The sequence below is a fragment of the Catellatospora paridis genome, assembly GCF_009720365.1.
In the GTDB taxonomy this organism is placed as follows: domain Bacteria; phylum Actinomycetota; class Actinomycetes; order Mycobacteriales; family Micromonosporaceae; genus Catellatospora; species Catellatospora paridis.
In genome coordinates this window covers 26,024-75,935 of the sequence record NZ_ML769326.1, presented here as the reverse complement: position 1 = coordinate 75,935, position 49,912 = coordinate 26,024, and the positions used below count along the sequence as shown (strand labels likewise).

46 protein-coding genes and 1 pseudogene are annotated in these 49,912 nt (G+C 71.7%); 42 read left to right on the top strand and 5 right to left on the bottom strand.

What is annotated here, in order from left to right:
- The 15 genes from F9C41_RS40850 to aroQ form a co-directional block, all read left to right on the top strand.
- A partial coding sequence (locus tag F9C41_RS40850) for a hypothetical protein (protein WP_196280000.1) occupies positions 1-1,003 on the top strand: 1,003 nt, incomplete at its 5' end.
- An 80-nt stretch (positions 1,004-1,083) separates the two neighbouring features.
- Complete coding sequence (locus tag F9C41_RS28725; RefSeq protein ID WP_155389947.1) at positions 1,084-1,536, top strand: DUF948 domain-containing protein; 453 nt, start codon at positions 1,084-1,086, stop codon at positions 1,534-1,536.
- Between the two features lie 3 nt (positions 1,537-1,539).
- Positions 1,540-1,857: a hypothetical protein gene (locus tag F9C41_RS28720; RefSeq protein WP_196279999.1), complete on the top strand. Its 318-nt coding sequence runs from the start codon at positions 1,540-1,542 to the stop codon at positions 1,855-1,857.
- The gene (gene alaS, locus F9C41_RS28715; RefSeq protein ID WP_155389946.1) at positions 1,854-4,532 is read left to right on the top strand and encodes an alanine--tRNA ligase; all 2,679 of its coding nucleotides are present in this window, start codon (positions 1,854-1,856) and stop codon (positions 4,530-4,532) included. Before F9C41_RS28720 ends, alaS begins: the two co-directional genes overlap by 4 nt.
- Positions 4,533-4,613: 81 nt before the next feature.
- Positions 4,614-5,072, top strand: a complete 459-nt coding sequence (gene ruvX / locus F9C41_RS28710) for a Holliday junction resolvase RuvX (RefSeq protein WP_155389945.1) — start codon at positions 4,614-4,616, stop codon at positions 5,070-5,072.
- On the top strand, positions 5,069-6,292 hold the full coding sequence (gene mltG / locus F9C41_RS28705; protein ID WP_155389944.1) for an endolytic transglycosylase MltG: 1,224 nt from the start codon (positions 5,069-5,071) through the stop codon (positions 6,290-6,292). Before ruvX ends, mltG (F9C41_RS28705) begins: the two co-directional genes overlap by 4 nt.
- A gap of 133 nt (positions 6,293-6,425) precedes the next feature.
- Entirely contained in the window at positions 6,426-7,679 is a 1,254-nt protein-coding gene (gene mltG / locus F9C41_RS28700) for an endolytic transglycosylase MltG (protein ID WP_155389943.1), read from the top strand.
- Entirely contained in the window at positions 7,679-8,485 is an 807-nt protein-coding gene (locus F9C41_RS28695; RefSeq protein WP_155389942.1) for a shikimate dehydrogenase, read from the top strand. The genes mltG (F9C41_RS28700) and F9C41_RS28695 overlap by 1 nt, the downstream gene beginning before the upstream one ends.
- A gap of 37 nt (positions 8,486-8,522) precedes the next feature.
- The gene (gene mltG / locus F9C41_RS28690; RefSeq protein WP_407924743.1) at positions 8,523-9,734 is read left to right on the top strand and encodes an endolytic transglycosylase MltG; all 1,212 of its coding nucleotides are present in this window, start codon (positions 8,523-8,525) and stop codon (positions 9,732-9,734) included.
- Between the two features lie 118 nt (positions 9,735-9,852).
- A complete protein-coding gene (locus F9C41_RS28685; RefSeq protein WP_155389940.1) occupies positions 9,853-10,971 on the top strand; it encodes a glycerophosphodiester phosphodiesterase in 1,119 nt (372 codons plus the stop codon).
- 142 nt (positions 10,972-11,113) lie between these two features.
- Positions 11,114-13,195, top strand: a complete 2,082-nt coding sequence (locus tag F9C41_RS28680) for a PQQ-dependent sugar dehydrogenase (RefSeq protein ID WP_155389939.1) — start codon at positions 11,114-11,116, stop codon at positions 13,193-13,195.
- Between the two features lie 109 nt (positions 13,196-13,304).
- Positions 13,305-14,483 (top strand): chorismate synthase, encoded by a 1,179-nt coding sequence (gene aroC, locus F9C41_RS28675; RefSeq protein WP_155389938.1) that lies wholly within the window; start codon positions 13,305-13,307, stop codon positions 14,481-14,483.
- A gap of 47 nt (positions 14,484-14,530) precedes the next feature.
- The gene (locus tag F9C41_RS28670) at positions 14,531-15,037 is read left to right on the top strand and encodes a shikimate kinase (protein WP_230690092.1); all 507 of its coding nucleotides are present in this window, start codon (positions 14,531-14,533) and stop codon (positions 15,035-15,037) included.
- Between the two features lies 1 nt (position 15,038).
- Entirely contained in the window at positions 15,039-16,115 is a 1,077-nt protein-coding gene (gene aroB, locus F9C41_RS28665; RefSeq protein WP_155389937.1) for a 3-dehydroquinate synthase, read from the top strand.
- An 11-nt stretch (positions 16,116-16,126) separates the two neighbouring features.
- Positions 16,127-16,561, top strand: coding sequence for a type II 3-dehydroquinate dehydratase (gene aroQ, locus F9C41_RS28660; protein WP_120320093.1), 435 nt, complete (start codon positions 16,127-16,129; stop codon positions 16,559-16,561).
- 8 nt (positions 16,562-16,569) lie between these two features.
- On the opposite strand, the gene F9C41_RS28655 is transcribed toward aroQ, so the two are convergent.
- Positions 16,570-17,250 carry a hypothetical protein gene (locus F9C41_RS28655; RefSeq protein WP_155389936.1) on the bottom strand — a complete coding sequence of 227 codons (681 nt, stop codon included), beginning with the start codon at positions 17,248-17,250 and terminating at the stop codon, positions 16,570-16,572.
- 23 nt (positions 17,251-17,273) lie between these two features.
- Positions 17,274-18,425, bottom strand: a complete 1,152-nt coding sequence (locus F9C41_RS28650; protein WP_196279997.1) for a branched-chain amino acid ABC transporter substrate-binding protein — start codon at positions 18,423-18,425, stop codon at positions 17,274-17,276.
- A gap of 112 nt (positions 18,426-18,537) precedes the next feature.
- On the opposite strand from F9C41_RS28650, the gene F9C41_RS28645 reads away from it, so the two are divergent.
- Positions 18,538-19,002, top strand: a complete 465-nt coding sequence (locus F9C41_RS28645) for a hypothetical protein (RefSeq protein ID WP_196279996.1) — start codon at positions 18,538-18,540, stop codon at positions 19,000-19,002.
- A gap of 6 nt (positions 19,003-19,008) precedes the next feature.
- Here F9C41_RS28645 and F9C41_RS28640 read toward each other — a convergent pair whose 3' ends face one another.
- Complete coding sequence (locus tag F9C41_RS28640) at positions 19,009-20,277, bottom strand: sensor histidine kinase (RefSeq protein WP_155389933.1); 1,269 nt, start codon at positions 20,275-20,277, stop codon at positions 19,009-19,011.
- Between the two features lie 103 nt (positions 20,278-20,380).
- Complete coding sequence (locus F9C41_RS28635; protein ID WP_155389932.1) at positions 20,381-21,049, bottom strand: response regulator transcription factor; 669 nt, start codon at positions 21,047-21,049, stop codon at positions 20,381-20,383.
- A gap of 183 nt (positions 21,050-21,232) precedes the next feature.
- Here F9C41_RS28635 and efp point away from each other — a divergent pair, with 183 nt between their 5' ends.
- On the top strand, positions 21,233-21,790 hold the full coding sequence (gene efp / locus F9C41_RS28630; protein WP_144128173.1) for an elongation factor P: 558 nt from the start codon (positions 21,233-21,235) through the stop codon (positions 21,788-21,790).
- 30 nt (positions 21,791-21,820) lie between these two features.
- Positions 21,821-22,258 (top strand): transcription antitermination factor NusB, encoded by a 438-nt coding sequence (gene nusB, locus F9C41_RS28625; protein ID WP_155389931.1) that lies wholly within the window; start codon positions 21,821-21,823, stop codon positions 22,256-22,258.
- A 71-nt stretch (positions 22,259-22,329) separates the two neighbouring features.
- Here nusB and bldD read toward each other — a convergent pair whose 3' ends face one another.
- A complete protein-coding gene (gene bldD / locus F9C41_RS28620; RefSeq protein WP_120320100.1) occupies positions 22,330-22,818 on the bottom strand; it encodes a transcriptional regulator BldD in 489 nt (162 codons plus the stop codon).
- Between the two features lie 346 nt (positions 22,819-23,164).
- On the opposite strand from bldD, the gene pyrR reads away from it, so the two are divergent.
- The 24 genes and pseudogenes from pyrR to F9C41_RS28500 all read left to right on the top strand — a co-directional run bounded on the left by pyrR (position 23,165) and on the right by F9C41_RS28500 (position 49,829).
- Entirely contained in the window at positions 23,165-23,737 is a 573-nt protein-coding gene (gene pyrR / locus F9C41_RS28615; protein WP_191844196.1) for a bifunctional pyr operon transcriptional regulator/uracil phosphoribosyltransferase PyrR, read from the top strand.
- Positions 23,734-24,642: an aspartate carbamoyltransferase catalytic subunit gene (locus F9C41_RS28610; protein ID WP_155389930.1), complete on the top strand. Its 909-nt coding sequence runs from the start codon at positions 23,734-23,736 to the stop codon at positions 24,640-24,642. The genes pyrR and F9C41_RS28610 overlap by 4 nt, the downstream gene beginning before the upstream one ends.
- Before the next feature lie 17 nt (positions 24,643-24,659).
- Positions 24,660-25,934: a dihydroorotase gene (locus tag F9C41_RS28605; RefSeq protein ID WP_230690091.1), complete on the top strand. Its 1,275-nt coding sequence runs from the start codon at positions 24,660-24,662 to the stop codon at positions 25,932-25,934.
- Complete coding sequence (gene carA, locus F9C41_RS28600; RefSeq protein ID WP_155389928.1) at positions 25,931-27,070, top strand: glutamine-hydrolyzing carbamoyl-phosphate synthase small subunit; 1,140 nt, start codon at positions 25,931-25,933, stop codon at positions 27,068-27,070. Before F9C41_RS28605 ends, carA begins: the two co-directional genes overlap by 4 nt.
- Position 27,071: 1 nt before the next feature.
- Positions 27,072-30,410 (top strand): carbamoyl-phosphate synthase large subunit, encoded by a 3,339-nt coding sequence (gene carB / locus F9C41_RS28595; protein ID WP_155389927.1) that lies wholly within the window; start codon positions 27,072-27,074, stop codon positions 30,408-30,410.
- Positions 30,407-31,429 (top strand): quinone-dependent dihydroorotate dehydrogenase, encoded by a 1,023-nt coding sequence (locus F9C41_RS28590; protein WP_155389926.1) that lies wholly within the window; start codon positions 30,407-30,409, stop codon positions 31,427-31,429. Before carB ends, F9C41_RS28590 begins: the two co-directional genes overlap by 4 nt.
- Positions 31,430-31,497: 68 nt before the next feature.
- On the top strand, positions 31,498-32,757 hold the full coding sequence (locus F9C41_RS28585) for an adenosylmethionine--8-amino-7-oxononanoate transaminase (RefSeq protein ID WP_269058987.1): 1,260 nt from the start codon (positions 31,498-31,500) through the stop codon (positions 32,755-32,757).
- Positions 32,758-32,824: 67 nt separating this feature from the next.
- The gene (pyrF, locus tag F9C41_RS28580) at positions 32,825-33,670 is read left to right on the top strand and encodes an orotidine-5'-phosphate decarboxylase (protein WP_155389924.1); all 846 of its coding nucleotides are present in this window, start codon (positions 32,825-32,827) and stop codon (positions 33,668-33,670) included.
- A gap of 212 nt (positions 33,671-33,882) precedes the next feature.
- The gene (gene mihF / locus F9C41_RS28575; protein ID WP_120320109.1) at positions 33,883-34,197 is read left to right on the top strand and encodes an integration host factor, actinobacterial type; all 315 of its coding nucleotides are present in this window, start codon (positions 33,883-33,885) and stop codon (positions 34,195-34,197) included.
- Between the two features lie 323 nt (positions 34,198-34,520).
- The gene (gmk, locus tag F9C41_RS28570) at positions 34,521-35,135 is read left to right on the top strand and encodes a guanylate kinase (RefSeq protein ID WP_155389923.1); all 615 of its coding nucleotides are present in this window, start codon (positions 34,521-34,523) and stop codon (positions 35,133-35,135) included.
- 35 nt (positions 35,136-35,170) lie between these two features.
- On the top strand, positions 35,171-35,437 hold the full coding sequence (rpoZ, locus tag F9C41_RS28565; RefSeq protein WP_155389922.1) for a DNA-directed RNA polymerase subunit omega: 267 nt from the start codon (positions 35,171-35,173) through the stop codon (positions 35,435-35,437).
- Between the two features lie 10 nt (positions 35,438-35,447).
- Entirely contained in the window at positions 35,448-36,641 is a 1,194-nt protein-coding gene (gene coaBC, locus F9C41_RS28560) for a bifunctional phosphopantothenoylcysteine decarboxylase/phosphopantothenate--cysteine ligase CoaBC (protein ID WP_155389921.1), read from the top strand.
- Between the two features lie 133 nt (positions 36,642-36,774).
- Positions 36,775-37,965 carry a methionine adenosyltransferase gene (gene metK / locus F9C41_RS28555; RefSeq protein ID WP_155389920.1) on the top strand — a complete coding sequence of 397 codons (1,191 nt, stop codon included), beginning with the start codon at positions 36,775-36,777 and terminating at the stop codon, positions 37,963-37,965.
- Between the two features lie 280 nt (positions 37,966-38,245).
- Positions 38,246-40,153 carry a primosomal protein N' gene (locus tag F9C41_RS28550; RefSeq protein ID WP_155389952.1) on the top strand — a complete coding sequence of 636 codons (1,908 nt, stop codon included), beginning with the start codon at positions 38,246-38,248 and terminating at the stop codon, positions 40,151-40,153.
- Between the two features lie 230 nt (positions 40,154-40,383).
- Complete coding sequence (gene def / locus F9C41_RS28545) at positions 40,384-40,941, top strand: peptide deformylase (protein ID WP_144128159.1); 558 nt, start codon at positions 40,384-40,386, stop codon at positions 40,939-40,941.
- Positions 40,942-40,944: 3 nt separating this feature from the next.
- On the top strand, positions 40,945-41,871 hold the full coding sequence (gene fmt / locus F9C41_RS28540) for a methionyl-tRNA formyltransferase (RefSeq protein WP_155389919.1): 927 nt from the start codon (positions 40,945-40,947) through the stop codon (positions 41,869-41,871).
- Positions 41,868-43,325 carry an RsmB/NOP family class I SAM-dependent RNA methyltransferase gene (locus F9C41_RS28535; protein ID WP_230690090.1) on the top strand — a complete coding sequence of 486 codons (1,458 nt, stop codon included), beginning with the start codon at positions 41,868-41,870 and terminating at the stop codon, positions 43,323-43,325. The genes fmt and F9C41_RS28535 overlap by 4 nt, the downstream gene beginning before the upstream one ends.
- A gap of 139 nt (positions 43,326-43,464) precedes the next feature.
- Positions 43,465-44,172, top strand: coding sequence for a ribulose-phosphate 3-epimerase (gene rpe, locus F9C41_RS28530; RefSeq protein ID WP_155389918.1), 708 nt, complete (start codon positions 43,465-43,467; stop codon positions 44,170-44,172).
- A 2-nt stretch (positions 44,173-44,174) separates the two neighbouring features.
- Positions 44,175-45,116 (top strand): annotated as a pseudogene (locus F9C41_RS28525) (GGDEF domain-containing response regulator); the annotation flags it as partial.
- A gap of 254 nt (positions 45,117-45,370) precedes the next feature.
- Positions 45,371-46,459 (top strand): bifunctional diaminohydroxyphosphoribosylaminopyrimidine deaminase/5-amino-6-(5-phosphoribosylamino)uracil reductase RibD, encoded by a 1,089-nt coding sequence (gene ribD / locus F9C41_RS28520; protein WP_155389917.1) that lies wholly within the window; start codon positions 45,371-45,373, stop codon positions 46,457-46,459.
- A gap of 40 nt (positions 46,460-46,499) precedes the next feature.
- Entirely contained in the window at positions 46,500-47,102 is a 603-nt protein-coding gene (locus tag F9C41_RS28515) for a riboflavin synthase (RefSeq protein WP_155389916.1), read from the top strand.
- 2 nt (positions 47,103-47,104) lie between these two features.
- A complete protein-coding gene (locus F9C41_RS28510; RefSeq protein ID WP_155389915.1) occupies positions 47,105-48,337 on the top strand; it encodes a bifunctional 3,4-dihydroxy-2-butanone-4-phosphate synthase/GTP cyclohydrolase II in 1,233 nt (410 codons plus the stop codon).
- The gene (ribH, locus tag F9C41_RS28505) at positions 48,337-48,810 is read left to right on the top strand and encodes a 6,7-dimethyl-8-ribityllumazine synthase (protein WP_155389914.1); all 474 of its coding nucleotides are present in this window, start codon (positions 48,337-48,339) and stop codon (positions 48,808-48,810) included. The genes F9C41_RS28510 and ribH overlap by 1 nt, the downstream gene beginning before the upstream one ends.
- A 110-nt stretch (positions 48,811-48,920) precedes the next feature.
- Complete coding sequence (locus F9C41_RS28500) at positions 48,921-49,829, top strand: GerMN domain-containing protein (RefSeq protein WP_155389913.1); 909 nt, start codon at positions 48,921-48,923, stop codon at positions 49,827-49,829.
- Positions 49,830-49,912: the final 83 nt, after the last annotated feature.

The window sequence follows — 49,912 nt, the reverse complement described above, 5'->3', positions numbered from 1 at the left end:
CGTGCCCGTCCCGCCGGCCGGACCCGCGCAGGGCGGCCCCGCCCCGCTCGGCGGCATGCCGCCGCAGGCCGGACCCAACGCCGGTCCCGGGCCGATGGCAGGACCGATGCCCGGCGCCCACGCCGGACCCGGCCCGAAGCCGGGCGGTCCCGGGGCGGGCCCCGGCCCCGGCGCCGGTGGACGCCCGCCGGGCCGCCCCGAACCGATCGCGGTGCGCCCGCCGGACCCCAACGCCGTGGTGCCCCCAGGGGACCGCCGGGCCCCGCTGGCCGCGGGCGTCGACGTGATCCGCGGCGCCCGGTCGGAGGTGCGCAAGCAGCTGCGCGAGCAGCAGCGCCTGCGCATGTGGACGCTGATCGCGCTGGTGGCCGTGATCGTGGGCGCGCTGCCGTTCTACTTCGTGCTGCGCGCGGCGACCCGTGACCCCGTACTGACCACCCTGGACGCACTGGACGTGCCGTCGTGGGCGGTCACCTCCGGCAAGACCGTCGACAACATCTACGGCAGCCGGTGGTGCCTGATCGACTGCCGCTACCGCGAGCGCTCGCTGGAGTCCGAGAAGGGGATCGACGAGACCACGCAGGCGTACACCACGGCGCTCACCGACGCCGGCTGGGCCCGCTGGGACGTGGCCAGCTGCGTGCTGGACGAGGGCACCCAGGGCAAGTACTCCTGCTGGCGGCGCGACGAGTTCACGCTGGACCTGTGGGTCCGTCCGATCACCACGCCCGATTGCACCAACCTGCTGCGCAACCGGCCCACCATCGGCCCGAGCGAGGAGCCGGAGGCGGAGCCCAGCGCGGACCCGTCGGCCGCCCCGCCCGCGGGTGACCCGGATGCCTGCACGGGCTCCGCGGTGACCATCAAGGTGCAGAACACGGTCGCCGACGACCGCATCCGGTTCACCGCGGACCCGAACGGTGAGCAGGGGACCGGGGCGGACGAGGAGACCGGCGAGGAGACCGGGACGGAGAGTCCTGCCCCGACACCGTCGGCGAGCTGAGCCCGGCTGCTGCGAGCGCCGCCGCGGCGGGCGGTAGGGTCTGCACGTCAGGACAAAGTGCGACGTGCGGAGGATGTGGCATGTCTGGAGGCGAGATCGCGGCGCTGATCGCGGCGGGTGCGTTCGCGATGCTGGTGCTGGTGCTTGCCGTGCCGATCCTGCGGCTGCGGCACACCGTCGACGCCGCCACGGTGACGTTGCGGCAGGTCAGCCAGCGCACGGGGCCGATCCTGGACAACGTGAACCTGACCGTCGACAACGTCAACACGACGCTCGGCCAGACCCAGGTCACGCTCGACGGGGTCAACGTGCAGCTGGCGAAGGTCGACGTGATGACCCAGCACCTGGCGGCGACCACGGCCAACGTGTCGAACCTGGTGAGCGTGGTCACCGCGACCGCGGCCAGCCCGCTGGTGAAGGCGGCCGCGTTCACCTACGGCGTGCGGCGCGCCACGGCGGCCCGCAAGGAAGCCGATGAGGCAAAGTCGGTGCGTGACGAGCTCAAGGCGCGCAAGCGCACGCGGCGGGGCTGAGCCATGATCCGCAGGCTGCTCTGGCTCGGCGTCGGCATCGGCGTCGGCGTCGTGGTGGTGCGGTTGGTGACCCGCCAGGCGCGCAAGTTCACCCCGGCCGGGCTGGCCGGGACCGCCCAGGAATCCATTGGTCACGCCGCGGGCTCGGTGCGTAGCTTTATGGATGACGTCCGCGACGGCATGGCCGAGCGCGAGGACGAGCTCCTGGCGGCGTTCGAGGACGGTGTCTCGATCGAGCCCGTCGACCTGCCGTGGGCGCACGGCGTCGGCAGCAAGTTCTACCAGTTCAAGCAGCAGCAGGAAGGCGAGCAGCAGCGATGAGGACCGCGGAAGTCAAGCGACGGTTTCTGGCGCACTTCGAGGCCAACGGGCACACCGTGGTTCCGAGCGCTCCACTGCCGGCCATCGACGATCCGAACCTGCTGTTCGTCAACGCCGGCATGGTGCAGTTCGTGCCCTACTTCCTGGGCCAGCAGACCCCGCCGTTCCGGCGGGCGGTCAGCGTGCAGAAGTGCATCCGGACGCCGGACATCGACGAGGTCGGCAAGACCTCCCGGCACGGCACGTTCTTCCAGATGAACGGCAATTTCTCCTTCGGTGACTACTTCAAGGAGGAGGCGATCCGCCTCTCCTGGGACCTGATGACCAAGCCGCTGGATCAGGGCGGGTTCGGCATCGACCAGGCAAAGATCTGGGCGACGGTGTATCTCGACGACGACGAGTCGATCGGCTACTGGCGCGCGGTCGGCCTGCCCGCGGAGCGCATCGTGCGCCGCGGCAAGGCGGACAACTTCTGGTCCATGGGCATCCCGGGGCCGTGCGGCCCGTGTTCGGAGATCTACATCGACCGCGGTCCGGCGTACGGCCGCGAGGGCGGTCCGGAGGTCGACGAGGACCGCTACATGGAGGTCTGGAACAACGTCTTCATGCAGTACGAGCGGGGTCCGGGCACCGACAAGGAGAACTACCCGATCCTGGGCGACCTGCCGGCGCAGAACATCGACACCGGCATGGGCCTGGAGCGGATGGCCTCGATCATGCAGGGCGTCGACAACCTCTACGAGATCGACGAGGTCCGCCCGCTGATCGACAAGGCGTGCGAGCTGACCGGCAAGCGCTACAACGTCAGCCACACCACCACGGCGGCCGAGTCGCACCCCGACGACGTGCGGCTGCGCGTCATCGCCGACCACGTGCGCACCTCGCTGATGCTGATCGGCGACGGCGTGACGCCCTCCAACGAGGGCCGCGGCTACGTGCTGCGCCGCATCATGCGCCGGGCAATCCGGGCGATGCGCCTGCTGGGCTACGAGGACCCGGCCCTGCCGGAGCTGCTGCCGGTGGCGCGCGACAGCATGTCGCCGTCGTACCCGGAGATCGCGACCGACTTCGGCCGCATCTCGCAGTACGCCTACGCCGAGGAGGAGGCCTTCCGCACGACGCTGCGCGCGGGCACCACGATCCTCGACGTCGCGGTGGCGGACACCAAGAAGGCCGGCGGGAAGTCCCTCGCGGGTGACAAGGCGTTCCAGCTGCACGACACGTACGGCTTCCCGATCGACCTGACCCTGGAGATCGCGGCCGAGCAGGGCCTGTCGGTGGACACCGACGGGTTCAAGCGGCTCATGACCGAGCAGCGCAAGCGGGCCAAGGCCGACGCGCAGGCGCGCAAGACGGGTCACGCCGACCTGTCGGCGTACCGGGGCGCGCTGGACGCGGGTGGCGCGGTGGAGTTCACCGGCTACGCCGAGGTGTCGCGCGAGTCGAAGGTGCGCGCGCTGATCGGCAGCGGCGGCCTGATCACGTCCGCGGGCGAGGGCGAGCTCGTCGAGGTCGTGCTCGACGTCACCCCGTTCTACGCCGAGGGCGGCGGCCAGCTGCCCGACCTGGGCCTCATCACGGTCGGCGGCGGCAAGGTCGAGGTGCTCGACGTGCAGCAGCCGCTGCCGGGCCTGATCGTGCACAAGGCGCGGGTGCTGGAGGGCGAGGTCCGCTCCGGCGAGGCCGGTTACGCGCAGATCGACGTGGAGCGCCGACGGGCGATCTCCCGCGCGCACACCGCGACCCACCTGGTGCACCAGACCATGCGCAACTTCCTCGGCGAGTCGGCGACCCAGGCGGGTTCGCTGAACGCGCCGGGCCGGCTGCGGTTCGACTTCAACACCCCCGGCGCGGTGCCGGCCAGCGTGCTGCACGACGTCGAGCAGCAGGTCAACGAGGTGCTGATGAGCGACCTGGAGGTGCGCGCGTTCGTCACCTCGCAGGCCGAGGCCAAGCGGCTGGGCGCGATGGCGCTGTTCGGCGAGAAGTACGGCGAGTACGTGCGTGTCGTCGAGGTCGGCGAGTACGCCCGCGAGCTGTGCGGCGGCACCCACGCGGCCCGCTCGGGCCAGCTGGGCCTGGTGAAGATCCTGTCGGAGGGGTCGATCGGCTCCGGGGTGCGCCGGGTCGACGCGCTGGTCGGCATGGACGCGTTCCGGCACCTGGCCAAGGAGCACCTACTGGTGTCGCGCCTGGCCGAGCTGTACCGGGTGCCCAGCGAGCAGGTCGCCGACCGGGTCGAGCAGACCGTGGCGCAGCTGCGCGACGCGGAGCGCGAGCTGGAGAAGATGCGCGCGCAGCTGGTGCTCGGCGGGGCGGCGGCGCTGGCCGAGGGCGCGCTCGACCTGGGCGGCGTGGCCTACGTCGGCACCGAGGCGCCGGAGGGCGCGGCGGTCAACGACGTGCGCACGCTGGCGCAGGAGGTGCGCGGCCGCTTCCCGGCGGACCGTCCCGCGGTGGTCGCGGTGGCCTCGCGGGCCAACGGCAAGGCGTCGCTGATCGTGGCGGTCAACGAGGCCGCCAAGTCGCGCGGCGTGTCCGCGCAGGACCTGGTCAAGGGTGCGCTGTCGGGCCGGGGCGGCGGCAACGCCGACCTGGCGCAGGGTGGCGGCGTGCCCGCCGACCAGGCTCCGCACCTGCTGGCCGCGGTGCAGAACGCGGTGCAGAGCCGCTGATCCGAGCTGTTCCTCCGGAGCTCCGCCCCTGCCTTTGCGGCAGCGGGCGGGGCTCCGGTCTTTTCGTGTGGAGGGAAAGTCATGACGTGGACCCGTGGGGTGCGGCTGGGTGTCGACGTGGGCACGGTGCGGATCGGGGTGGCGGTGTGCGATCCGGATGGGATTTTGGCAACGCCGCTGGTCACGGTGGCACGACAGGCCAAACCGGATGATTCTGACATTTCGGCTGATATGGTGGAGATCGCGCGCCTGGTGGCGGACCATGGCACGGTGGAGGTGGTGGTGGGCCTGCCCATCAACCTCGCCGGGGTCGAGGGGCCGGCCGCCAAGCACGTGAGGGCATACGCCGACGCCCTGGCCGGTCTTATCGCGCCGGTGCCGGTGGTGCTCGCTGACGAGAGGATGTCCACCGTCACGGCCACCCGGCGGCTCGCCGACCGCGGTGTCCGGGGCAAGCGGCAGCGTGCCGTCGTCGACCAGGCGGCGGCGGTGGAGATCCTGCAGGGTTGGCTCGACGCGCAGCGAAGGCGAGCAGGATGATCGACGAACTGGACCGTGCTTTCGACGACGACCACGACGAAGATCCCCGGCCGGAGACCCCGCCGGGCGAGGCCAGTCGTCAACGCAGGCGGTTCGGTTGGATGCGGTCCGTGCTCGCCATGGGCCTGGCCTTGGTGCTGCTCGGGGCGCTGGGCATCGGCGCCCTGGTGGCGTATCAGAAGATCAGCGGGGCGCTGGGCACCTCCGACTGGGAGACCTCGGCCGACGGCACCGAGGTGCAGGTCGAGATCAAGAGCGGCGACACCCAGGCCGACATAGCGCGCACGCTGAAGGCGGCCGGCGTCATCGCCAGCGAGAAGGCCTTCGTCGAGGCCGGTGAGCGCAATCCGGACGCGCTGCGCATCCAGCCGGGCTTCTACAAGATGCGCACCCACATGAGCGCGAAAGACGCGGTGCTGCGCCTGCTGGATCTGAAGAACCGGATCGTCAACGGGATCACCATCCCGGAGGGGCTGAGCTCGTTCCGGGTGTTCAAGCTGCTGGCGACCAAGACGGGTATTCCCGAGGCCGACTTCAAGGCCGCCGCCGAGGACCCCATCGCGCTCGGGGTGCCCGACTGGTGGTTCAACCGCACCGACGACAAGAAGGTCGCGAAGTCGGTCGAGGGCTTCCTGTTCCCCGACACCTACGAGTTCGCCCCGAACGCCACCGCGGACGGCATCCTGCGGGTCATGGTCAACCGCTTCCTCACGGTCACCGGCAGCATGGGCTTCGCGGAGACCGTCCCGGCGCAGCTCGGCGGGATCGCGCCGTACGAGGCGCTGATCGTGGCCTCCCTCGCCCAGGCCGAGGCGGGCAACGCCGACGACTTCGGCAAGGTGGCCCGGGTCGCCTACAACCGGGTCTACAAGCGGATCCCGGACCTGACCTGTGCCTGCTTCCAGTTCGACGTGACCGTGAACTACTCGCGAGAGCTGGCCGGCAAGGATCCCAAACCGTCCAGCGGGCTGACCCACGACGAGCTGACCGACCCGAAGAACCCGTATGGCCGCAACGCCGAGGGGATGATCCCCACTCCGATCAACAACCCGGGCAAGGCCGCGCTGGAAGGCGCGATGTCGCCGCCGAAGGGTGATTGGTACTACTTCGTGGCGACCGACAAGGCGGGCCACTCCGCGTTCTCGGAGACGTTCGAGGAGTTCTGCCAGGACAACGAGACGGCCGTGAAGAACAAGGTGCTCAAGCAGAGCTCTTGTTGAGCCGCCCGTCTTGTCCGAATGCGCCCGTTAGATCCTGGGTGGAAGCTGAAAACCCCCCGTCCGCCCGGGGGTGTGCAAAACCCTTCACGTGTAACGTAGCCGCCGATGGCGACCCGTACGCGAGAGGGCACCGATGACTGACGAGCTTTTCCTGTCGTTCGAGGAGCACCCCGAACGCGGCCAACAGCGGCGTCGGCACGGGGTGGACAACAACCGTGGCCGGAACAACAACAAGAAGAAGAAAAAGAAGAAGAAGCGCGGCCGCGGCCGCTCCTTCCTCGCGCTCTTCCTCACCCTGTTCCTGCTGGGCGGCCTGGCCGGCGGTGCGTACCTGGGCTACGACAAGATCAAGAACTTCCTGGTCACCCCCGACTACACCAGCGCGGCATCCTCCGCCGAGGTCGAGGTGGAGATCAAGCAGGGCTCCCGAGGGCTGGACATGGCCAAGGTGCTCAAGACCGAGGACGTGATCAAGAGCGAGCAGGCGTTCATCGAGGCGTGGGAGAGCAACCCCGACGCCAAGAAGATCCAGCCCGGCCTCTACAAGCTGCGCGTGCAGATCAGTGCCGCCGACGCGATCACGATGCTGCTCGACACCAAGAACCGCATGGTCAACGGCATCCTCATCGCCGAAGGCCTGTCCTCGTTCAAGATCTTCAAGCTGCTCTCGGAGAAGCTGGGCATCCCGGAGGCCGACTTCAAGGCCGCGGCGAAGGACCCGATCGCGCTGGGCGTGCCCGCGTGGTGGTTCAAGCGGGAGGACGGCAAGAAGGAGAGCCGCTCGATCGAGGGCTTCCTGTTCCCGGACACCTACGAGTTCCCGAAGAACGTGACAGCGAAGTCGGCCCTGGCGATGATGGTCGAGCGGTTCATCAAGGTCACCGGGGACATGGGCTACGCCGAGAAGGCCGCCACGCTGAACATCTCGCCGTACCAGGCGCTGATCGTGGCGTCGCTGGCCCAAGCCGAGGCGGGCAACGCCGACGACCTCGGCAAGGTGGCCCGGGTGTCCTACAACCGCGTGTTCAGCGAGAAGGCCGTCGCCGAGATCGGCACCTGCCACTGCCTGCAGTTCGACGTGACCGTCAACTACTCGCGAGAGATCGCGGGCAAGCCGCCCGTGCACTCCAGTGAGCTGAGCCAGGCCGAGCTGACCGACACGAAGAACCCGTACAACCGCAACGCCAAGGGCCTGCCGCCCACCCCGATCAACAACCCGGGCAAGCTGGCGCTGGAGGGCGCGGCGGACCCGCCGAAGGGCGACTGGATCTACTTCGTGGCCATCGACCTGCAGGGCCACTCGGCCTTCTCGGCGACGCACACCCAGTTCTGCAAGGACAACCAGACGGCCGTGAAGAACAAGGTGCTGCCGCGGAGCTCCTGCTGATGCAGGCCGCGGTCCTCGGCAAGCCGGTCAGCCACTCGCTGTCGCCCGTCCTGCACAACGCGGGCTACGCGGCGGCGGGACTGACCGGCTGGTCGTACACCGCGATCGAGTGTGCCGAGGCCGACCTGCCCGCCTTCGTGGCGGGCCTGGACGCCGAGTGGGCCGGTCTGTCGCTGACCATGCCGCTCAAGGAGGTGGGGCTGGCCGTCGCGACGGCGGTCAGCCCGGTCGCCGCCGCGGTCGGGGCCGCGAACACGCTGGTCCACCAGCCGGACGGCAGCTGGCGGGCGGACAACACCGACGTGCCGGGCATGGTCGCGGCGCTGCGCGAGGCGGGCATCACCGCGGTGTCGCGGGTCGCCGTGCTCGGCGCGGGCGGCACCGCGCGGGCCGCCGTCGCGGCGGCGGCACAGCTCGGAGCCGAGTCCGTGATCGTGTACGCCCGCCGGGCCGAGGCGATCGACGAGCTGCGGCCCGTGGCCGACGCGCTCGGCGTGCCGCTGACCGGCGCGGGCTGGGCGGCGGCGGAGGAGTGCGCCGGCGCCGACGTGGTGATCTCGACCGTGCCCAAGGGCGTCGCCGACCACCTCCAGGTGCCGTGGCGGCCCAAGACGGTGCTGTTCGACGCGCTCTACGACCCGTGGCCCACCCCGCTGGCCGCCTCGGCGCAGCGGGCCGGAAACCGGATCGTGTCCGGATTGGATCTTCTGCTGAATCAGGCTCTGGGGCAGTTCGAGCAGTTCACGGGCGTTGCCGCACCCGTCGAGGCGATGCGCGGGGCACTGCGGGACGCGCGCCGCCGTTAGCCTGTCCGGGTCGGTGCGACCCTGGGGAGGCAGACCGGTGACGGAAGAGTTCTTTCTCGCGTTCGGCGATGAGCACGAACCGCGCCGGCCACGCCGGCCTGAGCATCAGCCGAGCCGCCGGCGCCGCAAGCGCCGCCGTGGCCGGACCGGTCTGGCCGTGGTCCTGACGCTCCTGCTGCTCGGCGGCGCTGGGGCCGGGTTGTATCTCGGCTACGACAAGCTCAAGGGATTGTTCGGCACGCCGGATTACACCTCCACGGCCGGCACGGCCGAGGTGACGCTGGAGATCCCGGAGCGGGCGTCCGGCGTCCAGATGGCCAAGCTGCTGAAGGCCAAGGACGTGATCGCCAGCGAGCAGGCATTCCTCGACGCGTGGGAGGACAACCCGAAGGCCGCGAAGATCCAGCCGGGCCACTACCGGTTGCGGGTGCGGCTCAGCGCGGCCGACGCCATCACGATGCTGCTCGATCCGGCCAAGCGCGTCGTCAAGGGGATCACCATCCCCGAGGGGCTCTCCTCGTTCAAGATCTACAAGCTGCTGGCGGAGAAGCTGGGCATCCCGGAGGCGGAGTTCAAGTCCGCGGGCAAGGATCCGGTGAAGCTGGGCGTCCCGGAGTCCTGGTTCGACCGGGGCGACCGGAAGGTCACCAGGTCGGTCGAGGGTTTCCTGTTCCCGGACACCTACGAGTTCCCGCCGGACGTCACCGCGCAGTCCGCGCTGGAGCTGATGGTGCAGCGCTTCCTGGCCGTCACCGCCGAGCTGAAGTTCGCCGACACGGTGCGTGCCGGGCTGAAGGTCGCCCCATACGAGATGCTGATCATCGCCTCGCTGGCCCAGGCGGAGTCGGGCACCCTGGCCGACCTGCCGAAGGTGGCCCGGGTCGCCTACAACCGGATCTTCAGGCCCAAGACGGGCGTCTGCACCTGCCTCGAGATGGACGTGACGATCAACTACTGGTTCGAGGTGAAGGGCAAGCCGACCAAGGAGTCGGGGAAGATGACCACCGCCGAGATGAACGACAAGAACAACCCGTACAACCACAACGTGCTGTTCCTGCCCACGCCGATCAACAACCCCGGGCGGGCGGCGCTGGCGGGCGCGGCCCAGCCGACGAAGGCGGACTGGTATTTCTTCGTCGCCGTCGACCAGCAGCGCAACTCGGCCTTCTCTTCGACGTACGCGCAGTTCTGCCAGGACAACGCCACCGCGGTGCGCAACAAGGTGCTGGCCCGCAACTCGTGCGATTAGGCGGCATCGGTGCGGTGACATCGCGGTGAATTCGCCCGGATGTCACCGCACCGTCGATCACCGGCTGCCCGCGGCCGCTGGACTCCTCCCGACGCAACTGTGCATGGAGGAGTAGACGATGGACCGACGTGACCTTTTCCTCGCCGGGGCGCTGAGCGCCGCGGTGGCGACGCCCGCCCTCATCGGCGTGCCCGCGTGGGCGTCCGGCGACGACCGTGACAATGGGCCGATGCGTGACCATGACCGGGGCCGTCCGCTGGTGGTCGGGCACCGGGGCGCCAGCGGCTACCGGCCCGAGCACACCCTCGCCTCGTACGAGCTGGCGGCCCGGATGGGCGCCGACTTCATCGAGCCCGACCTCGTCAGCACCCGCGACGGTGTGCTGGTGGCCCGGCACGAGAACGAGATCTCGGGGACCACCGACGTCGCCGCGCGGCCCGAGTTCGCGAGCCGCCGGGTCGCCAAGACGATCGACGGCGTGACGGTGACCGGCTGGTTCACCGAGGACTTCACCCTCGCCGAGCTGAAGACGCTGCGGGCGGTGGAGCGGCTGCCCGCGGTGCGCCAGCGCAGCACCATCTACAACGGGCTGTTCGAGGTGCCGACCTTCACCGAGGTGCTGCAGCTGCGCGAGCGGCTGTCCAAGGAGCTGCGCCGCGAGATTGGCGTCTACCCGGAGACCAAGCACCCGACCTACTTCCAGAACATCGGGCTGCCGCTGGAGCGCCCGCTGGTGGCGGCGCTGCGCCGGGACGGCCTGGACCGCCGGGACGCACCGGTGTTCGTGCAGTCCTTCGAGGCGGCGAACCTGCGCGAGCTGCGCTCGGTGCACCGGGTCAAGGCGCCGCTGGTCTTCCTGGCCGGCGCGGGCAACCCGTTCAACGACCCGCGCTCGTACGCCGAGTACCTGAGCCCGGCGGGCCTGGCCGGGCTGGCCGACGTGGTCAACGGGATCGGGCCGGAGAAGGGCCTGGTCATCCCGCGGGCGGCCGACGGCTCGCTGGCGGCGCCGACCTCGCTGGTCGCCGACGCGCACCGCGAGGGCCTCAAGGTGCACCCGTACACCTTCCGCGCGGAGAACCAGTTCCTGCCGGTGAACCTGCGCAACGGGGCGGTGCCCACCGAGTACGGCCGGATCCTCGACGAGCTGGCGGCGTACCTGGCCGCGGGCGTGGACGGCTTCTTCACCGACAACCCAGACCTGGGCGTGCTGGCCCGCACGCTGCACCGGTCCTGACCCGGCGCGCACGGCCACCGGACCGCGAAGCGACGGTGGCCGTGCGCATACTAGTGATATCAGCGTGTTTAGTCCTTAATATCCGATTTTCCTCGATACTCTGGCGCGGTTGTCCGTAGTCGAGCCAGCCGGGGGAACGAGAATGAGCGCGCGCAGGGTCGCCGTGGCCGGTGAGGTGGCGCTCGCCATCGTGGTGATCGCGGTCGCCGGGCTGCTGTCGTTCGTGAGCCCGGCGAGCCCGGCCGCGATGGCGTCGATCCCGCCGCTCGCCCCCGAGATCAGCGAGCCGTCCGCGGACGGGCAGCTGCTCAACGGCGCGGACGTGCACATGGAGGCGCAGCCGTTCGCCGACCCGGACGTGCGCGACGAGCACGCCTGCAGCGACTGGGAGATCTGGTCGGCCGCTCCCGAACCGGTGGAGCGGGTGTGGACCGCCGAGTGTGTGCACGGCGCCGCCCGTCTGCACACCCACCTGGGCAACGGCAAGTTCACCGGCGCGCTGGCCGGCAAGGCGGAGCTGCCGCCCGGCCGCACCTTCGAGGTGCGCTCGCGCTTCCGCTCGTCCTCGGCGGACCCGGCCACGCAGTGGAGCCCGTACTCGGTCCGTACCTTCCAGACCGACGTGCAGCTGGAGCCGCTGCCCGGCGCGCCGCAGTGGCGCGCCCTGCAGGACGGCTACGTGGTCGAGGAGGTCGCCTCCGGGTTCGCGCTGCCCGTCGGCATCGCGATGGCCGCCGCCCACCCGAACACCCCCGACGCCCCGCGCTTCTACGTCAACGAGCTCTACGGCCAGATCAAGGTGGTCCGCGGCGACTTCAGCGTCGCGACGTACGCCAAGGATCTGCTGAACTTCGACCCGACCGACAAGTTCCCCGGTGACGGCGAGCTGGGGCTGGGCGGGATCGTGGTGGAGCCGCAGTCCGGCGACCTGTTCGCCTCGATGGTCTACAAGGCGGGCAGCAAGCTCTATCCGAAGGTGGTCCGGCTGACCAGCTCGGACGACGGCACGACCGCCACCGGCGTGAAGACCATCCTGGACATGAAGGGCGAGGACATGGTGGCCTCGCACCAGATCTCCAACCTCACCATCGGCCCGGACGGCAAGCTGTACGTGCACGTCGCCGACGCCTTCGAGCCCAAGACGGCCAAGGACAAGAACTCGTTCCGGGGCAAGGTGCTGCGGGTCAACCTGGACGGCAGCGCGCCCGAGGACAACCCGTTCTACGACGCCGAGGACGGGATCAAGGCCAAGGACTACATCTACGCGCTCGGCTTCCGCAACCCGTTCGGCGGCGCGTGGCGGGCCGCCGACGGCCAGCACTACTCGGTGGAGAACGGCCCGTCCATGGACCGGTTCGCCCGCGTCACCCGGGGCACCGACTTCGGCTGGTACGTCGGCGACAGCGCGATGAAGAACAAAGCGCTCTACAACTGGACGGTCGCGCACGCCCCGGTCGGCATCACCTTCGTGCAGGAGGAGGGCGGCCAGGGCGCGGGTTTCCCGAAGGAGGTGTACGGCAACGCCTACGTCTCCGAGAGCGGTCCCACCTACGCCTCCGGCCCGCAGGTGCGCGGCAAGCGCATCGTGATGTTCGCCTTCGACGACAAGGGCAAGGCCACCGGGCCCAAGACGCTGATCGAGTACAACGGCAACGGCAAGTCCACCGTCGCCGGGCTCGCCGCGGGCGCGGACGGGCTGTACTTCAGCGCCCTCTACCCCGACGACGTCAAGGATGGGCCGTACGCGGCCAAGTCGAAGATCTACCGGGTGCGCTACGCCGAGCAGGCCGGGGCCGCGCCCAAGACCACCGGCGTGGACAAGAAACTGTGCACCGACGACGAGCTGAAGGTCACCGCCGCGCCCGCGAAGACGACCGTGGCCCGCAAGAGCCCGCTCAACATCACGCTCAAGGTGCAGAACACGTCGAAGCGCTCGTGCACCCGCGACGTCGGCGCCGACCTCCAGGAACTCCAGTTGCTGCGCGACGGGGAGAAGGTGTGGTCGTCCGACGACTGCGGCCCGCTGCACGGCAACCAGGTGGTGCGTTTCGGGCCTGGCCAGTCCCGCACCTACACCGTGACCTGGAACGGCAAGAGCAGCAACACCTGCGTGAAGAAGGGCCGCCGGGTGCCGGCCGGGCCGTCGCCGGCGGTCGGCCCGTACGAGATCGTGGCCCGCGTCGGCAGCGACCGCAGCGAACCAGTCACGATCAAACTGAAGTGACCGAACCGTGGGACGGACCGGATGCAGCTCACGTGACCTGCGTCCCGTCTGGTGGCACCGGCGGGGCGTGCCGGGCGTCCACCCGGTGCGCCGTGACAGACTGGTGATCGTGTTGCGTTGGCTGACCGCAGGGGAGTCGCACGGGCAGGCGCTGGTCGCCGTGCTCGACGGAGTGCCCGCCGGAATCGAGATCACCAGTGACGAGATCGGCCACGAGCTGGCCCGGCGCCGCCTCGGCTACGGCCGCGGTGCGCGGATGGCCTTCGAGCAGGACGTGGTGACGATCCTCGGCGGCGTACGCCACGGGCGCACCCTGGGCAGCCCGGTTGCGATCCAGGTCGGCAACTCCGAGTGGCCCAAGTGGCAGACCGTGATGTCCGCCGACCCGGTCGACCCGGACCTGCTGGCCGCACAAGCCCGCAACGCCCCGCTGACCCGACCCCGGCCCGGCCACGCGGACCTGGCGGGCATGCAGAAGTACGGCCACGACGACGCCCGGCCGATCCTGGAGCGCGCCAGCGCCCGGGAGACCGCGGCCCGCGTCGCCGTCGGCACCGTGGCCAAGGCCCTGATCAAGCAGGCGCTGGGCATGGACGTGCTGTCCCACGTCGTGGAACTCGGTTCCGTGGTCGCCAAGTCCGGCCTGGTGCCGGTGCCCGGCGACACCGAGCGCATCGACGCCGACCCGCTGCGCTGCCTGGACCCGCAGGCCAGCGAGCGCATGGTCGCCGAGGTCGACGCGGCCAAGCGCGACGCCGACACCCTCGGCGGCATCGTCGAGGTGCTCGTCTACGGCGTGCCGCCGGGCCTGGGCACGCACACCCAGTGGGACCGCAAGCTCGACGCCCGCATCGCCACCGCGCTCATGTCCATCCAGGCCATCAAGGGCGTGGAGATCGGCGACGCGTTCACCCAGGCCCGCTCGCGCGGCTCGGTGGCGCACGACGAGATCGTGCCGACGCCCGACGGCGTGAAGCGGATCACCGACCGGGCCGGCGGCCTGGAGGGCGGCATGACCTCGGGTGAGCCGCTGCGGGTGCGCGCCGCGATGAAGCCGATCTCGTCGCTGAACCGCGCGCTGTCCACGGTGGACGTGGTCACCGGCGAGGTCGCCACCGCCATCAACCAGCGCTCCGACGTGTGCGCGGTGCCCGCGGCGGCGGTCGTCGCCGAGGCGATGATGGCGCTGGTGCTGGCCGAGGCGGCGACGGAGAAGTTCGGCGGCGACTCGGTCACCGAGATCCGCCGCAACCTCGCCGGCTACCTGGACAACCTGCTGATCCGCTGAGCGACCACCGGGTTCGCGCCGTGGCGGGACCGGGGAGGGGAAAGACCGTGAGCAAGCCGTTGTGCGTCCTGGTCGGCGCGCCCGGGGCGGGCAAGTCCACCGTCGGGCGGCTGCTGGCGCAGGCCTACGGGGTGCCGTTCCGCGACACCGACGCCGACGTGGAGGCCATCGCCGGCAAGCCCATCTCGGAGATCTTCATCGACGAGGGCGAGCCGCACTTCCGGGCCATGGAGACGGCCGCGGTCGCCGCCGCGCTGGCCGAGCACGAAGGCGTGCTGGCGCTGGGCGGCGGCGTGGTGCTCGCCGAGGACAACCGGGCGCTGCTGGCCGGGCACACCGTGGTCTACCTGAGCGTGGACCTGTCCGACGCGGCGTCGCGGGTCGGGCTGGGCCAGGGCCGGCCGCTGCTGAACTTCAACCCGCGGGCCACCCTGCGCTTCCTGCTCGACCAGCGGCGGCCGCTCTACCAGCAGGTCGCCGTGCACACCGTGGTCACCGACGGGCGCACCCCGGAGGAGATCACCGCCGAGCTCGTCGAGCTGCTGAAGGGCTGACATGTCCGAGCTGACCCGGATCGCCGTGGGCGGCGACCAGCCATACGAGGTGCTGGTCGGCCCCGGCGTGCTCGCCGAGCTGCCCGCCCTGGTCGCCGGCGCCGACCGGGCCGCGGTGCTGTACGCGCCGCCGGTGCGGGCGTACGCCGAGCAGGCCGCCGCACACCTGGTCGACGCGCGGATCCAGCCCGTGATGATCGAGGTGCCCGACGCCGAGGCCGGCAAGACCGTCGCGGTCGCCGAGCGCTGCTGGGACGAGCTGGGCCGGGCCTCGTTCACCCGCAACGACGTGGTGGTCGGGGTCGGCGGCGGTGCGGTCACCGACCTGGCCGGCTTCGTCGCCGCCTGCTGGCTGCGCGGGGTGCGCTGGGTGCCGGTGTCCACCAGCATCAACGGCATGGTCGACGCGGCCGTGGGCGGCAAGACCGGGGTGAACACCGCCGCGGGCAAGAACCTGGTCGGCGCGTTCTACCCGCCCGCCGGGGTGCTCTGCGCCACCGAGGCGCTGGCCACCCTGCCGACCGCGCAGCTGCTGGCCGGGATGGCCGAGGTGGTCAAGGGCGGCTTCATCGCCGACCCGGTGATCCTCGACCTGGTCGAAGCCGACCCCGCGGCGGCCGTCGACCCGGCCGGGCCGGTGCTGCGCGAGCTGATCGAACGCAAGATCGCGGTGAAGGCCCACGTGGTCGGCGAGGACCTGCGCGAGTCCGGCCTGCGCGAGATCCTCAACTACGGCCACACCCTCGGCCACGCCATCGAGCGGCGCGAGCAGTACCGCTGGTCGCACGGGCACGCGGTGAGCGTCGGCCTGGTGTACGCCGCCCGGCTCGGCGTGCTCACCGGCCGCCTCGACGAGGCCTCCGCCGCCCGCCACGCCGCCATCCTGCGCTCGCTGGGCCTGCCGGTGTCCTATCCCGCCGACGCCTGGGACGACCTGCGCGCCACCATGTCGGTGGACAAGAAGGCCCGCGGCAGGGCGCTGCGCTTCGTGCTGCTGAACGGGATCGCCCGGCCCGTCACCGTGCCGATCGACGACGAGGCGCTGCTGGCCGAGGCCTACCGGGCCATCGCCTCCTGAAGGAGACCGCCATGAAGGTGTACGTGCTCAACGGGGTCAACCTCGGCCGGCTCGGCACCCGCCAGGTCGACGTGTACGGCGTCACCACGTACGCGTCGCTGGTGGAGCTGTGCGAGAAGACGGGCGCGCTGCTCGGCCTGGACGTCGAGTGCCGCCAGACCGACCTGGAGGGCGAGCTGGTCGGCTGGCTGCACCAGGCCGCCGACGAGCACGCCGCGGTGGTCCTCAACCCCGGCGCGTGGAGCCATTACTCCTACGCCGTCCGCGACGCCTGCGCGATGCTCAACGCCCCCCTGATCGAGGTCCACATCTCGAACATCCACACCCGCGAGGAGTTCCGCCACCACTCGGTCGTCTCCGCCGTCGCCACCGGCGTCATCGCCGGCCTCGGCGTCGACGGCTACCGCCTGGCCCTGGAACACCTCTTCCACCGCCTCACCGACTGACCCCGGGGTCAGCGCTGGCCGGTGGCTTCGGTGAGGAGTTGGTAGACCTGGGCGCGGCCGGTGACGCGGACCGGGTGGCCGCCCTCGCGGGGGCGGTCGGCGACGGCGGGCATGCCGAGCAGGGCGGCCGCGGCGACCAGCGTCTGGGCCGCCGCGGGGGAGCCGGCGCGCACCGTGAGCTGTCCGGCGTGCGCGTCGACGCCGCCGGTGAGCATCGCCATCCGCCACACCCCCAGCGCCGCCTGCCGCGAGTCCGGCACGCCGGGGGCGGCGGCCAGCAGCTGGGTGCGGCTGCGCCAGGCCCCGGTGAGCGCCCGGGTGATCCGGTTGTACGCGCCCGCGGACACCTCGACGCGCAACCCGTCTCGCTCGGTGCGGACCACGTTCGCCCAGGTCAGTGTGGACAACAGGCTGGCCAGCCGGGCGGCCGCGGCGGGGGAGGAGGTCTGCGCGATGGCGGTCGACGCCGCGGGCCGGTGCCAGCCGGACGGTCGCAGCTCCTGCCAGCCGAAGGCCGCTTCGAGCAGCGGGAACGCCCCCAGCGGGGCCTGTGACAGGGCGCGGTCCAGCGGCGCCATCTCGGCCCGGGAGGCGTCCGCGGGCATGGTCGGCGTGTCCGGCGCGGTGCCGTAGGCGGGCTCCGCCGGGGCGGCGAGCGGGGGGAGGTCCGTGAGCAGGGTCGCTGACATGGGACGGTCTCCTCTCAGGCAGGTCAGGTGCGGGGGATCTCGCGATCGGCGACGACGGTGCCGTCGGCGACCCGGTAGGCCCAGACCACGATGGCGGAGTCCACGAGCTCACCCTGTGGGGTGAACTGCAGCAGGCCCGTGACGCCGTCCTGGGCGTACGCGTCGACGAAGACCTCCATGTCGCGGCGGGTGGTGCGGCCGGCCTCGAAGCCGGCCAGGAAGATCGACGCGGCGTCGTACGCCTCGGCGCTGTAGGTTCCGGCGTCCTTGCCGAACCCGGCCCGGTAGTGCGCCGGGAAGTCTCGGGACGCCCGCTCGGGCGGCAGGCAGGCGCAGGTGATGACGGCACCCTCGGCGGCGCGCACGCCCGCGGCGCGGACGAAGCCCGCGTCCTTGACCCCGTCGCCGCCCACGAACGTGGCGGTCAGCCCCGCGTCGCGCATCGCCTTGAGCAGGGCCCCGCCGCTCGAGTAGTAGCCGCCGTAGAAGACGACGTCGGCCCCGGCGGAGCGGATCTGGCTGACCACCGAGGAGAAGTCGACCTGGCGGGGCGGCACCGCGGCCCGCTGCACCACCTTGCCGGACAGCGTCGCGGCGACCTCGTCGGCCAGGCCGCGGCCGTACGCCCCGGTGTCGTCGATGACGAAGGCCTTGCGGGCGTGCAGCACCGTGTCGATGTACCGGGCGGCCGCCGGTCCCTGCGAGGCGTCGTTGCCGATCAGGCGATGGAACGTCGACCAGCCGCGCTGGCTCAGGTTGGTACGGGTCGCCGAAGGGCTGACGATGGTGACCAGACCCTGGTCGAACAGCGGCAGGGCGGCCGCGGACTCGCCGGAGAAGGCCGGCCCGACCACTCCCATGATCTTCGGGTCGGCCACGATCTGCTGCGCCAGCGCGGTGGCCTGCTTCGGGTCGCTCTGCGAGTCGAAGTCCTGCAGCGTCACCGGGCAGTCGGAGTGCCGCCCGTTGTACTGCTCGACCGCCAGTGCGGCGCCGGCGCGGATGTTGGTGCCCAGATCCGCCGAGGCTCCGCTGAGCGGGCCGATGACGGCGATCTTCAACCCGCACGGCCGGTCCGGCGGCGCCGCGGTGCCCGCTGTCGCGTCGCAGCCGGGCATCGACACCAGCGCGAGCAGCGCGAGTATCGAGACAACCCGTGCGTACGGCCCTCGCAACAGCCGACCTCCTCGACGTAGGGTGCGCCTATCCTGCCCGGATGAGCGTGAGGATTGCATGAGTAACCCGGTGGAAACGGCGTGGCCGGCTGCCCGTAAGCGGGTGGCGGCCGTGTTTGTGCTGGTCGCGACCCTACTGGGTGGCTGCAGCGGCGGCCAGGTGACCGTGCAGCCCACCCTGGCGCCCGCCCCGGGCCGGCCCTCCGACCTGCAGCCCGCGCTCTTCGGCATCAGCTCGGACACGCTGGGCTGGATAGTGATCGACGCGCAGGGTTACGTGCTCTACCGCAGCGAGCTCGACGCCAACCGGCCGTCCCGCTCCGCCTGCACCGGCACCTGCGTCCAGCAGTGGCTGCCCGTGCCCGCCGCCGACCCGATCCGCGTCGAGGGCATCGACCGCCAGCTCATCGGCACCCTGACCCGCCCCGACGGCACCAAGCAGCTCACCCTCGCCGGCTGGCCCCTCTACGGCTACACCGGCGACCGCATGCCCGGCGACGCCAACGGCCACGGCCAGGACGGCCACTGGTTCGCCGTCACCCCCATCGGCACTCGCGCCGGCCCCACCCCCGCCTGACCAGGGTCAGGGGGTCGGCAGGGTGAGGGTGGCCTCGGTGCCGCCGCCATCGGCGGTGCGCAGGGTGAGGGAGCCGTCGTGGAGGTCGGCGACCCAGCGGGCGATGGCCAGGCCCAGGCCGGTGCCGTTGGGGGAGCCGGGCCGGAAGCGCTCACCCGCGGCCGACACGTCGGCGCCGGGGCCGGGACCGGCGTCGCGGATGACGACCGTGCCCGGTTCGACGGTCAGCGTGATGGTGGCCGGGGCCTCGGCGTCCCGGCCGTGCTGCACCGCGTTGTGGATCAGATTGCGCAGGGCGATGCGGACCAGTGTGGGGTCACCGAGGGCGACCGCGGGCCGGGTGTACGCCGTGGCGCTGTGCGGCGGCTGCACCGTGTCGGCCAGCACCTCCTCGGCGAGCTGGTCCAGCCGGAACCGCTGGCGCTCCAGGTGACGCAGCCCGGCGACGAGCCGGGCCCGGGTGAGCAGCGCGGCGACCGCGTCGGTCAGCCGGTCGGTGGCCGCGATGACCCGGCGCAGCGCGTCCGGCTGCTGGGCGGGCAGGCTCAGCGCCGACTCCGACACCGCCCGGATCACCGTCAGCGGGGTGCGCAGCTCGTGCGCCGCATCGGCGACGAACCGCTCCTGCTGGGTGAGCGCGTCGGCGATCGGCTGGGTGCCGCGGCGGGCCAGCAGGTAACCGCCCAGGCAGGTCATCACCGTGAACGCGGTCCCGCCGACGACCAGCGCGACCGCCAGCCGCCGGTGCGCGGCCTCTCCCGGCCCCGGATCGGCCACCGCGACCACGGTGCCCGCGATGGCCCCGGTGTCGGCGTGCCGGAACGGTACCGCGAGCAGGTGCACGACCTCCTGCTGCTCGTCCTGGACCGCCTCGCTCAACTCGCCGCCCCCGGCGCGCACCTGCCGGGCAGGCCCGAGCAGCTTCGGCGGCGCGATGACAGCCAGCCGGGCCGGGTGCGCGAAGACCAGCGTGACGTCGGCACGATCGGCCTCGTACACATAAACCGCCGTCGACCCCTGCGCGATCGCGTTGTCATAGAGCTTGTCCAGCAGCAGCGCGCCCGAGTCGTAATAGAGCAGCGCCACCGCGGTCCCCGCCGTGCGGTGCAGATCGGCACTCACCGCCTCCGCCCGCTGCCGCTCGTCGACTACCAGCGCCACCGCTCCCATCCCCGCCAACCCGATGATGTTCAGCGCCAGTAGCAGAGCGGTCAACCGCATCCGCAACCCCGCCAGCCGCTCGGCAGTCTGCAACTGCCGCGTCTCCCGCCTCACCCCGCCACCCCACCCGTGATCACGATGATCTTGCGCGGACTGTTGCCGTTTTGTTGGGTGTGCGCGTGTCGTACCCACCGGCCGCGCAAGATCGTCGCGATCATCAGCGGCCGGCCAGGTCGACGCGGTAGCCGGTGCCGCGGACGGTGGTGATGACGGGGGGGTCGCCTAGTTTGCGGCGGAGTTGGCCTACTACTACGTCTACGACGTTTGAGGTGGGGTCGGCTTGTTCGTCCCAGCAGTGTTCGAAGAGGTCGGCGCGGGTGACCACGGCGGGGCGGCGGACCAGGAGCATCTCCAGGACGGAGAACTCCTTGGGGGTGAGGGTGAGCAGGATGCCGTCGCGGCGGACCTCGCGGCGCGCGGTGTCGACCTCGACGTCGCCGGCGCGCATCACCGGGGGGAGCATGGTGCCGCGGCGGCGGCACAGGGCGCGGACGCGGAGCACGAGTTCGGCGGCGACGAAGGGTTTGACCACGTAGTCGTCGGCGCCGGCCTCGAAGCCGGCGACCCGGTCGGTGACGTCGTCGAGCGCGGTCAGCATGAGGGCGGGCACCCCGAGGCCGGCCTCGCGGCGGCGGCGCAGCTGCCCGGCGGAGTCGCCCTCCGGCAGGATGCGGTCCAGCACCAGGCAGTCGTAGTCGTTGACGCTCATGTTCACGTCGGCCTGGCTCCAGTCGGCCGCCTGGTCGACGGCGAACCCGACCGCGCGCAGGGCGGTCACGACCACCCCACGCACCTCAGGGTCATCCTCCACCACCAGCACCCGCACGGCGGCGAGGCTAGCAACCAAGATGCTCGCGCGGCTAGCGCGGCCGCTCGGGACGGGTGGCCGGGACGGGTGATCGTCACACGGTGTCCCCGGCCACCCGCGCGGCCGGGGACAGATCACGGGCCGGTAAAGTAGTCAGGTCTGTTCTTTGTCAAGTATCTGATCATGTACGGGAGCCAAGCTGTGGCTAGCACGAACGACCTCAAGAACGGCATGGTGCTCAACCTCGACAAGGAGCTCTGGGCCGTCGTCGAGTTCCAGCACGTGAAGCCCGGCAAGGGTCCGGCTTTCGTGCGGACGACCCTCAAGCACGTGCTCACGGGCAAGGTCGTCGACAAGACGTTCAACGCCGGCACCAAGGTCGAGACCGCGAACGTCGACAAGCGCACCATGCAGTACCTGTACGCCGACGGCGACGACTTCGTCTTCATGGACCTGGACACCTACGACCAGATCCACGTCAGCGGCGTGACCGTCGGCGACAACGTGAACTACCTGCTGCCCGAGGCCGAGGTGGTCGTCGCCACCCACGACGGCGTGCCGCTGTACGTCGAGCTGCCGACCAGCGTGATGGTCAAGATCACCTACACCGAGCCGGGCCTGCAGGGCGACCGCTCGACCGGCGGCACCAAGCCGGCCACCATCGAGACCGGCGCGACCGTGCAGGTGCCGCTGTTCATCACGAACGGCGAGAAGATCAAGGTCGACACCCGCGACGGCCGTTACCTGGGCCGGTCCTGATGGGCCTGTCGCCCGTCCGGGGGACTGCTCGTGGCTGAGGCACCGAAGTCGCAGTCGTCCGCGCGCCGCAAGGCACGCAAGCGGGCGCTCGACGTGCTTTACGAGGCGGATCTGCGCGACCTGCCGGTGCGCACCGTGCTGGCGGCATACCTGGAGCGCATGGAAGCGCCGCGCCCGGAGCACCTGCCGTACGCGATCTCGCTGGCCGAGGGCGTGAACGAGCACCTGGACAGCATCGACGAGACGATCGCCACCTTCGCCGAGGGCTGGACGATCGACCGGATGCCGGTGGTCGACCGCAACCTCGCCCGCATCGCGGTCTACGAGCTGCTGTACGTGCCCGAGATCGACGACCCGGTGGCCATCACCGAGGCCGTCGAACTGGCCCGCGAGCTGTCCACCGACGATTCGCCGCGCTTCCTCAACGGCCTGCTCGGCCGCATCGCGGACTACTCGCCGCGCCACTGAGCCTTTCAACGCGAAAGCGGCCTTTCACCCTTGCCGGGGTGAAAGGCCGCTTTCGTCGGTGCGGGAGAGTGTCAGCTCGCGAAGAACGCGCGCGGGTCGGCCACGAGCACGCCGTGGTCGGCGAGGCGCTCGATCAGCTCGGTGGGGGTGCAGTCGTAGAAGACCGCGAGCGCCTGCAGGTCGACGGCGCGGATGGAGAGCACCCGGCCGTTGTAGTCGCCGCGCTGCTGCTGGATGGCGCGCGCGTAGCGGGCGACCGAGGCGAGGTCTTCCTTCGCGCCGTCGTAGAGCCGCTCCAGGTCGAGGACGATCTTGCTCGTCGCCTCCTGGCGCGGGGCGGGGCCGTCGGGCAGGAGCTCGCCGACGGGCACGCGGTAGAAGTCGGCCAGCTCGGCCAGTCGGGACACCGTGACAGCACGGTCGCCGCGCTCGTACGAACCGACGACGACAGCCTTCCAACGCCCGTTCGACTTCTCCTCCACGCCCTGCAGGGACAGGCCCTGCTGCTGGCGGATGGAGCGCAGTCGCGCACCGAGGGACTTGGCGTAATCAGACGGCATTCCGACACTCCCAGCTATATGCCGGGGCGGGTTCCCCGACGATCGCTACGCAGCGTGACGGTACGGCGCGGAAGACACGCGGTCAAGTGCTCGTTGACCACAAGTTGAGACAACCTCATCCGAGTAGCTTGATCAACTGAACTGATCCGCCAGTGTCAACGGTATGACCTGCGGATTGACTCACCCCCGCGCGTATAGGCCGCCGTCACACTGCTAAGTTTACTGATCAGATGGGCGTCGGCCACGACGCCGATCATGACATTGACATCCTTTAACGACCCGTCCGGTGAGGCGGGGAAGGAGGTCTGCCTTGGCGCGCCCAACGACAGACGAGTCGAACGCTCCAGTGCAGCAGCCGGCCGGGCCGGCTCCCACGAAGATCGTCATCTCCGCCGCGGACGTCTCCCGCGTGCTGGACCGCATCGCGCACCAGATCCTCGAGAAGACCTCCGGGGCCTCCGACGTGGTGCTGATGGGCATCGCCACCCGCGGGGTCCCGATCGCCCGCCGCCTGGCCGAGCGCATCCACGCCTTCGAAGGCGTGCAGGTGCCCGTCGGCATCCTCGACATCACGCTCTACCGCGACGACCTGCGCAGCAGCTCGGTACGCGCGGTCGGGCGCACCGAGGAGCCCGCGGGCGGCGTCGACGGACGAAAGGTCATCCTCGTCGACGACGTGCTCTTCTCCGGCCGCACCATCCGGGCCGCCCTCGACGCCCTGTCCGACCTCGGCCGCCCCGCGGCCGTGCAGCTGGCCGTGCTCGTCGACCGCGGACACCGGCAGCTGCCGATCCGCGCCGACTACGTCGGCAAGAACATCCCCACCGCCCTGTCCGAGCAGGTCAAAGTGAAGCTGGTGGAGATCGACGGGAACGACGAGGTGGTCCTGGCCACCAGCGCGAAGGGCGGCACCCGATGAAGCACCTGCTGTCGACGGCCGACCTGGACGCGGCCACGGCGACCGAGATCCTCGACATCGCCACCGAGATGGCCAGCGTCTCCGGCCGCGAGATCAAGAAGCTGCCCACCCTGCGCGGCCGTACCGTGGTGAACCTCTTCTACGAGGACTCCACCCGGACCCGGATCTCGTTCGAGGCTGCCGCGAAGCGGCTGAGCGCCGACGTGATCAACTTCTCGGCCAAGGGCTCCAGCGTGGAGAAGGGCGAGAGCCTCAAGGACACCGCCTGGACGCTGCAGGCCATGGGCGCCGACGCGGTCGTCATCCGCCACCCCGCCTCTGGTGCGCCGCACCGCCTGGCCAACTGGGTCACCGGCAGCGTGCTCAACGCCGGTGACGGGACCCACGAGCACCCGACCCAGGCACTGCTGGACGCGTACACGATCCGCTCGCGGATGGGCCGGATCGACGGCCTGCACGTGGCGATCGTCGGCGACGTGCTGCACAGCCGGGTGGCCCGCTCCAACGTGCTGCTGCTCAACACCCTGGGCGCGAAGGTGACCCTGGTCGGGCCGCCGACGCTGGTGCCCACGGACCTCAACGCCTCGGTCCAGGTCGCCTACGACCTCGACGCGGTGCTGCCGCAGGCCGACGTGGTGATGATGCTGCGGGTGCAGAAGGAGCGGATGACCGACTCCTACTTCCCCTCGGCGCGGGAGTACTCGCGCCGCTACGGCCTCGACGGCGCCCGGCTGCGCCGGATGCCCGCCCACGCGATCGTGATGCACCCCGGCCCGATGAACCGCGGCATGGAGATCACGCCCGAGGTGGCCGACTCGCCCCGCTCCACCATCGTCGAGCAGGTCACCAACGGCGTCTCCGTGCGCATGGCCTGCCTCTACCTCCTCCTGGGAGGAGCCCGATGACCGTCCGGAGGACGCCTGTGACCATCCTGATCCGCAACGCCCGCGTGCTGGGCGGCGAGCCGACCGACCTGCTGCTGCGCGACGGCGTGATCGCCGAGATCGGCGCGGGCCTGAGCGCCGAGGGCGCCGAGGTCGTCGACGGCACCGGCCTGGTCGCCCTGCCCGGCCTGGTCGACCTGCACACCCACCTGCGCGAGCCCGGCCGCGAGGACGCCGAGACGGTGTACACCGGCTCGCGTGCCGCCGCGCTGGGCGGCTACACCGCCGTCTGCGCGATGGCCAACACCTCGCCGGTGGCCGACACCGCGGGCGTGGTCGAGCAGGTGTACCGGCTCGGCCAGGAGGCCGGGCTGGTCGACGTGCAGCCGATCGGCGCGGTCACCGTCGGGCTGGCCGGCGAGCGCCTGGCCGAGCTGGGCGCGATGGCCGACTCGGCCGCCCGGGTGCGGGTCTTCTCCGACGACGGCTTCTGCGTGGCCGACCCGCGGCTGATGCGCCGGGCGCTGGAGTACGTCAAGGCGTTCGACGGCGTCATCGCCCAGCACGCCGAGGAGCCCCGGCTCACCCAGGGCGCCCAGATGCACGAGGGCGACGTCTCCGCCCGGCTCGGCCTGACCGGCTGGCCCGCCGTCGCCGAGGAGTCGATCATCGCGCGGGACGTGCTGCTGGCCGGCCACGTCGGCGCGCGCCTGCACGTCTGCCACGTGTCCACCGCGGGCAGCGTCGAGATCATCCGGATGGCCAAGGCCCGGGGCGTCCGCGTCACCGCCGAGGTCACCCCGCACCACCTGCTGCTCACCCACGAGAAGGCGGAGTCCTACGACCCCGTCTTCAAGGTGAACCCGCCGCTGCGCACCGACGCCGACGTCGAGGCGCTGCGCGAGGGCCTGCGCGACGGCACGATCGACATCGTGGCCACCGACCACGCCCCGCACGCCGCGGAGGACAAGGAGTGCGAGTGGGCGTACGCCCGCCCGGGCATGCTCGGCCTGGAGACCGCGCTGCCGATCGTCCTCGACGTGCTCGGTGAGGACTGGCCGCTCATCGCCGAGCGCATGTCGTATGCCCCCGCCCGCATCGCGGGCCTGGACGGGCACGGCAACGCGCTGACCGCGGGCGCGCCCGCGAACCTGACCCTGGTCGACCCCACGGTGCGGTGGAGCGTCGACCCGACCGGGCTGGCCAGTCTCAGCCACAACACGCCGTACGCCGGGATGACCGTGCCCGGCCGGATCGTCGCCACCTTCCTGCGGGGCGTGCCGACGGTGCTCGACGGAAAGGTACAGAAGTGACCGAAGCGATTCTGGTCCTGGAGGACGGCCGCACCTTCCGGGGTGAGGCCTACGGGGCCGTCGGCGAGACCTTCGGCGAGGCGGTCTTCACCACCGGCATGACCGGCTACCAGGAGACCCTCACCGACCCGTCGTACCACCGCCAGGTCGTGGTGCAGACCGCGCCGCACATCGGCAACACCGGCGTCAACGACGAGGACGACGAGTCCGACCGGATCTGGGTCGCGGGCTACGTGGTGCGGGACCCGGCGCGGGTGCCCTCCAACTGGCGCTCGACCGGGGACCTCGGCACCCGGCTGGCCCGCTCCGGCGTGGTCGGCATCAGCGGCGTCGACACCCGGGCGCTGACCCGCCATCTGCGCGAGCGCGGCGCGATGCGCGTCGGCGTCTCCAGCGTCGAGACCGACCCGCAGGCGCTGCTGGCCCGGGTGCTGGAGCAGCCGCAGATGACCGGGGCTGACCTGTCCCTGGAGGTCTCCACGCCCGAGGCGTACACCGTCGACGCCGTGGGCGAGCGACGCTTCACCGTCGCGGCACTCGACCTGGGCATCAAGCGCAACGTGCCGCGGCGGCTGGCCGCGCGCGGCGTGACCACGCACGTGCTGCCCGCGAACTCGACCCTCGGCGACCTGCTGTCGGTGGGCGCGGACGCGGTGTTCTTCTCGCCCGGACCCGGCGACCCGGCCACCGCCGACCACGCGGTGATGCTGGCGCAGGAGGTGATGAAGCGGAGCATGCCGCTGTTCGGCATCTGCTTCGGCAGCCAGATCCTGGGCCGCGCGCTCGGCTTCGGCACGTACAAGCTGGGTTATGGCCACCGCGGCATCAACCAGCCGGTGATGGACCGCACCACCGGCAAGGTCGAGGTCACCTCGCACAACCACGGCTTCGCCGTCGACGCGCCGCTGGACGGCGTGGCCGACACCGGCTTCGGTCGGGTCGAGGTGTCCCACGTCTGCCTGAACGACAACGTGGTGGAGGGCCTGCGCGCGCTCGACGTGCCCGCCTTCACCGTGCAGTACCACCCGGAGGCGGCAGCGGGGCCGCACGACGCCGACTACCTGTTCGACAGGTTCGTCGAATTGGTCGAACGGCCCGGCATGGTCCGTAAGCAGCTCATCAACGGAGGCAAGTGAGATGCCGAAGCGGACTGATCTCAAGCACGTCATGGTGATCGGCTCCGGGCCGATCGTGATCGGCCAGGCCTGCGAGTTCGACTACTCCGGCACCCAGGCCTGCCAGGTGCTGCGCAGCGAGGGCCTGCGGGTCAGCCTGGTCAACTCGAACCCGGCGACCATCATGACCGACCCCGAGTTCGCCGACGCCACCTACATCGAGCCGATCACGCCCGAGTTCGTGGAGAAGGTCATCGCGGCCGAGCGCCCCGACGCGCTGCTGCCCACCCTGGGCGGGCAGACCGCGCTGAACACCGCCGTCGCCCTGTACGAGTCCGGGGTGCTGGAGAAGTACGGCGTGGAGCTGATCGGCGCCGACATCGAGGCGATCCGCCGCGGCGAGGACCGGCAGCTGTTCAAGGAGGTCGTGGCCAAGGCCGGGGCCCGGCTCGGGCTGACCGGTGACCTGGTGCCGCGCAGCCGGGTCTGCCACTCGATGGACGAGGTCCGCGACACCGTCGCCGAGCTGGGCCTGCCGGTCGTCATCCGGCCGTCGTTCACCATGGGCGGCCTCGGTTCGGGCATGGCGCACACCCCGGAGCAGCTCGACCTGATCGCGGGCAGCGGCCTGGCCGCCTCGCCGGTGACCGAGGTGCTCATCGAGGAGAGCGTGCTCGGCTGGAAGGAGTACGAGCTCGAGCTGATGCGCGACAAGCACGACAACGTCGTGGTCATCTGCTCGATCGAGAACATCGACCCGATGGGCGTGCACACCGGCGACTCGGTGACCGTGGCCCCGGCGATGACCCTGACCGACCGCGAGTACCAGGAGATGCGCGACCTCGGCATCGCCGTGCTGCGCGAGGTCGGCGTCGACACCGGCGGCTGCAACATCCAGTTCGCGATCAACCCGGCCGACGGCCGCATCGTGGTCATCGAGATGAACCCGCGGGTGTCACGCTCGTCCGCGCTCGCGTCCAAGGCCACCGGCTTCCCGATCGCGAAGATCGCGGCGAAGCTGGCCATCGGGTACACCCTCGACGAGATCCCGAACGACATCACGCTCAAGACCCCGGCCGCGTTCGAGCCGACGCTCGACTACGTGGTGGTGAAGATCCCGCGGTTCGCGTTCGAGAAGTTCCCCGGCGCGGATCCGGAGCTGACCACCACCATGAAGTCGGTCGGCGAGGCGATGAGCCTGGGCCGCAACTTCCCCGAGGCGCTGAACAAGGCGATGCGCTCGATGGAGACCAAGGCCGCCGGCTTCTGGACCACGCCGGACCGCTTCGGCTCCGTCGAGGAGGCCCTGGACGCGCTGCGCACGCCGCACGACGGCCGGCTGTACGCCGTCGAGGAGGCGCTGCGCCACGGCGCGACCGTCGCCCAGGTCACGCAGGCCTCCGGCGGCATCGATCCGTGGTTCGTGGACCAGATCCTGGGCCTGGTCGAGCTGCGCGCCGAGATTCTCGACGCGCCGGTGGTCGACCTGCGGCTGCTGCGCAAGGCCAAGCGGGCGGGCCTGTCCGACCGGCAGCTGGCCGCGCTGCGGCCGGAGTTCGCGGGCGAGGACGGGGTGCGCATCCTGCGCCACCGCCTCGGCGTGCGGCCGGTCTACAAGACCGTCGACACCTGCGCCGCCGAGTTCGCCGCCGCCACGCCGTACCACTACTCGTCCTACGACGAGGAGACCGAGGTCGCCCCGAGCGCCCGGCCCAAGGTGCTGATCCTGGGCTCCGGCCCGAACCGCATCGGGCAGGGCATCGAGTTCGACTACTCGTGCGTGCACGCGGTGATGGCGCTCAAGGGCCGGTACGAGACCGTCATGGTCAACTGCAACCCGGAGACCGTCTCCACCGACTACGACACCGCCGACCGGCTCTACTTCGAGCCGCTGACCTTCGAGGACGTCCTCGAGGTGGTGCACGTCGAGCACAGCACCGGCGTGGCCGCGGGCGGCCCCGGCGTCGTCGGCGTCATCGTGCAGCTGGGCGGGCAGACCCCGCTGGGCCTGGCGCAGCGCCTCAAGAACGCCGGGGTGCCGATCGTGGGCACCAGCCCCGAGTCGATCCACCTCGCCGAGGAGCGCGGCGCGTTCGGCCGGGTGCTGGCCGAGGCCGGGCTGCGGGCTCCCGCGCACGGCACCGCCATCTCGTACGAGGACGCCAAGCACATCGCCGACGAGGTCGGCTACCCGGTGCTGGTCCGGCCGTCGTACGTGCTCGGCGGCCGCGGCATGGAGATCGTCTACGACGACGCCACGCTGCGCGACTACATCGGCCGCGCCACCGACATCTCGCCCGAGCACCCGGTGCTGGTGGACCGGTTCCTCGACGACGCCATCGAGATCGACGTGGACGCGCTGTGCGACGCCGACGGCGCGGTCTACATCGGCGGCGTGATGGAGCACATCGAGGAGGCCGGCATCCACTCCGGCGACTCGGCGTGCGCGCTGCCGCCGATCACGCTCGGCGGGCGGCACCTGGACGTGGTGCGCGAGTACACCGAGGCGATCGCCCGCGGCGTCGGTGTGCAGGGTCTGCTGAACGTGCAGTACGCGCTCAAGGACGACATGCTCTACGTGCTGGAGGCCAACCCGCGCGCCTCGCGCACCGTGCCGTTCGTCTCCAAGGCGACCGCGGTGCCGCTGGCCAAGGCGGCCGCCCGGATCATGCTCGGCGCGACCATCGCCGAGCTGCGCGCCGAGGGCATGCTGCTGGCCACCGGTGACGGCGGGCTGCTGCCGGAGAACTCCCCGGTCGCGGTCAAGGAGGCGGTGCTGCCGTTCAAGCGCTTCCGCACCCCGGCCGGCAAGGGCGTCGACACCCTGCTGTCGCCGGAGATGAAGTCCACCGGCGAGGTCATGGGCATCGACATGGCGTTCGGGCACTCCTTCGCCAAGTCGCAGGCGGCGGCGTACGGGATGCTGCCGACCAGCGGCAAGATCTTCGTCTCGGTCGCCAACCGCGACAAGCGGGGCATGATCTTCCCGATCAAGCGGCTGGCCGACCTCGGCTTCGAGATCGTCGCCACCGTCGGCACCGGTGAGGTGCTGCGCCGCCACGGCATCGTCTGCGAGGTCGTCGGCAAGCACAGCGAGGACGCCGAGCGCGACGCGGTCTCCCTGATCGCCTCCGGCGAGGTCAAGATGGTCATCAACACCCCGCAGGGCTCCGGCGCCAAGGCCCGCTCCGACGGCTACGAGATCCGCTCCGCCGCCGTCTCCGCGGACATCCCCTGCTGCACCACGGTCCCCGGCGCCGCCGCGGCCGTGATGGGCATCGAGGCGCTCATCCGGGGGGACATGACCGTGCGCCCGCTGCAGCACCTGCACGCCGTGATCCGCCCGGAGCTGTCGGCGTGACCCTGTTCGAGAAGGTGGTCCGCCCCCGGTTGTTCCGGATCGGGGGCGGTGACGCCGAGCACGCGCACGAGTGGACACTGCGGCGGCTGGCCGGGATCTCCCGGCAGCCGGCCGTGCTGAGTCTGCTCAAGCGGCGATACGCGGTGCAGCGGCCGGTGGACGTGTTCGGGGTGCGGTTCCCGAACGCCGTCGGGCTGGCGGCGGGGATGGACAAGAACGGGGTCGCGCTGAAGGCGTGGCCCGCGCTCGGGTTCGGCTTCGTCGAGGTCGGCACGGTGACCGCGCTGGCACAGCCGGGCAACGACCGGCCGCGGCTGTTCCGGCTGCCGGACAGCCGGGCGATCATCAACCGGATGGGCTTCAACAACGAGGGCGCGCACGCGCTGGCGCGGCGGCTGGCCGCGCTCGGGCCGCTGGGGGTGCCGCTGGGCATCTCGCTGGGCAAGTCCAAGGTGACCCCGCTGGAGGAGGCGGTCGCGGACTACCGGGCGTCGTACGACGCGCTGAAGTCCTACGGCGACTACTTCGCCGTCAACGTCTCCTCGCCCAACACGCCCGGACTGCGCAGCCTGCAGGATCGCGACCAGCTGGACGCGATCCTGGCCGCGCTGACGGGGGAGCGCCCGATCCTGGTGAAGATCGCGCCGGACCTGACCGACCACGCCGTGGCGGAGCTGCTCGAAGTGTGCCTGGCCAGGGGGGTCGCGGGTCTCATCGCGACCAACACCACGCTCGGCCGCGACGGGGTTGCCCCGGCCGACCAGGCCACCGCGGCGCAGGCGGGCGGGCTGTCGGGTGCGCCGCTGACCGAACGGGCGCACAAGGTGGTGTCGTTCGTGCACAGCGAGACGAACGGCCGCCTGCCGATCATCGGCGTGGGCGGCCTGATGACGGCCGACGACGCGGCCCGCATGTTCGACGCGGGCGCGAGCCTGGTGCAGCTCTACACCGGATTCATCTACCACGGCCCCGCCCTCGTCCGCGCCGCCGCCGACCGGGCCCCGGAGGCCACACGGTGACCGACGAAGTTAAGAAGGGCACCTTCTACAACGGAAACCGTTGTGAAGGTGCCCTTCCTTTCACAGAACTGGTGGAGCTGGACCGGGCGCACGTGTGGCACCCGTACGGGCCGATGCCGGGTCGGGCCGAGCCGCTGGTGGTGCAGAGCGCCGAAGGCGTCCGGCTGCGCCTGGCCGACGGGCGCGAGCTGATCGACGGGATGTCGAGCTGGTGGGCGGCGATCCACGGCTACCGGCACCCGGTGCTCGACGCCGCGGTCACCGACCAGCTGGGGCGGATGAGCCACGTCATGTTCGGCGGACTCACCCACGAACCCGCGGTGCGCCTGGCCAAGACCCTGGTCGACATCACCCCGGACGGGCTGGAGCACGTGTTCCTGGCCGACTCCGGCTCGGTGAGCGTCGAGGTCGCGGTCAAGATGTGCCTGCAGTACCAGGTGTCGCGGGGCCGCCCGGCCAAGCGGCGGCTGGCGACGTGGCGCGGCGGCTACCACGGCGACACGTGGCAGCCGATGAGCGTGTGCGACCCCGAGGGCGGTATGCACTCGCTGTGGGGCGACGCGCTGCCCCGGCAGGTGTTCGTGGACACGCCGCCGGTGGACTACGACGAGTCCTATGTGACGGTGCTCAAGCAGGCGCTCGCCGCGCACGCGCACGAGCTGGCCGCGGTCATCGTCGAGCCGGTGGTGCAGGGCGCGGGCGGCATGCGCTTCCACGACCCGCGTTACCTGCGCGCGCTGCGCGAGCTGTGCGACGAGTTCGACGTGCTGCTGGTGTTCGACGAGATCGCCACCGGCTTCGGGCGCACCGGCGAGCTGTTCGCCGCCGACCACGCCGGGGTGACACCCGACGTGATGTGCGTCGGCAAGGCGCTGACCGGCGGATATCTGACACTGGCCGCGGCTTTGTGCACGGCCGAGGTGGCCCGGGGCATCTCCGAGGGCGCGGTGCCGGTGCTGGCGCACGGGCCCACGTTCATGGGCAACCCGCTGGCCTGTGCGGTCGCGAACGCGAGCATCGAGCTGCTGCTGTCGGGTGACTGGCGGGGCGACGTACGCCGGATCGAGTCGGGACTGCGCACGGGCCTCGCGCCGGTGCGCGAGCTGCCCGGCGTCGCCGACGTGCGGGTGCTGGGCGCGATCGGTGTGGTGCAGCTCGACCACGGGGTGGACATGGCGGCCGCCACGGCCGCCGCGGTGGGACACGGCGTGTGGCTGCGCCCGTTCCGGGACCTGATCTACACGATGCCGCCGTTCGTCAGCTCCGATGAGGATGTGTCGGCGATCACCAAGGCGATGTACGCGGCCGCTGCCGCCTGTTCGTCGTGACGGGATGCCCGCGCGGCCGCAGAGCCGGCCGGGTGGGCGCGGTCACGCCCGAGAGTGAGGAGATTTCATGGAACCGTTCGGTGCGCGCCTGGCGCGGGCGATGGACGAGCGCGGCCCGCTGTGTGTCGGCGTCGACCCGCACAGCTCTCTGCTGAAGGCCTGGGGCCTGCCCGACGACGCGGACGGGGTGGCCTCGTTCTGCCAGACGGTGGTCGACGCGCTGGCCGACAGGGTCGCCGTCTTCAAGCCGCAGTCGGCCTTTTTCGAGCGATTCGGGGCTCGCGGAGCCCAGATTCTAGAGTCAACTATCCGACAGTTACGCGAGGCCGGAGCCCTTGTGCTTCTGGACGCGAAGCGTGGTGACATCGGCTCGACCGTCGCCGCGTACGCCGACGCGTATCTGAACCCATCGAGGCCCATGTATGTCGATGCGATCACCGCGAGTCCGTTCCTCGGCCTCGGATCGCTCGCGCCGATGTTCGACATGGCGGCTGACCACGGCGGGGGCGTCTTCGTTCTGGCTCTCACGTCCAACCCGGAGGGTCCGGCCGTGCAGCACGCTCGGGGTATCGACGGCCGTACCGTCGCGCAGACGATCATCGACGAGATTTCCCAGCTCAACAAGGGTGTGGAGCCGCTCGGAAGCCTCGGACTCGTGGTCGGGGCGACCATCGGCGAAACCGGTCACGACCTCTCCCAGGTGAACGGCCCGTTCCTCGTTCCGGGGCTCGGCGCGCAGGGCGGGACGGCCGACGATCTTCGCCGGATCTTCGCCGGGAACCTCGGCGCGGTGCTGCCCTCGTCGTCGCGCGAGGTGCTCGGTGCGGGCCCCGACGTGCAATCGCTTCGGGACGCGGCATCTCGGACTCTCGATGCCTGCCGGGACGCATTGGGACGTCCGGGCCGGTCGTGACCTTTCCGTGATCATGCGCGGTGACGTTGCCGAAAACGCCGTCGACCGCTAGGTTTCCCCGCGCTGGCCTGATCTGCTCGCGTGGCCCACCAGTCACGCGGGTTGTCACCAGCAACGGGTGCCGAAGGTTAGCCGCCGAGTCTGGTGGGGAACCCGACGCACCACACGCCGGCGATCCCGTCGGCGTGACCAAGAGGACCTGAGGAGAACTGGTGCCGCTCCCGTCACTGACCCCAGAGCAGCGCGCTGCCGCGCTGGAGAAGGCCGCGGAGGTCCGCAAGGCTCGGGCTGAGCTCAAGGAGCAGCTCAAGCAGGGCAAGACCACCCTGGCCGCCGTGCTTGACCGCGCCGAGGGCGACGATGTCGTCGGCAAGCTCAAGGTTTCGGCCGTGCTGCAGGCGCTCCCCGGCATCGGCAAGATCCGGGCCACGCAGATCATGGAGAAGCTGAAGATCGCCGACTCCCGCCGCCTGCGCGGGCTGGGCGACCAGCAGCGCAAGGCGCTGCTGGCCGAGTTCGCGGCCTGAGCCGACGAACCTCGTCAGCGGAACAACCTCGCCGCGGGCGGACGCCCCGTCCGCGGCGAACGGGCAGCGGTGTGCCGAGGCTCCACCGCCTGCCCACCGCAACGGCCCGCCAGCCGGCGTGAGTGAGACTCACACCATCGGGTGAGCGGGGCGTTGCACAGATCGTCGCCCAGCGGCGCTGTCGTTTCGACAGCGCCGCTGGTTCGTTGCTGAGGGCAGGAAGGCCCCGTCCGGGCCGGAACCCCCTGTTAAGTTCTGGTGACGTACTGCTCAAACAGGGGCCCGGCTGCCAACGCCGCTCCTTGATTGGGTAGAACTTGAGAATGGAAGACGACGTACCGCTCGCCGCCAGAGCGGCCGCGCCCGCCCGCCTTACCGTGCTCTCCGGTCCCTCCGGTGTCGGCAAGGATGCCGTCATCGAGGTCATCCGCAAGCGTTCGCCCTGGGTATGGCTGTCCGTCTCGGTCACCACGCGCAAGAAGCGCGACTACGAGATCGACGGCAAGCACTACACGTTCGTCAACCGCACCGAGTTCGAGCGCCTGGTCGACGGCGGCATGCTGCTGGAGTGGGCCGAGTTCGCCGGCAACCTCTACGGCACGCCGCGCGCCGCGGTGGAGGGCCGGCTCGGCGCCGGCATCCCGGCGCTGCTGAAGATCGACCTGCAGGGCGCCCGTCAGGTCCGCGTGGCCATGCCGGACGCCCAGCTCGTCTTCCTCGCCCCGCCCAGCCGGGAGGAGCTGCGCCGCCGGCTCATCGGCCGGGGCACCGAGAGTCCGGACACCATCCGCCGCCGCCTGGCCCACGCCGACGAGGAACTGGCCGCGGAGTCCGAGTTCGACGCGACTGTCGTGAACGACTACCTCGAGCGCGCCGCGGACGAGTTGGTAGGATTGCTCGGTTCGCCGGCGCTCGCCGCTGCACGCCCGCGCATCTAGCGCCCGGCACACTCTCGAAGACAAGGACTGGACACGTGGCTGGAACCGTCGCCCACCCCGAAGGCATCACCAACCCGCCCATCGACGAGCTGCTCGACAAGACGTCGTCGAAGTACGCGCTGGTGATCTTCGCGGCCAAGCGCGCACGGCAGATCAACGCCTACTACAGCCAGCTCGGCGAGGGCCTGCTCGAGTACGTCGGCCCGCTGGTCGAGACCACCCCGCAGGAGAAGGCCCTGTCGATCTCCATGCGGGAGATCAACGCCGGGCTGCTCACCGCTGAGCCGACCAACGAGGCCTGAGCCGCCCGTCATGGCTCGCGTCGTCCTGGGTGTAGGCGGCGGCATCGCCGCCTACAAGGCCTGCGAGCTGCTGCGCCTGCTCACCGAGTCCGGCCACTCGGTGCGCGTGGTGCCGACCGCGTCCGCGCTGCGCTTCGTCGGCGCGCCCACCTGGGAGGCGCTGTCCGGCCAGCCGGCCGCGACCGAGGTCTGGTCGGACGTGCCGCAGGTGCCGCACGTCAAGCTCGGGCAGACCGCCGACCTGGTGCTCGTGGTGCCCGCGACAGCCGACCTGCTGGCCAAGGCCGCCCACGGCATGGCCGACGACCTGCTCACCAACACCCTGCTCACCGCGCGCTGCCCGGTGCTGTTCGCGCCGGCTATGCACACCGAGATGTGGGAGCACCCGGCCACCGCCGACAACGTCGCGACGCTGCGCCGCCGCGGCGCGCTGGTGATCGAGCCCGCGGTCGGCCGGCTCACCGGCAAGGACACCGGCAAGGGCCGGCTGCCCGACCCGGAGCAGATCTTCGAGGTGGCGCTGCGGGTGCTGGCCCGCGGCGTCGCCCCGCGCGCCGACCTGGCCGGCCGCCACGTCGTGGTCACCGCCGGCGGCACCCGCGAGCCGCTGGACCCGGTGCGCTTCCTGGGCAACCGCTCCTCGGGCAAGCAGGGGTACGCCTTCGCGCGCACCGCGATCGCCCGGGGCGCCCGGGTGACGCTCGTCGCCGCCAACGTGTCGCTGCCCACGCCCGCCGGGGTCGACCTGGTCCGGGTCGGCACCACGGCCGAGCTGCGCGACGCCGTGATCGGCGCGGCCAAGGACGCCGACGCCGTGGTCATGGCGGCCGCCCCGGCCGACTTCCGCCCCGCGGTGTACGCCGACCAGAAGATCAAGAAGACCGCCGACGGCGACGCGCCGGTCATCGAGCTGGCCCTGAACCCGGACATCGCGGCCGAACTCGGTGCGGGCAAACGCCCCGGCCAGGTGCTGGTGGCCTTCGCCGCCGAGACGCACGACGCACTGGAACACGCCCGCGGCAAGCTGGTCCGCAAGCGCGCCGACCTGATCGTGGTCAACGAGGTCGGCGTGGACAAGGTCTTCGGAGCCGACCACAACGAGGCGGTCGTGCTCGGCGCGGACGGCTCGCAGCGCGAGTTGCCCGCCCGGAGCAAGGACGATCTCGCCGACGCGGTCTGGGACCAGGTCGTCGCGCTGCTGTGACCACCGTCCCGTCCTGCGGACTCTCGGGCAGGGCTTGCGCCCGTGCGGCGTTGTAGGGAACTAGACTTTCGCCAGGACGCCGATGGCCTTACGGTCCATCCATCGTCATCAAGCGCTGTATTGGAGAAATCGAGTGGCACGTCGCCTGTTCACCTCGGAGTCGGTCACCGAGGGTCACCCGGACAAGATCGCCGACCAGATCAGCGACGGCATCCTGGACGCGCTGCTCGCCCAGGACGCCCGTAGCCGCGTCGCGGTCGAGACGCTGATCACGACGGGGCAGGTGCACGTCGCGGGCGAGGTGACCACCAAGGCGTACGCCGACATCCCGACCATCGTGCGCGACACGATCCTCGGCATCGGCTACGACTCCTCCAAGAAGGGCTTCGACGGCGCGTCCTGCGGCGTGAGCGTGTCGATCGGCTCGCAGTCGCCCGACATCGCGCAGGGCGTCGACAGCGCGCTGGAGCAGCGCTCGGGCGAGGGCGCCGACACGCTCGACGCGCAGGGCGCCGGCGACCAGGGCATGATGTTCGGCTTCGCCTGCTCGGAGACGCCGGAGCTGATGCCGCTGCCGATCGCGCTCGCGCACCGGCTGGCCCGCCGCCTGACCGCGGCCCGCAAGGACGGCGCGATTCCCTACCTGCGCCCCGACGGCAAGACCCAGGTCACCATCGAGTACGACGGCTTCAAGCCGGTGCGGCTCAACACGGTCGTGGTGTCGTCGCAGCACGCGCCGGACATCTCGCTGGAGTCGCTGCTCACTCCCGACGTCCGCGAGCACGTCATCACGCCCGAGCTGGACGGCCTGGGCCTGGACACCGAGGGCTACCGGCTGCTGGTCAACCCGACCGGCCGCTTCGAGATCGGCGGCCCGATGGGCGACGCCGGCCTCACCGGCCGCAAGATCATCGTCGACACCTACGGCGGCTACGCCCGCCACGGCGGCGGCGCGTTCTCCGGCAAGGACCCGTCGAAGGTCGACCGCTCCGCGGCGTACGCCATGCGCTGGGTGGCCAAGAACGTCGTGGCGGCCGGCCTGGCCGAGCGCTGCGAGGTGCAGGTGGCGTACGCCATCGGCAAGGCCAAGCCGGTGAGCCTGTTCGTCGAGACGTTCGGCACCGAGACGGTGTCGGTCGAGCGCATCGAGCGCGCGATCGGCGAGGTTTTCGACCTGCGTCCCGCCGCGATCATCCGCGACCTGGACCTGCTGCGCCCGATCTACCAGCAGACCGCCGCCTACGGCCACTTCGGCCGCGAGCTGCCGGACCTGACCTGGGAGCGCACCGACCGCGTCGCCGACCTCAAGTCCGCCATCAGCTGACCCACTCCGCGCAGCGCCACCGACGTCCAGCCGACACCGGTGACGCGCTCCGCACCCCGCTTTTCATAGACGTTGGCCTATCTGGTTGAGTTCGATCTTCGATTTCTCATCCAGATAGGCCAACGTCTATTTTTGACGCCGGTGGGGCGACGGCGGCAGGGGACACGGGTGCCGGAGGCGAGCGTGGGTGTGCGACGTCGGACGGGTCTGCTAAGACTTCCTGGTGACCCCGCGCCCGAAACGTGATCGTGAGCCGGCCGAGCGCCTGCCCGTCGCGCGGGTGTGCGTCGACGTGCCGCTGCCGCACCTGGACCGCACCTTCGACTACCGGGTGCCGTCCGACCTCGATGTCAAGGCGTGGCCGGGCACCCGGGTGAAGGTGCGCTTCAGCGGCCAGCTCGTCGACGGGTGGCTGCTGGACCGGGTCGAGGACACCGCGCACGAGGGCCGGCTGTCCTGGCTGGAGAAGGTCGTCTCGGCCGAGCCGGTGCTCGACCCGCAGGTGCTGCGCGCGGCCCGCGAGATCGCCGACCGGTACGCGGGCGGCCTCGCCGACGTGTTGCGCCTGGCGGTGCCGCCCCGGCAGGCGAAGGTCGAGGCCGAACCGGCCCCGCCCGCCCCCGAAGGCCTCGTTCCGGAGCCGCCGCACGAGGGCTGGCAGCGTTATCCGGCGGGGGAGGCGTTCCTGCGCGCGCTGGGCGCGGGCCGGGCGCCGCGGGCGGTGTGGTCGGCGCTGCCGGGGGAGCAGTGGCCGGACCGGATCGCCGAAGCCGTCGCCGCGACGCTGCACGCGGGCCGGGGCGCGGTGGTCGTCGTGCCCGACGCCCGCGACCTGGAGCGCCTGGACACCGCCCTGTCCGGCCTACTCGGTCCGGACCGGCACGTGGCGCTGGCCGCCGCGCTGGGGCCCACCGAGCGGTATCGCCGCTTCCTGCGGGCCCGGCGCGGCCAGGTCGCCGCCGTCGTGGGCACCCGGTCGGCGGCGTTCGCCCCGGTGGCGGACCTGGGCCTGGTGGCGATCTGGGACGACGGCGACGATCTGCACGCCGAGCCGCGCTCGCCGTATCCGCACACCCGGCAGGTGCTGCTCACCCGCGCGCAGCAGCAGGACGCCGCGGTGCTGGTGGGCGGGTTCGCGCGGACCGCCGAGGCGCAGCTGCTGCTGGCCACCGGCTGGGCCAAGGAGATCGCCGCGAACCGTGACCAGCTGCGCCGGTACGCGCCGGTGGTGCAGCCCGCCGACGACAACCAGCTGGCCCGGGACCCGGCCGCGGCGTCGGCCCGGCTGCCCAGCGCCGCGTGGCTGGCGGCCCGGGACGCGCTGACCGCCGGTGCGCCGGTGCTGGTGCAGGTGCCGCGGCGGGGGTACGTGCCGGCGGTCTCCTGCCAGGAGTGCCGGGAGCGGGCCCGCTGCGCCCACTGCGCCGGTCCGCTGGCGCTGGGCAGCGCCAACGGGGTGGCCACGTGCCGCTGGTGTGCCCGGCCCGCCGCGGGGTGGGCGTGCCCGGCGTGTGGCGGGCGGCGGCTGCGGGCCGCGGTGACGGGCGTGCGGCGTACCGCGGAGGAACTGGGCCGGGCCTTGCCCGGTGTGCCGGTGCGGACCTCGGGGCGGGACGCGGTGCTGGCCTCGGTGCCCGCGGAGGCGGCGCTGGTGCTGGCCACGCCGGGCGCGGAGCCGGTGGCCGAGGGCGGCTACGGGGCGGTGCTGCTGCTGGACGCCTGGGCGCTGCTGACCCGGGCCGATCTGCGGGCCACCGAGGAGGCGGCCCGGCGCTGGTTCAACGCCGCCGCGCTGGCCCGCCCGGCGGGGCGGGGCGGCAAGGTGGTCGTGGTGGCCGACAGCGGCCTGGCCACGGTGCAGGCGCTGGTCCGCTGGGACCCGGCCTGGCTGGCCGAGCGGGAGCTGGGGGAGCGCCGGGAGCTGGGCTTCCCGCCCGCGGCCCGGATGGCGACGCTGACCGGCCAGGCCGACGCCGTCAACGATCTGCTGGACCTCGCCAAGCTGCCGGAGGGTGTGCAGGTGCTCGGCCCGCTGCCGGTCGGCGAGGACGAGGAGCGGATGCTGCTGCGCACCGGCCGCGCCGGCGGCCTGGCCCTGGCCAAGGCCCTGCACGACGCCGCCGGCGTCCGCAGCCTCCGCAAAGCCGCCCACCCCGTCCGCATCCAACTCGACCCCCACGAGCTCTGACGGCCCGCGCACCCGCCACCGAGACCGTGAAGATCGTCGTTTCGTGTCACTTTGCTGCGGTGGGCCGCACTTCCTTACACGGAACGGCGATCATGCCGGGCGGCCGGGCGGCATCGGCGTCGAGAACAGGACAAAGCCCTCGGCGCGCGACCGATCGTGCAGCCGGGCATGGGGCACTCCGTAGACTGATCAGCACTGCCCTTCGTACGACTCCCGAGGAGAAGACCCCTGTGACCGTCCAGCCCATCCGACTCTTCGGTGATCCGGTGCTGCGCACCGCCGCCGACGAGGTGGTCACCTTCGACAAGGAACTGCGCGGGCTCGTGCGCGACCTGACCGAGACCATGCGCGACGCCGGGGGCGTGGGACTGGCCGCGCCGCAGATCGGCGTCGGGCTGCGGGTGTTCAGCTTCGACGTGGACGACGTCGTCGGCCACCTGATCAACCCGGTGCTGCACTTCCCCGACGAGGAGGAGATGGACGGCGACGAGGGCTGCCTGTCCGTGCCGGGGCTGTACTACGACACCAAGCGCCGCAAGAACGTCATCGCCAAGGGCTTCAACGAGTCCGGCGACGCGCTGCAGATCGTCGGCACCGGGCTGATGTCGCGGTGCATCCAGCACGAGACCGACCACCTCGACGGCGTCATCTTCATCGACCGGCTGGACATGGCCTCGCGCAAGACCGCGCTGCGTGACATCCGCCGCGCCGACTGGTACGACCCGACCCGCACCGTGGTGAAGGTCTCGCCGCACGCCGCGCCGAGCCCGTTCGGTCTGGGGAGGTAGCCCGTGCGCCTGGTCTTCGCCGGCACGCCCGAGGTGGCGCTGCCCTCCCTGGACGCCGTCGCCAAGTCCGGCCACGAGCTGCTGGCCGTGGTCACCCGCCCCGACGCGCCCTCGGGCCGCGGGCGGCGCATGGTGCGCTCGCACGTGGCCGCCTGGGCCGACGAGCGAGGCATCGAGGTGCTCACCCCGGCCCGCCCCCGTGAGCCCGAGTTCCTGGACCGGCTGCGCGAGCTGGCCCCCGACTGCGTGCCGGTCGTCGCGTACGGCGCGCTGGTGCCCCAGGTCGCCCTGGACATCCCGGCGCATGGCTGGGTGAACCTGCACTTCTCGCTGCTGCCCGCGTGGCGTGGCGCGGCCCCGGTGCAGCACTCGGTCTGGCACGGCGACGAGTTCACCGGCGCGTCGGTGTTCCAGCTGGAGGCGGGCCTGGACACCGGGCCGGTGTTCGGCACGCTGACCGAGACGATCCGTCCCCGCGACACCTCCGGCGACCTGCTGGAGCGGCTCGCCGTGGACGGCGCGGGGCTGCTGGTGACGGTGCTCGACGCGATCGGCGCGGGCGCGGCGCGCGCCGTGGCGCAGCCCGCCGACGGCGTCACCCTGGCCCCGAAGATCACCGTCGAGGACGCCGAGGTGCGCTGGGACGAGCCGGCGTTCGCCGTCGACCGGCGGGTGCGCGCCACCACGCCGGGCCCCGGCGCGTGGACGACGTTCCGGGGCGAGCGGGTCAAGCTCGGCCCGGTGCTGCCGGTGGCCGACGGTCCCGCGCTCAAGCCCGGCGATCTGCTCGTCGAGAAGCGCCGGGTGCTGGTCGGCACCGCCACCAGCCCGGTGGAGCTGGGTGAGGTACGTGCCGCGGGCAAGAAGCCCATGTCGGCGGTGGACTGGGCCCGTGGGGTCCGTGTCGAGGGTGAGGACAGTTTTTCGTGACATCGTTCCGCGGGGGCAGCAGCTCCGGTGCGGCCAAGCCGCGCCAGCACGACCGCGACGCCCGGGGCGGGCGCGGGCCACGGGCCGGCCGCCCGGCCCACGACCCGGCCCGGATGGCGGCGTACCAGGCCCTGCTGGCGGTGCACCGCGACGACGCGTACGCGAACCTGGTGCTGCCGGGGCTGCTGCGCGAGGCGGGCCTGGTCGGCCGCGACGCGGCGTTCGCCACCGAGCTGACCTACGGCACGCTGCGCGCCCGGGGCACCCTCGACATGATCATCGCGTCGGCGGCGGACCGGGACATCTCGCGCATCGACCCGCCGGCCCGCGACGCTCTGCGCCTGGGGGCGTACCAGGTGCTGCACACCCGGGTGCCCTCGCACGCCGCCGTCGCCTCCACGGTCGACCTGGTGCACTCGGTCGCGCCCGGCGCGGCCGGCTTCGCCAACGCGGTCATGCGCCGGATCGCCGAGCGCGACCTGGACGCCTGGCTGGCCCAGGTGGCGCCGTCGGAGCAGGACGATCCCGTCGGCCACCTCGCGGTCACCGAGAACCATCCGGAGTGGATCGTACGGGCGTTCCGGGAGGCCCTCGGCGGCGATCTCGCCGAGACCGCCCAGCTGCTCGGCGCGGACAACGACCGGCCCGAGGTGCACCTGTGCGCGCGGCCCGGCCGCGCCGACGCGATCGACCTGGCCGACGCCGTCGGCGGGCAGCCCGGCGCGTTCTCGCCGTACGCCGTCTACCTCGGCGGCGGCTCGCCGGGCGACCTCGTCGAGATCAAGACCGGCCGGGCGCATGTACAGGACGAGGGCAGCCAGCTGGTGGCCAGCGCGCTGATCGACGCCCCGATCGAGGGTCAGGACGAGCGCTGGCTCGACCTGTGCGCCGGTCCCGGCGGCAAGGCGGGCCTGCTGGCCGCGTTGGCCGCCCAGCGCGGCGCGCACCTGACCGCCGTCGAGGTCACCGAGCACCGGGCGAAGATGGTCGCCAACGCGGTGCGCGGCCTGCCCGCGACCGTCGTCTGCACCGACGGTCGCAGCGTCGGCGCGGACCGGGACCTGCCCGCGGGCGGTTTCGACCGGGTGCTGGTGGACGCGCCGTGCACGGGCCTGGGCTCGCTGCGGCGGCGGCCGGAGTCGCGCTGGCGGCGGCAGCCCTCCGACCTCCCGCCGCTGACCAAGCTGCAGCGGGAGCTGATCACCGCCGCGCTGCGGGCGGTGCGCCCCGGCGGGCTGGTGGCCTACGTGACCTGCTCCCCGCACCTGGTGGAGACGCAGGTCAGCGTGACCGAGGCGGTGCGCCGTTCCGGACTGGACGTCGAGTTCGTCGACGCCCGCGCGTCGCTGCCGGCCGGCATGCCCGGCCTCGGCGACGGGCCCACCGTGCAGCTGTGGCCGCACCGCCACGGCACCGACGCCATGTTCCTGGCCCTGCTGCGCCGCAACGCCTGAGGCCACCGCACTGCGGCGGCCGTGGCCGTCGGCACGGTGCGCCGCAAGGGCTGAACGACCCGGATCACCCCTCCTGCCGTGTGACGGCGGGAGGGGGACGGGCAGGCGCACACCGGTTCACGCTCCGTAAGCTGATCGTGTGACGCCCGACATCATCATCGCCCCCAGCATCCTCGCCGCCGACTTTTCGCGGCTCGCCGACGAGGCGCACGCGGTCGAGGGCGCGGCGGACTGGTTGCACGTCGACGTGATGGACAACCACTTCGTGCCGAACCTGACCATCGGTGCGCCCGTGGTGGCGAGCCTGCGGCAGGCCACCGGCATCCCCTTCGACTGCCACCTGATGATCGAGGACCCGAAACGCTGGGCCCCGGCGTACGCGCAGCTCGGCGCGTACAACGTGACGTTCCACGCGGAGGCCTGCGACGATCCGGTGGCGCTGGCCAAGGACCTGCGCGCGGCCGGGACCCGCGCGGGGCTCGCGGTGGACCGCGACACCCCGATCGAGCCGTACCTGGAACTGCTGCCGCACTTCGACACGATCCTGGTGATGACCATCAAGGCGGGCTTCGGCGGCCAGGCCTTCATGCCCGAGATGCTGGACAAGGTGCGCACCGCGCGGCGGCACGTGAACGCGGGCCACCTGGACATCCGCATCGAGGTCGACGGCGGCATCGCGGCCGACACCATCGAGGCCGCGGCGATGGCGGGCGCCGACGCGTTCGTCGCGGGAACAGCGGTGTACGGAGCCGACGATCCGGCGCAGGCCTGTCGTAAACTGCGTGCTCTGGCGGAGGCGGCCCGCGTTCGTCAGACCACATCGGACAGTGGGGGCAGGACAGTTTGACCATCGAGCCGCAGGCAGCCGGCCAGGCCGAATTGATCCTGGTCGTCGACGACGACCCGGACATCGTGCGCGTGGTCGAGGTCAACCTGCGCCTGCACGGGTTCGACGTGATGAGCGCGCACAGCGGTCCGGAGGCGCTGGCACTGCTGGAGCACCGCCGTCCCGATCTGGCCCTGGTCGACCTGATGATGCCCGAAATGGACGGCCTGGAGCTGACCCGGCGGCTGCGCGCCGACCCGATGGTCACCGCGCTGCCCATCATCGTGCTCACCGCCAAGGCGCTCACCTCCGACAAGGTGGCCGGGCTGGCCGCGGGCGCGGACGACTACATCGTCAAGCCGTTCGACACCTCGGAGCTGATCGCGCGGGTGCGCGCCACGCTGCGGCGCAACCAGGAGGCGCGGGAGGTCTCCCCGCTGACCGGGCTGGCGGGCAACACCCGCATCCTGCGCGAGATCGCCGACCGGCTGAAGACGGGCGACGACTACGCCGTCTGCTACGTCGACATCGACCGGTTCAAGAGCGTCAACGACGTGTACGGCTTCGGCCGCGGCGACCAGTTCATCAGCGCGCTGGCCCGGTCGATGCGGCGCGCCACGGTGTCGGTGGGCCTGCCGCCCGCCTTCCTGGGCCACGTCGGCGGAGACGACTTCGTGGTGGTCTGCCACCCCTCCCAGGTGCAGGAGATCACCAGCTACGCGATCTACGACTTCCAGCGGGCCTCCGACGCGCTGTACGACCCGATCGACTCGGCCCGCGGCTACCTCGAGGTGGTCGACCGGCGCGGCGTCGTCTTCGAGGTCAACCTGGTCACCCTGTCCATCGGGGTGGCCCTGTCCACCAGCCGTGTCTTCGGCCACCCCGGCGAGGTCGTCGCGGTCGCGTCCGAGATGAAGGCGGCGGCGAAGAAGAACAAGGGCAACTACGTCGCCCTGGACCAGCGCTCGGACCGCCCGCCCGCGCCCCCGGATCCGGCCGGACCGCTGCCCCGCCGGCGACCCGCCGAGGAGCCCCCGCCGGTGCTGCCGCAGCAGCGCGTCACAGAGAGCGACACCGCCGCCGAAACCGGCCCGCACGCGTGACACACTGGCGTGCCGGTCAGGCACACGTCGCCTGCTGGAGCGGCCGCTCGGTGTCATCCCGCAACGAGGCGGAGGACGGCACCGGCCGAGCATGACACGCAGGGAGGTTTGAGCGGATGGGGCAGTTACCCACGGTCAGCCCGGCCGAGGACAAGGCGATGGCCCGGGCGATCGAGCTCGCCGCGCGCGGCCTGGGCACCACCAGCCCGAACCCGGTCGTCGGCTGCGTGCTGCTGGACTCCGCCGGACACGTCGTCGGCGAGGGCTTCCACGCGTACGCGGGCGGCCCGCACGCCGAGATCGTGGCGCTGGCCCAGGCGGGTGAGAAGGCCCGCGGAGGCACCGCCGTGGTCACCCTGGAGCCGTGCAACCACACCGGGCGCACCGGCCCCTGTGTCCAGGCGCTGATCCGCGCGGGCGTGTCCCGCGTCGTGATCGCCGTGGACGACCCCAACCCGCTGGCCGCGGGCGGCGAGTCGACCCTGCGCGACGCCGGCGTCGAGGTGCTGACCGGGGTGCGCACCGCCGAGGCGGAGGACGGCAACATCGCCTGGCTCACCTCGGTGCGCCGGGGACGGCCCTACGTGATCTGGAAGACCGCGTCCACGCTCGACGGGCGTTCCGCGGCGGCCGACGGCACCAGCATGTGGATCACCTCCGAGGCGGCCCGCATGGACGTGCACCGGCTGCGCGGCACCGTCGACGCGATCATGGTCGGGGTCGGCACCGTGCTCGCCGACGACCCCCGGCTGACCACCCGTGACCTGCGCACCGGCAGCCTGGCCATCCGGCAGCCGCTGCGCGTGGTGATCGACTCGGAGGGGCGTACGCCCACCGGCGCCCGGGTGCGCGACGGCGCCGCGCCGACCCTGATCGCCACCACCGCGCTGCTCGGCGGGGACGACGAGGGCCGGGTGGACCTGCGCGCGGTGCTCAGTGAATTGCACCACCGCGGCATCCGCAGCGTGCTGCTCGAGGGCGGCCCCCGGCTGGCCGGAGCTTTCCTGGCCGCGGGCCTCGTCGACCTGATCATCTCGTACGTGGCGCCGAAGCTGCTCGGCGACGGCCCGGCCGCGCTCGTCGGCGCCGGCGTGACGACCATCACGGACGCCATCGACCTCGAGGTGCTAGATGTTGACCGTGTCGGGCCGGATCTGCGCCTGACCGCCCGTCCGCGCGTGAGCGCGGACAGCGGCACTTTGTGACACGGCCGGACGCCAGTCGCCGGCACGCGAGGAGGAACGAGTGTTCACCGGCATCGTGGAAGAGCTCGGCGAGGTCGTGAGCCTGGCCTGGGAGGGCGACGGGGCCACGGTCACCGTACGCGGCCCGCTGGTCGTCTCCGACGCCAAGCACGGGGACTCGATCTCGGTCAACGGCGTCTGCCTGACCGTCATCTCCACCGCGGGCGACACCTTCGAGACCGAGGTCATGAAGGAGACGTTCGACCGCAGCTCGCTCGGTTCCATCGCCCCGGGCGAGCGGGTGAACCTGGAGCGCGCGGTCACCGCGGCCACCCGCCTGGGCGGGCACATCGTGCAGGGCCACGTGGACGGCGTGGGCACGATCGCCTCGAAGAAGCCCGGCGGCGGCTGGGAAGATGTCCGGATCCTGCTCCCGGAGGGCATGTCCCGGTACATCGTGGAGAAGGGGTCGATCACCGTGGACGGCATCTCGCTGACCGTGGTCGCGGTCGACGACGAGTCCTTCACGGTGAGCCTGATCCCGACCACGCTGGAGCTCACCACGCTCGGCCGCAAGCAGCCCGGCGCGCTGGTGAACCTGGAGGTCGATGTGATCGCCAAGTACGTCGAGAAGCTGGTCGCAGCGCAGCGGGGAGCGAAGTGAACATGGGACTCAATACGATCGAAGACGCGATTGCGGCGATCAAGGCGGGCAAACCGGTCATCGTGGTCGACGACGAGGACCGTGAGAACGAGGGCGATCTGATCTTCGCCGCCGAGCTCGCGACGCCGGAGCTGGTCGCCTTCACCGTGCGCTACACCTCGGGCTACATCTGCGTGGCGATCACCGAGGAGGAGGCGGACCGCCTCGAACTGCCGCCGATGTACTACACCAACCAGGACAGGCGCGGCACCGCGTACTGCGTGACCGTCGACGCCCGCGAGGGCGTGTCCACCGGCATCTCCGCCGCGGACCGCGCGCGCACCCTGCGCCTGCTCGGCGAGGCGGCCACCAAGCCCACCGACCTGGCCCGGCCGGGCCACGTGGTGCCGCTGCGCGCCAAGACCGGCGGCGTGCTGCGCCGCCCCGGGCACACCGAGTCCGGCGTCGACCTCGCCCAGCTGGCGGGCCTGCACCCGGCCGCCGCGATGTGCGAGATGGTCAACGACGACGGCACCATGATGCGCCTGCCCGACCTGCAGCGCTTCGCTGAGGAACACGAGCTGGTGCTGATCAGCATCGCCGACCTCATCGCCTACCGCCGCCGCACCGAGCAGCTGGTCAGCCGGGTCGTCGAGGCCCGCCTGCCCACCGAGTACGGCGAGTTCACCGCCGTCGGCTATCACGCCACGCACGACAACGCCGAGCACGTGGCGCTCGTCTACGGCGAGGTCGGCGACGGCCAGGACGTGCTGGTCCGGGTGCACTCCGAGTGCCTGACCGGCGACGTGTTCGGCTCGGTGCGCTGCGACTGCGGCCCGCAGCTGCAGGCGGCGCTGCGCAAGGTGGCCGAGGAGGGCCGCGGCGTGGTGCTCTACGTGCGCGGGCACGAGGGCCGCGGCATCGGCCTGCTGCACAAGCTGCAGGCCTACCAGCTGCAGGACGCCGGCCGCGACACCGTCGACGCCAACCTCGACCTGGGCCTGCCCGCCGACGCGCGCGACTACGGCACCGGCGCGCAGATCCTCTACGACCTGGGCGTGCGCACCATGCGCCTGCTCACCAACAACCCGGCCAAGCGCGCCGGGCTGGACGGGTACGGGCTGAAGGTGACCGGCCGCGAGGCGCTGCCGATCCGCCCGCACCCGGAGAACCTGCGCTACCTGCGTACCAAGCGCGACCGGATGGGCCATGACCTGGATCTGTCCGGCCTGGACGACCTGGAAGGGCTGAGCTGATGGCCGGTCACGGCGCCCCCGAACTGTCGACCGTGGACGCGACCGGGCTCAGCCTCGGCATCGTCGCCACCCGCTGGCACGCCGACCTCGTCGAGCAGATGCTCGACCGGGCGCAGGCCGCGGCCAAGGCGTGCGGCGTGGCCGACGTGCAGGTCGCCCACGTGGCGGGCTCGGTCGAGCTGCCCGTGGTCGCGCAGGCCCTGGCCCGCCGGCACGACGCGGTGGTGGCCCTCGGCGTGGTGATCCGCGGCGAGACCGCCCACTTCGAGTACGTCAGCTCCTCGGTGACCGAGGGCCTGACCCGCATCGCGCTGGACGAGTCCACCCCGGTCGCGCACGGCGTGCTGACGGTGGACACCGTCGAGCAGGCTCGTGACCGCGCCGGGCTGCCGGAGTCGAGTGAGGACAAAGGGTGGGGCGCGGTGGTAGCCGCGCTCGACGCCGCCGTGACCCTCCGCGCCCTGCAGCGCTGACTTACCGCAAGGAAGGGCACCTTCTTAACGGACGTCCGTTAAGAAGGTGCCCTTCCTTCGGCCTGAACGGCGGGTGGCGACCTTCCGCGAGTGGACGTACACCTTGAGGTATGTCTGCGCTGAGGTTCCGCGTGCTGCTGCCGGTGGCGCTCGTCGCGCTGTCGGCCGCGTGCACCCCCACCACGCCCTCACCGGACCCCACGGGGTCAGCGGCGCCGTCGGCCTCGGCCGCGCCGGGCACCACCGCACCCTCGCCCAGCGCGCCGGGCTCCACCACCGAACCCGCCCCGCCCGCGAACGCCGCCGGGGCGCTGGCCGTCTACTACCTGGCCAACGACCGCGGCGAGCCGAAGCTGGTCCGCGAGTTCCACCGGCTGTCCACCGGCGACGGCTCGGCCGCCGCGAAGGTGAAGGCGGCGGTCGCCGAGATGCTCGACGGCCGCACCGCGTACGACCCCGACTACTCCAGCATGTGGCCCGCCAGCGCCCGGGTGCGCGGGGTGACCGTCGCCGGCGACACCGTCACCGTCGACCTGGCCGGGGCGCGGATCAACGGCGACGCCGGTTCCTTCGCCGCCCATCAGGCGGTGCAGCAGCTGGTGTGGACCGCGACCGCGGTCAGCGGCAAGCCGAAGGTGCGCATCCATCTCGACGGCAAGCCCGTCGACGAACTGTGGGGCCACGTCGGCACGAAGGACCCGCTGCGCCGCGCCCCGGCGGTGGACACGCTGCTGGCGGTGTGGCTCATCGACCCGCAGGAGGGCGCGACGGTGCCCAAGGACTTCACCCTGCACGTCGCGGGCATGGTCTTCGAGGCCACCATGAACTACGAGGTCAGGCGGGGGGCCACGGTGGTCCGCGAGGGTTTCCTCACCCTGGACGCGGGCGGGCCGGCCCAGGGCGAGGCGAAGCTGCGGTTGTCGCTGCCCACCGGCACATACGTGATCGAGGTCTTCGACATCTCGGAGAACGACGGCACGAAGATGTTCATCGACAACCACACCGTCACCGTGAAGTGAACGGCGGTGGGGGCGCGCCGCCGCCCCACCCCTCACACCAACCAAAGCACCAACATGAAGGGTGGAAGAACGGTAAAGCCCCG

What these genes read in the sequence shown, in the direction of transcription:
- ribD (WP_155389917.1), top strand. Translation starts at nt 45,371, where the DNA reads ATGGGGCAGTTACCCACGGTCAGCCCGGCCGAGGACAAGGCGATGGCC.
- F9C41_RS28685 (WP_155389940.1), top strand. Translation starts at nt 9,853, where the DNA reads ATGGACCGACGTGACCTTTTCCTCGCCGGGGCGCTGAGCGCCGCGGTG.
- pyrF (WP_155389924.1), top strand. Translation starts at nt 32,825, where the DNA reads ATGGAACCGTTCGGTGCGCGCCTGGCGCGGGCGATGGACGAGCGCGGC.
- ribH (WP_155389914.1), top strand. Translation starts at nt 48,337, where the DNA reads ATGGCCGGTCACGGCGCCCCCGAACTGTCGACCGTGGACGCGACCGGG.
- aroQ (WP_120320093.1), top strand. Translation starts at nt 16,127, where the DNA reads ATGAAGGTGTACGTGCTCAACGGGGTCAACCTCGGCCGGCTCGGCACC.
- F9C41_RS28695 (WP_155389942.1), top strand. Translation starts at nt 7,679, where the DNA reads ATGCAGGCCGCGGTCCTCGGCAAGCCGGTCAGCCACTCGCTGTCGCCC.
- alaS (WP_155389946.1), top strand. Translation starts at nt 1,854, where the DNA reads ATGAGGACCGCGGAAGTCAAGCGACGGTTTCTGGCGCACTTCGAGGCC.
- F9C41_RS28510 (WP_155389915.1), top strand. Translation starts at nt 47,105, where the DNA reads ATGGGACTCAATACGATCGAAGACGCGATTGCGGCGATCAAGGCGGGC.
- aroB (WP_155389937.1), top strand. Translation starts at nt 15,039, where the DNA reads ATGTCCGAGCTGACCCGGATCGCCGTGGGCGGCGACCAGCCATACGAG.
- F9C41_RS28725 (WP_155389947.1), top strand. Translation starts at nt 1,084, where the DNA reads ATGTCTGGAGGCGAGATCGCGGCGCTGATCGCGGCGGGTGCGTTCGCG.
- F9C41_RS28720 (WP_196279999.1), top strand. Translation starts at nt 1,540, where the DNA reads ATGATCCGCAGGCTGCTCTGGCTCGGCGTCGGCATCGGCGTCGGCGTC.
- F9C41_RS28655 (WP_155389936.1), bottom strand. Translation starts at nt 17,250, where the DNA reads ATGTCAGCGACCCTGCTCACGGACCTCCCCCCGCTCGCCGCCCCGGCG.
- gmk (WP_155389923.1), top strand. Translation starts at nt 34,521, where the DNA reads ATGGAAGACGACGTACCGCTCGCCGCCAGAGCGGCCGCGCCCGCCCGC.
- bldD (WP_120320100.1), bottom strand. Translation starts at nt 22,818, where the DNA reads ATGCCGTCTGATTACGCCAAGTCCCTCGGTGCGCGACTGCGCTCCATC.
- mltG (WP_155389944.1), top strand. Translation starts at nt 5,069, where the DNA reads ATGATCGACGAACTGGACCGTGCTTTCGACGACGACCACGACGAAGAT.
- F9C41_RS28610 (WP_155389930.1), top strand. Translation starts at nt 23,734, where the DNA reads ATGAAGCACCTGCTGTCGACGGCCGACCTGGACGCGGCCACGGCGACC.
- mltG (WP_155389943.1), top strand. Translation starts at nt 6,426, where the DNA reads ATGACTGACGAGCTTTTCCTGTCGTTCGAGGAGCACCCCGAACGCGGC.
- F9C41_RS28500 (WP_155389913.1), top strand. Translation starts at nt 48,921, where the DNA reads ATGTCTGCGCTGAGGTTCCGCGTGCTGCTGCCGGTGGCGCTCGTCGCG.
- carB (WP_155389927.1), top strand. Translation starts at nt 27,072, where the DNA reads ATGCCGAAGCGGACTGATCTCAAGCACGTCATGGTGATCGGCTCCGGG.
- F9C41_RS28680 (WP_155389939.1), top strand. Translation starts at nt 11,114, where the DNA reads ATGAGCGCGCGCAGGGTCGCCGTGGCCGGTGAGGTGGCGCTCGCCATC.
- coaBC (WP_155389921.1), top strand. Translation starts at nt 35,448, where the DNA reads ATGGCTCGCGTCGTCCTGGGTGTAGGCGGCGGCATCGCCGCCTACAAG.
- ruvX (WP_155389945.1), top strand. Translation starts at nt 4,614, where the DNA reads ATGACGTGGACCCGTGGGGTGCGGCTGGGTGTCGACGTGGGCACGGTG.